The organism is Paraburkholderia edwinii (genome assembly GCF_019428685.1).
GTDB classification, from domain to species: domain Bacteria; phylum Pseudomonadota; class Gammaproteobacteria; order Burkholderiales; family Burkholderiaceae; genus Paraburkholderia; species Paraburkholderia edwinii.
Window position 1 is genome coordinate 2360226 of record NZ_CP080096.1, and the last position, 57671, is coordinate 2417896.

Below are 57671 nucleotides of genomic sequence, written 5' to 3' on the forward strand. Positions count from 1 at the left end.
CGATGCCCCAGCCGAGCAACGTCAACGCGATCACCAGGCCCGCATAGAACGGAATCTGGCCGCGCAGCGACGGCTCCAGCAACTGTCCAAGCGCGCCGCCCACAGTCAGGATCAGCGCGTAGGTTTCGTAGCCGTCGAAGAACCAGCCGAGATTCGATGCGGCAAGCGCGCGCCATTGCTGCCCGCTGATCGACCGGTACCAGACGACGTTCGCGGCCGCATCGTTTGACGCATGCGGCGGCGCGCCGCCGGTGTCCGGCCGCTCCAGAGGTTGATGCATCGACTTGTCTCCTTCGTTATTGTTTTACGCCGCGCGCGGGTTTTGCCTGCTCGGTGCCGGGCCGGCGCGCACAGGCACCGCTACACGGCTACCGCCTTCGACTTGCGCATCTGCGCCGCGAGCTTCACGGCTTCGATAATCTCGGGGTAAGCCGCGCAACGGCACAGGTTGCCCGACAGGAAATGGCGGATTTCCGCTTCGCTCGGATCCGGGTTGCGATCAAGCAGTTGCTTGCTCATCAGGATGAAGCCGGACGTGCAAAAGCCGCATTGAAACGCGCCACATTCGATAAAGGCCTGTTGCACGATATCGAGTTCGCCGTTCGCATCGAGCGCTTCGACCGTGCTGACTTCACCGCCGTCGGCCATCGCGGCCAGATAGAGGCAGCCCGACACGCTCTCGCCATTTACAATCACCGTGCAGCATCCGCACAGGCCTTGCCCGCAGCTTTCGCGCGCGCCATACAGCGTGAACTGCTGCCGCAGCACTTCAAGAATGGTTTGATGCGGTTCGATCTCGGCGCTGACCGGTTCGCCATTCAGCGTGAAACGGATCATGACGGAAGTTGCGCTCATCGTTATTCCTCTGCTAGCGGTTCGTTGCGCGCCGCGCACAGCGCGCGATAGACACTCTCGGGCGTCAGCGGCAGCGACTTCAGACGCACGCCGACCGCGTCTTCGATCGCTTCGGCAATCGCGGACGCAACGCCGAACGTCGAGCTCTCGCCCACCCCTTTCGCGCCGAACGGCCCGTTGTTCTGCACCGATTCGACCGTTTCGCGGCCGATTTTCGCGGGGATATCGTGGATGCCCGGAATCTTGTATTCGGCGAACGAAGCATTACGCAGCTGACCGACTTCGTCGAACTCCATGCGTTCGAAGAGCGTGATGCCGAGCTGCATGATCGCGGCGCCCGAAATCTGCGTATCGACCACTTTCGGATTGATCGGTGTGCCGCAATCGACGACGTTCTCGAAACGCAGCAGCCTGAAATGGCCGGTTTCGGTATCCACTTCAACCTCGACGCCGCATCCGCCGACCATCCAGTTCGGCGTGATGTTTTCCGACTGGCCTGTTTCGTGCGACGGCGACTCGTAGCTCGGAATAAAGCTGCCGATGCCGACGATATTGCCAGCCTGCATCTTGTACTTCTGGCGCAGCAGTTCGCCCGCGCGAATCGCGGGCACGGTCGGCACGCCGAGTTCCTCGGCCAGTTCCGCGATCTTGCGATTCACGTCCTCGGCCGCGAGGCGCACCGCGTGGCCCATATGGAACGTCGAGCGCGAGCCGAGCGTCGCCATGTCGTACGGCGTCACATCGGTGTCGGGGCGCATCACCTTGATGCGTTCCGCGGCAATGCCGAGCACGTCGCCGGCCATCAGCGCGATCGCCGTTTCCGACGCCTGCCCCATATCGACCGTGCTCGAATAGACGGTGCAGCTGCCGTCGCCGGCGAGGCTGATCATCGCCATCGAAGTGGTCGGTGCGACCAGCGCCTTGAAACCGACGCCGATGCCGCGGCCGCGCCGCAGCGTGCCGGTGCCGCGCTCGAACGGCGCATGCCAGTTCATCCGCTCGACGACGCGTTCGAGCACGAGCTCGACGGCCGCATCGTGCATCGTCGTGCCGGTCGGATGCATGCGCCCTTCGCGCAGGATATTGCGGCGCCGGAAATCGACGGGGTCGACCTTCAACGCGCGCGCGATCATATCGGCGTGGCTCTCGTAGGCCCACACCATCTGCGGAATGCCGAAGCCGCGGAAGGCGCCCGCGGGAGGCAGGTTCGTGTACACCTGATACGAATCGACCCAGACGTTCTCGATGTCGTACGGGCCGGTCGCCGTAAAGCCCGACTTCTGCGTCACGCGCGGGCCGATATCGGCATACGCGCCGCCGTTCCACCACACTTCACATTTGCGACCGGTAATGCGTCCGTCGGCCGACACCGCTGTTTTCATGCGGAACGTCGTGGCGTGCTTGGTGATCGTGAAGAACTGCTCTTCCATCGTCAGCGATATCTTCACCGGGCGCTTCGCGAGCAGCGAGAGTGCAACGACGAGCGCTTCGAGCTTGATATAGAGCTTCGCGCCGAAGCCACCACCGAGCAGCGCCGATTTCACGCGCACGCGGTTCTCGTCCCAGCCGAGCAGACGCGCGATCTCGATCCGCACGAACGACGGGCTTTGCGAAGCCGTGTACACAGTCAGCGTGCCCATGCCCGCATCGGGCTCGGCCACCGACACCATCGGTTCCAGCGGCGTATGCATGACCTGCTGCGTCTTGAACGTGTCTTCGAACACGTGTGCGGCATTCGCGAAAGCCGCATCGACGTCGCCGCGGCGCAGCTTGAAATCGAGCGCCACATTGGTGCCCTTGCGGCCGGCCAGATGCTTGAGATCGGGAAAAGTGCCGGCGGGCCGCAGAAACTCGTGAACCAGCACGTCGTCCGATTGCGCGGCCTGGACTTCGTCGAACACGGCCGGCAGTTCCTCGTAGTCGACCATGATCAGGTGCGTCGCTTCTTCCGCGATATGCGGATCGGTCGCGAGCACCACGGCGACCGGTTCGCCGATATAGCGCACTTTTTCGAGCGCGAGAATTGGCTGGTCGTGAAACGCGGGGCCGTAGTACGGCTCCGGAATCACCTTGACGATATCCTGCGCGGTATAGACGCCGAATACGCCCGGCAACTCGCGCGCCGCGCTCGTGTCGATGCCCGCGATCTTTCCATGGGCAACCGTGCTGCGCAGAATCTTGCCGTGCAACATGCGCGGCAGCACGAGGTTGTGAATATAGTCGGCGCGTCCGGTAACCTTCGAACGCGCCTCGAGCCGGTTCAGTGAGCGGCCTATCTGCTTCTGCGCCGGCTGTTCGTCCAGCTTCGTTTCAATCTTCATTTAGGCGTGGCCCTCGAATGCGGTACCGCGCGAGTTCACGGCGGCAAGCGCCGTACGCACCGCGCGGCCCAGGTAGACCTTCAGCAACTGTTTCTTGTAGCTCGCCGTGCCATGCGAGTCGCCGACGATATCGAGTTGCGCGGCGCCCGCTTCGCCCGCGTGGCGCAGCGTTTTTTCGTCGCTGGGCTCGGCGCCGCGTAACAGCGCTTCGGCTTCGGTAAGGCGCGTGGGCCGGTCGGTTGCCGCGCCGACAATCACGCTCGCCTGCCTGATTGCCGCGCCCTGCATATCGAGCACGACGGCTACGCCGAGCGCGGGCCAGTCGTGCGACGCGCGCGTCGTCACCTTCATATACGCGGCCGGACGGCCTGCTTGCGGCGGCACGATCACGCGCGAAATCAGTTCGTCGCGCGCCAGCACCGTTTCGTAATAGCCGGTGCACAACTGCTCGACGGGCACCGTGCGCTCACCGTTCGGGCCTTGAATGGTTACGCGCGCGCCGAGCGAACTCAGCACCGGCGGCATATCCATATGCGGGTCCGCGTGCGCGAGATTGCCGCCGATCGTCGCGACGTTGCGCACGCGCACATTCGACAGCGTGCGCAAGGTGCGCGCGAGCAGCGGCCAGCCTTCCTTCACGAGCGGCGAATGTTCTAGCGTGGCGAGCCGCGTCAGGCCGCCGATCTGCAGTTCGCCGTTATTGCCGATGCCGACCTGCGCGTACTCGGGTTCGACATCGCGCAGGCTAACGAGCCGCGTCGGCCTCAGCACGCCCGCTTTCATCATCAGCATCACCGCCGTGCCGCCGCCCATCGGTCGGATATCCGGGTCCTCCGGATCCAGCAGTGCGATCGCTTCGGTCAGCGACCGGGGCCTTGCGAGCTCAAACGGAATCATCTAGTGCGCTCCCTTTTTCTATCACACGCTTATGCCGTGCTTATCGCGCACAGCCGGCGCGATCGAGCAGCTTATGCAGTTCGTTCGCGACGATGTCCGGGGTTTCGAGCGGCGTCAGATGGCGCGCCTTCGGAATCTCGACGAACGTCGAGCCGGCCACGCCCTGATGCAGCGCACGCGCCATCGCAGGCGTCGCTGCGTAATCTTCTTCGCCGACGATCACACACGCCGGCACCTTCACGTCCTTCATCAGCGCGCGGCCGTCGAACGCGCCGAGCATGCGGCCGGTCGCGGCGAATTGCGCGACGCCGTTGCGCAGGAACGTATCGACGCAACGCTGCACGACGTCCGGGTTAGACGCGCGGAATGCGTCGCTGAACCAGCGCGTGGTCTGGAATTCGACGAGCGGCGCCATGCCGACTGCTTCGGCTTTTTTCATGCGCTCGTCCCAGTCTTGCGGCGCGGTCTCGCCGTACCACGCGGTCGTGTCGATGAGGCCCGCGCCGATCGCGTCGGGATAGGTCGCCGCAAATTCGAGCGCGACACAACCGCCCATCGACGCGCCCGCGATCAGCACATTGCGAAAGCCCGTGCCGCTCACGACGTCGTACACGTCTTGCGCGAACTGCGTCACCGTGTATGGGCCCGCGACCTTGTCGGACGAACCGTGCCCGCGCGCATCGATGGCCAGCACGGACGCGCGCGGCAGCAGGCGCTCGACGACGGGCGTCCAGAAGTAGCGGTCCATCGCAAGCGAGTGCACGAGTACGACGCGCACCGCGTTCTGCATTCCGCCATAGAGGCTGTAGCCGATGCGCGCGCCGTCCCGCACGGTGACGTGGGATGAAACGACATCAGGGCTGATCGGTTGATTCATTGCTTTGCTCCGCTGGCCGAAAGGTGAAATCAGGGCTGGCTCGATGCCGCGCGCCTGTTTCACTGCGTTTCAGGTGCGCGTCAGGTCTGCTGCGAGCCGGTAAGCGGATATTGCGGGGCCGCTGCTGGCGCGGCAAACGACGATCATTCATGCCCCGTATGAAAACTATTCATTGCCTTGCGAAGAGGCGCATTGCGTGATCCAGCCTGCCTGCGCGGATGCCGTGCCCACCCTGCCGGATGAATTTCTCTCATGTTCGGCATGAACAATTAGCGTTTGCCCACTGCCGGTCGCGCGGTCAATCTCTGTGGCACCACTCACCACAGAGGTTTAATGCCGTGAATGTCACGAGGAAAATCCTGAATTCGCAGTGGGTCCGTCCTCTGCTCCTGATTGTCGTCGTCATCGTCGCGTGGGATCTCGTGATCCGCGTGTTCAAGATTCCGCCGTACCTCGTGCCGACGCCCGAGGCGATCGGTCAGCAGATCGCGGCGCAATGGCAGATGCTGCTGCAGGAATCGCTGCCGACGCTCTATGCGACGCTCGGCGGCTTTGCGCTTTCGGTGCTGATCGGCGTGCCGATCGCGATGCTCGTGGCCGCGTCGCCGCTGATCGAAAGCTATCTGTATCCGCTCGTCGTGTTCTCGCAGAGCATTCCGAAAGTGGCCATTGCGCCGCTTTTTGTCGTCTGGTTCGGCTTCGGGCTGTTTCCGCGCATGCTCGTCGCGTTTCTGCTCGGGTTCTTTCCTGTCGTCGTTTCGACCGTGCTCGGCTTCAAGTCCGTCGAGAAGGACCTGATCGATCTCGCGAAATCGATGGGCAGTTCGCCGATCAAGACCTTCTTCAAGATCAGCCTGCCGCATGCGTTGCCGTCGATCTTCTCGAGCATGAAGGTATCGATCACGCTGGCGGTGGTCGGCGCGGTGGTCGGCGAATTTGTCGGCGCGAATTCGGGGCTCGGCTTCGTGCTGCAGCGCGCGAACGGCAATTTCGATCAGCCGCTGATCTTCTCGGCGCTCGTCGTGCTTTCCGTGATCGGCGCGCTGCTGTTCGTCGTGATCGACATGCTCGAGCGCGTCGCGATTCCGTGGCACTCGTCGCATCGCGCGCGACTGCTCGGCAAGACGTAACGCGCCGCACGCAAAGCATGGCGGCACAGGCACTGCGCGCAACGCGCGGTGCCCGATTCGAATTTCCACATCACAAAAAGCAGGAGACGATATGAAGCTTAAACGGCTATTGCGCGCGGCAGCGGCACTCGGTTTCGCCGCGTTCTGTTGCGCAAGCGGCAGCGCCTATGCGAAAGACTCGTTGAGCATGATGCTCAACTACACGGTCACCGGCGCGGTCGCACCGTTCTATCTCGGCAAGGTGCGCGGCTATTACGACGCCGAAGGCATCGACCTGAAGCTGATCGAGGGACACGGTTCGGGGCCGACCGTGCAGGCCGTCGCCACGCATAACGCGGATATCGGTTATGCCGATTTCAGCACGATGGTGAAGGTGGCGGCGATAGGCGCGCCCGTCAAGGCGATCGGCGTGCTGATGCAGGAGAACCCGACCTCGGTGGTCGGCCTTGCGGAAAAGAACATCAAGACGCCGCAGGACATCAAGGGCAAAACGGTCGCGGTCGCGCCCGGCGATGCGTCGTCGCAGATCTGGACCATGTTCATGAACAAGGTCGGCCTGAAAGACAGCGATTTCAAAACGATTACCGGCAACCCGCAAACGACGATCAATGCGGTGATCACCGGGCATGCCGATCTGCTGGTCGGCTTCGCGACGATTCCGCTGATTTCCGTCGAAGAGGCCACGAAAAAGCCTGCGCGCGCGATCCGCTTTGCCGACTATGACGTCAACGTCGCGACGCTTAGCATCATCGCGCGCGACGACATGATCAAGGACAACCCCGATCTGCTCAAGCGCTTTATGCGTGCGACGGCAAAGTCGGTCGACGCAGCGGAGAAAGACCCGGCCGCAGCCGTCGATGCGCTGCTGAAAACGCTGCCAGGCGCCGGCTCGCGCGAGACGATGATCCGCACGCTGCAGGCGACGATTCCGTTCTACCGGACGCCCGAAACGGAAAAGCTGCCGATTTTCCATGTCAGCGCGAAGAACATCGACAGTTCGGTTGCGTCGATCGTTCAGTACAGCAAGCTCGATGCGTCCGCGAATGCGCCGGCGAAGTACTACACGGGCGCGTTCGTGCCTTGAGCGCCGCACGCCTCGCCCCCTCTTCCCTCAATTCAGATCCGTTCCGCCATGACCACCGTACTGAAGCTCGACGAAACCCACTATCGAACTCCCGCCGCGTCGCCGGCACGGCCGCTGATCGAGTTGCGCAACGTGACCAAAAGCTATCGCAGCCGGCAAGGCTTGATGCAGGCGCTGCGGCCGCTCGACTTCGACATCCGCGAGCGCGAGTTCGTCTCGATCGTCGGCCCGTCGGGCTGCGGCAAAAGCACGCTGCTCAAAATGGTCGCGGGACTCGAACCGATTTCGTCGGGATCGATGACGCTGTCGGGCCAGTCGATTAGCGGTCCGCAGAAAAACGTCGGCATCGTGTTCCAGAGCGCTGTGCTGCTTGCGTGGCGCAATGTGCTCGACAATATCCTGCTGCAGGCCGAAATGCGCCATATGCCGAAGCGCGATGCGCGGCAGAAGGCGCACAAGCTGATTGAAATGGCGGGTCTCGTCGGCTTCGAGGAAAAGTATCCATGGCAGCTGTCGGGCGGCATGCAACAGCGCGTCTCGATCTGCCGCGCGCTGCTTCACGAGCCGTCGGTGCTGCTGATGGACGAACCGTTCGGCGCACTCGACGCGATGACGCGCGAAAGCATGAATATGGAGCTGCAGCGCATCTGGCTCGAATCGAAGAAAACCGTGCTGCTGATCACGCACAGCATTCCCGAAGCGGTGTTTCTGTCGGACCGCGTGCTCGTGATGTCCGAACGTCCGGGCGGCATCGCGGCGATCTACGATATCGACCTGCCGCGGCCGCGCCCGCTTGAAGTGATGGCGACGCCGGCGTTTCTGCACTATACGAAGACCATTCGGGCGCACTTCAACGCGCAGGGTTCGCTCGACGAGCATTGATTGATCTGCGCGAGCAGCAGGCGGTAAAAAATCGGCAGGAATCGCGAGATTCCTGCCGATTTTGTTTTGCTTAGGCTAACGGGCGCAGCGCGCCCGACTGAAGCATTCTTTAGAACCAGTGGTTGATACCGAACGAAATACCCGTCTGCTTTTCATGCCCCGATGCGTTGAGCGACGCATTCTTCACATACACACCGGTGAAGTGCGTATAGTCGATGTCCGCATAAAGCTCGGTGCGCTTCGACAGCAGATAAACGATGCCGAGAATCGCCACGTCCTTGCGTCCATCCACACCGGCCGTGGTGTTCTTGTTGTCGTAATACGCGGCCGTCGCATTGAAAAACCGTGTGACCTGATAACGCACGCCGCCCCACAGGTACTGGTTGCGCGTCTTGCCCCTCACGTTAGCGGGTACGGCCTGCATATCGAGCGAGTAGCCGGCCATCATGTCGACCGGGCCAACGGAAAGCGTGCCGCCTGCCGTGTACTGGTCGTTATTGAAGAACTGGCTCGAGGTCGCAGTCAACGGATTCGAGCGGTGCGTATAGCCTGCGCCGAGCTTCACCGTCTCGGTGCGGTAGTTCAGGCCGCCCGCGAGCACCGAACCTTGCGCGACGCTGCCCGGCACACCACCCACCGCCACTTCGCCGCGCAACACCCACGGCCCGAAATTGCCGTGATAGTTGATGTCGTTGTCGTCGCGGCCTGTGTTTCCGCCCGATACGGCCGTCGCTTCCGTGATGCTCAGATAGTGGAAATCGAACGGTTCGAAGTCCTTGGTCAAAAAGTGCTGCAACGTAAATTGCCGGCCGATATCGACCTGCCCGAACGGTCCGCCGAAACCGACCGTCGACGTACGCTGGAACAGCTGGTTGTTCGTGTTGTTGTTCTGGCCTGTGGAAAGCACATAGCCCGCTTCGAGATTGAAGCGCACGTAGTACCCGCCGCCCAGATCTTCCTTGCCGATAAAGCCCCAACGGTTCGAGTTATACGTGCCGTTCGACGCCATCGAAAGCGCTGCGCCGCCTGCTTTGGTCCCGTTCACCAGATTGCGCAAACCGCCATCGAGCGAACCGTATAGCGTCACGCTGCTTTGCGCATGCGCGGTATTGCCTGCTGTGAAGCCGAACCCTACCAACGTCATTGCCGCCAGCGATCGCGTCAACATAACGACGCGCGCAGCGCCAACTGCTCCTCCTTTTTTATACATATCTCACCTGTTGATGTCGTTCTATTCGTGAGGCCGGACGTGCAAAACCAATACGCGAGCAAGGCCCGATGAGGAACGGCGCCGCATGCGGCCGGCCGCTCGAAGCGCCGCTGTCTCCAGTCGACGGCGCTTCGACACACACACAAGGCGCGCTTTTCCTTCAGCCTGTCGCGCGAATGAGAATGGGGCTTACATGTCGTTCTTTTCCTCGCTTTTCCCTTCGTGCTTCTCTTCAAAGTACCAGGCCGAGTCCTTGTTGATCCACTCGGGCCCCACGCGTTGACTCGTCTGCTCTTCGCCGGTCACGAAGTACTCGCTCCTTACCGCGCGCTGCGCCATCGCTTCGTTGCGCTCGTCCCAGTCGCCCATCGAGACGCCAAACCACGGCCATTCCGGACGCAGCGCCGGCAAACCGAGCTCTTCCCAGATCGCCTTGGCGTTTTCCATATACGGCTTAGTGGGTAGCGACATCGGCGGCAGCTTTTCCTTGAGCGTCGCGTTCATCAGAATCACGCCGTCCACCGCGTCGTCGCCACGCTCCGCACCCGACGTGCGCGGGCCGTGGCCCGTATCGCGGCCATGCAGGATCTGCACGTCCTTGACCGCGTTCATGCGGTAGCTCATCGACCAGAAGATCGCATCGCTGTTTTCAGGGTTGATGTCGTTGCTGACCGCGACCACGAGCTTGCCGACCGCGGGCTGCAACGAAGCGGCGCCCATCAGCGCACGCCAGATTTCCGTTTCGGTGGCCTTTTCGTTGAACACGACGATCACGAGCTTGCGCAGGTTTGTCAGCGGCTCGTGCATGACGACCTTCTCGACGCTCGGAATCCGCAACGCATTGCGCAGATGGTCGAGAAACAGCGGCTCGAAAGCGACTTTCTTCACGAGAGAGCTTTCGCTCGGCGTGACCTGGCTGATGATCGAAACGAGGTGTGCGTTCTTGCGCCGCGTAATCGCGGTCACATTCATATACGGGTTGAATTCCTGCAGGTTCACGTGACCGTGCGATTCGCCGAACGGTCCCTCCGGCTCGAGCGAATCGGTCGGCACGAAGCCTTCGATCACGATTTCCGCGTCGGCGGGCACGAGCAGATCGTTTGTCTTGCACTTCACGACGCGCAGCGGCTCGCCGAGAATCGCACCGGCCACGCCGAGTTCGTCGACATCGATCGGCAGCTTTTGCACCGAGCAGAACGACACGGCCGGATGGCCGCCGATCACGAGCGCGGCCGGCATCGGCTTACCCATCGCCTTGTACTTGAGCCAGTGCTGATAAATGCCCTGCCCCATTTCGATCGACGGATTGCAGCCGACACGGCGCTTGCCCTTGATCTGGCCGCGATACGTGCCCATGTTCTGCACGCCGTTTTCCGGGTCGACCGAGATGTACTGCGAGCATGTCGTGTATGGCGCGTTGTCGAAGCCCGGCGTCGAGATCGGAATCGGCAGGTGTTCGAGACCCTGGCCGTCCACATCGAGGTCGTCGCCAATAAAGCAGACTTCCTGGCACGGCGCGTCGCTCACCACGACCGGCTTCACGGGGTTGCCCTTCGCCTGCTGCCACTTCTTGCCAATCTGATCGACGGGCACGCCCATCCCGATCGAGTACACCTCGCGGTTGATCGATAGCGCGCCCACCACCACCGGCAGTTCGTAGCGGCGGCCCTTGCTGTCGACGACGTTGTGGAACACGAACGCCTTGCGGTCCGATTCGGGAATGCCGCCGCGCAATTGCCAGCGCACCAGAGGATGCAGCTCGGTATCCTTGTTGATTTCTCGGTGCACGTGCACAACGAGCCCTTTTTCTTCGAGGGCTTGCAGATGTGTCTGGAATGAAGGGAAATTCTTCATGGTGGTCCGGTTAGTGAACGGGGAAATATCAATCAGCGCAACAGCGGAACATGGATTGCGTAGTACACCGACGGGTACCTCGACAGATAAGGACCGCGCAGCGATCATCGAAGTCCGATCGCCGTGACGTGTTCCATTCCATGGGTTACATTGCGCGACGGGTCGCGCGGCAGTTCGCGCAAGACTGTCAGCGCAGACTGAGGCAGAACCAGCCACGTCGCAAACGGTGATTTCTCATGTGCGGCATGAACAGATTTCATCCGATGTGACCGGCCCGGAGACGATGAATCGCGCTCATGCCTTGCATGAACAGATTTCGTTTGAGCCGCATGACGTCTGTCATGCAACCTTCAAACTGGAGATGGGGACATGATTCGCGCTCAGCGAGGCATACCCCTCAAGCGGACCTCGACGCGGGACAACCGCTCAACAAGAGAACGATCGTGACAAACCGACGCAAACGTATCGTGGTGGGGATCAGCGGCGCCTCAGGCGTGATTTATGGCATCCGGCTGCTGGAAATGCTGCGCGAACTCGATATCGAGTCGCATCTCGTGATGACGCGCTCGGCGCAGATGACGCTCGCCTACGAAACGCAATGGCGCTCGGCGGACGTGCAGGCGCTGGCGCACAAGCACTATCCGAACGCCGATATCGGCGCGGCGATTTCGAGCGGATCGTTTCCCGTCGACGGAATGATCGTCGCACCGTGCTCGATGAAAACCCTGGCCGAGATCGCCACCGGCAACACGGGTTCGCTGCTGTCCCGTGCCGCCGATGTGATGCTAAAGGAACGTCGCCGAGTCGTGCTGATGGTGCGCGAAACGCCGCTGCATCTTGGGCATTTGCGCAATATGACGACCGTGACCGAAATCGGCGCGATCGTCTATCCGCCTGTGCCGGCGTTCTATGCGCGGCCCGATAGCCTCGAATCGATGATCGACCATACGCTGGGGCGCGTGCTCGATCTGTTCGATATCGACGCGGGCACGGTCAAGCGCTGGACCGGGCAGTTTGAAGTGGATGTGGCGCGGCTCGCGACGGTTTAAGCGCGCGGCTTAAGGGCGACGGTTTAAGAACGTGCGGCTCAAGCGCACGATTCGAGCACGTCGCGTATGCGCTGCCATTGCACCTGGTTTACGCCGCCGTGACGCGGCTCCATGCCGCAAGATCGCCGGCGTGTGCATGCCTGAGCATTGCTTCGACGTCGGCCATTGCAATCGGACGTGGATTGACAACAGGCGTGCGCAGCGCAAGCGCGGCGGCATCCGCGATGTCGTTCGACGAAAAGCCGATTGCTTCGAGCGAGCGCGGCGCGCCGTGGGCGATCGCGAATTCGGCGAGCCCCAGCGCAAGCGGCTGGCCGGGAAACAGGTCCGACAGAGCCGCGAGCGCGGGCACATGGCCGATGTTCAATGCGATCGAATAAGGCAGCATCACCGTATGCGCGTCCGAGTGCGGCAGCCCGTACGTACCGCCGAGCAGATGCGAAATGCGGTGATGAATGCCCATCCCAACTTGCGATAACGCTTCTCCACACAGCCACGCACCGCTGAAACATCCGGCCGCCGCCTGCTCGCGAGCGCCACTATCCGCGTTAGCAAGCAAGCCCTTCAAGCCGCCGATCATCTTGCGAATGCCGGTTTCGGCCAGTGCCTGCGTGAGCGGATTGATTTGTGGCGAGTACAAGGCCTCGACGGCGTGCGCAATCGCGTTGATTCCGCTGCACACCACGACGCCTTCCGGCAGCGTCAACAGCATCGAAGGATCGTAGATCACCGCGCGCGGCAAGACATTGCGGTTGTACGTCGGATGTTTGACGCCCTCCTTCGTCACGCCGAACACCCACGTCACTTCCGATCCCGAAAAATTCGTAGGAATCGCGACGATCGGCAAACCGAGTTCGTTGGCGACGCCTTTCGCGGTGTCGATCGCGGTACCGCCGCCGAATGCGACCAGACCGTCCGCCTTGGAATTGCGCGCAACAGCGAGCGCTTCCGAAATGGTGTGCTCCGGCACATGCGGCACCACACCGGTGAATTGCGCCGCTAACCGCTGCTTCGCCGCAGTGCTCGCGAGCTTATCGAAGCGCGCGGCAAGGTTCGGCGAACTGACGAGGACGAAGCGCTGGATATTCAACGCCTCGAGTTCGGCCGCCAGAACGTCAGCGATCGGCGCGCCGAATACGACGCGATGTTCGCGCAGATCGACCTTGAACGGCGAAGGCAAATGGATGGCATCGCTCATACAGACAACTCCTTGTGTTTAACGATGGTCGACAACGGCTGCTTCGTTGAACAAAGGCCTTGACGCATAAGACAGCGACTCATCTCACGGCCGATTCCTCTTTATTGGTGATAGTTTTTTGCGAACGCAGCAACGCACGTGACCCTATTCGAAGATCACTTTATACATCTTTGACACACACGTCAAGAAAACGTGAATGAGGCAGCGGCGCAGCTTCGGCCGCGGTTAGCATGTCTCGGCGCTAGCGAAGACGTGGAGCTTTCGGCAGGCGCGCTCGGGAAGCAGGCGCCACCATTGGCCCACGCTTCGCAATGGACTCAGCGCGCGGCGATTCCTTGTGCACCTGCAGGTACGCCAGTCACCGATCCCACAGGGCTGAGCGTACCGTCAGTCGAAACGCGAAATCCGCTAATGGCGCCATCTCCTTCGCGCACATACAGAAATTTGCTGTTTTTAGTGAGCGCGAGATCAAACGGTGCACTCAGCACGGCGGCCTTGGCGTTCATCAGTCGGATTGTGCCATCCGCGCCGAGTCTCAGACTGCTAATCGTTTGGCCTCCCGCATTTGCCGTGAAGGCGTAGCGCCCATCGCCTGTGGTAACAAGCCAGCAGGGTGCAGCTTGTCCCAACGGGATAGACGCGCTGATCGAATTGAGGTGTCGGTTGTCTTCGACATCATACGAAGACACTGATGCTGAACCCGCTTCCGCTACGAAGAGATAGCCTCGATTCGTGACCGAGAACCCGAAAGGTGTAACGCCGTTTGAGGGATGCGGTACGGGACCCGTCGTATAACCGAGAAACCCGACTTTGAAGGTATCAATGAGCTGCGTTCCTTTCTCGGTGACGATGAGCTCGTCGCCGTCCGGGGTGAAACGTACCTGCGCGGGTTGCGCATTAGCCCCACCCGCTAGTGATCGCCTCGAGTTTGCCAGCGGTATCAAACGCTTCCCGAAGGCATCGATGAGATAGCCATTGATATTCGGCTCGCCGCCGGCGTTCACCACATAGGCGGTGAACCCGTTTACGGCGATGCTGACAGGCATTTGCCCGCCAGAAGGCTTGCGGTCGACAAGCGTCAGCTTCTTTCCTTCTATCGCAAACATCGATACGTCGTTGCTTCCGGCGTTCACCGCGAGAAGGTAGCCAGAGCCGAGCGTCAAAGCGCCCTGCGAGGCCAGAGGATCGGTTCCCGTGCCCGCCCCTTTACCACCAGTCGGGTACGACGCTTCGAATCTGAGCGTGCCGCTCGGGGACCGTGAGTAGACCAGAACGGAGTTCCCGGTGGGCTGGTTAGATAAAACATATACAGCACCGGCAGGCTCCGTCTCGGAGTCGGCGTTCGCCACGTTGTCCATTGCCGCAACAAGAGCGAACGTGACGAAGGCGCCGCGAAACCAGAACAGAAAACAGGACCGACGTTTTTCCATTACAGAATCTCCATGATGTTCTGCGGAACAGCGGCGAGACGCAACGCTCCGGGGCAAAGCCCGGAGACGGCTCACAATCCGCCAGGATAAGTTGAAGTACGGTAGGACACTTGAAGCCGCGCGTGCTCTCGCGGCAAGGCTCCACGTTCGGTGTAGATCAACATCGTGCGGAATTGCGATATATCGCGTCCGCGGATGATCACGTGGATTTGTCGTTGGCTAATGCGGTAGCGGTGGGGTGGCTGCTCTGCGGGAGAATGATAGGTGTTAGGTCCCGGACATACAAAAGTCCGCGGGTATATCTTTTCTATCGTTGTGGCACGGGCCCTGGTGTGCGCGTGCCGATCTCGAAGGCCGTCAGATCCCGAGGTCCGTCGAGACCCGCGTTAGCAGGCGTCCATCGCATGACGATGTTTCCTGCGGATTGTGCCGGCCGCCGCGGCGCATGCGTTCGGCTTGTACGTCCAAGGTCCACTACCGGAGTCGTTCGCAGGCAGCTAGTCTAGTTTGCACGGGCAAACGAGGCCGGTGCTGCTTTTCAGGAATCACGCCATGGTTCGGGCAAGGCGGATTGCCGATCGTCGCGCCGCGCCTAAGCCTGGCCAATGTGGACCCACGATCAAACACGGCCCGACGAAACTGAGATGACGGAGAAACCTATGACCTATTTCGATCTCGGCCCCTATAGCCGCAAAGTCACCACCTCCGCGCCGGAAGCCCAACTCTGGTTCGACCGGGGGCTCAACTGGCTCTTTGGTTTCAACCACGGCGAGGCCATCAAGTGCTTCCAGAAGGCGCTCGAGTATGACCCGCAATGCGCGATGGCGCATTGGGGCGTCAGCTATGCGTCGGGGCCGAACTATAACCTGCCTTGGGATCGCTACGACCCACACGGTCGGCAACTGGCGTTGTCGGCCTCTTATGATGCTGCATTGCTGGCGCTCGCGCATGCCGGGAAGGCAAGTCCGGTCGAGCAGGCAATGATCGAAGCACTGCCTGCGCGCTATCCGCAGCGCGAGATGATCGAAGATATGACGCCATGGGACAAGGCGTACACGAAGGAGATGCGCAACGTCTTCGAAGCCTTTGCCGACGATCTCGACGTCCGGGCAGTCTTTGCCGAGTCGATCATGAATGAGACGCCGTGGAAAATGTGGGATTTGCGCTCCGGCAAGCCCGCCGAAGGAGCCGGTACCGAGGAATGCAGGGCCGTCCTTGAACACGCTTTCGATAACGTACCGGCTGCGTGGGATCACCCCGGCCTGCTGCATCTCTATGTTCACCTGATGGAAATGTCGCCGTTCCCCGAGCGGGCGCTGCGCGCGGGCGACCGGCTACGATCGATCGTTCCGGACGCGGGCCACCTGATCCATATGCCGACCCATCTGGACGTGCTATGCGGGTACTACAACGACGTCCTCACGTATAACCAGAAAGCACTGGTGACCGACCGCAGGTTCCTCGGCTATTCGGATGATCCGGGCGTCTACCTGATCTACGTCATCCACAATTTTCACTTCGCGATCTACGGCGCGACGTTCCTTGGCCAGTTCACACCCGCCATTGCGGCCGCTGAAGAACTGATCGCCTCGATCCCGGAAGCGGTGCTACGTGTTCAATCGCCGCCGATGGCCGATTTCCTCGAGGGCTACCTGACAATGAAGCAGCACGTCCTCGTGCGCTTCGGGAAATGGCACGACATCATCGAACAGGATTTGCCGGCGGATCAGGTGCTCTACTGCTCGAATGTCGCCATGATCCATTATGCGAAGGCGGTCGCGCATTCCGCGCTCGGCAATGTCGCCGCGGCGGAGGCCGAGAAGTCATCATTCATGGCGGCAAAGGCCCGCGTGCCGGAGACGCGGCGCGTGCATAACAACCTTGTCGTCGACCTCCTGAGCGTTGCCGAGTCGATGCTGAACGGCGAACTGGAGTATCGCAAAGGCAACTACGATTCTGCCTTCGCGCATTTACGCAGGTCGGTCGAGATAAGCGATGGGCTGCCGTATGACGAGCCTTGGGGATGGATGCAGCCAACCCGCCACGCGCTCGGGGCTTTACTCCTCGAGCAAGGGCGGATCGACGAGGCGGAGTCCGTTTATCGTTCCGACCTCGGTCTCGACGGCAAACTGAGCCGGGCCTGCCAGCATCCCGACAATCTGTGGTCGCTGCACGGACTGTACGAATGCCTGGTTCGTCGTGGAGAAAAGATCGAGTCAATGCTGATCAAGCAGCGGCTTGACCTCGCGCAAGCGCGGGCGGATGTTCCGATCAAGTCGTCCTGCTTCTGCCGCCGAACGGCGATGGCGGCCGGATAGCTAAACGCGTTGATTTCATCGCGCTCGAAAGCCGTACGCGCGGGGCGCGGGTGCGATTTTCGAAGACCGCCCCCGCTACGCCCTGCGCGCTCGAACGACGACTAGATCTGCTGCTGGCCGCCATCGACGAACAGCTCGATGCCGTTCACGAAGCTCGCGTCGTCCGAGGCAAGGAACAGCGCGGCGCTCGCGATCTCGGCGGGCTCGCCGAGGCGCGCCATCGGGATCTGGGCAGCCAGGTGATCGGCGAGTCCCTGGCGTTGGGCGGCATCGTTGCCGGCGAGGTCGAGCAGGCCGGGCGTGCGCGTCGCGCCCGGGCTGAGCGTGTTCAGGCGGATGCGGCGATCCTTCAGATCGAGAATCCAGCTGCGTACGAAGGAGCGCACCGCGGCTTTCGAGGCCGAATACACGCTGAATGCAGCCGTGCCCGCGCTGCCTGCCGTCGAACCCGTGAGAATCACCGACGCGCCCTCGGCGAGCAGCGGCAGCGCCTTTTGCACCGTGAAGAGCACGCCCTTCACATTGCGATCGAAGGTGTCGTTGTAGTGTTCTTCGGTGATGCCGCCAAGCGGAACCATCGAACCGCCGCCGGCGTTCGCGAACAGCACGTCCAGATGCCCCTGTTCTTCCTTGATCTGCGCATACAGCGCGTCGAGCTCGCCCAGCTTCGCGGAATCGACACGTACACCGGTCGCGTTGCCGCCTGCTTCGCGGATGCCCTTCACCGCGGCATCGAGTTCAGCCTGACGGCGGCCGGTGAGGTAGACGTGCGCGCCTTCTGCCGCGAAACGCTGTGCGGTGGCGAGGCCGATGCCGCTGGTTGCGCCGGTAACGAGTGCAATCTTGTTGTCGAGCTTGCGCGCCATGGTGTTTCTCCCTTCATTCGGTAAATGGATGACCGCGGTCGATAGTGCGTACTGCGATGTAAGGAGAATATCGACGCCCCCGGCTTTTCGAAATAGAATTGATTGCAAACTAACGTTGCAAAAATGCAAAGATGAGGGGAAATGGCGAAGCTGCCTGATTTCGAAGGACTCGCGATGTTCGCGAAGGTCGCCGAGGAAGGATCGTTCGCGGCCGCGGCGCGCACGATGGGGGTGTCGGTGGCCACGGTCTCGCGTGGCGTCGCTCGCCTGGAGGACCGGCTGGGCGCACGGCTTTTCAACCGTACATCGCGCCAGCTCTCGCTGACCGAGTTCGGCCGGACGATCTGCGAGAAGGCCGGAGAGATCTACCGTCAGGCCGAAGAAGCCGAAAGTGCCGCGCGCGAAATGTCAGTGCAGCCGCGCGGACGGGTGCGCCTGGCCGTGCCGATGTCGTACGGGCTGCGCTGGGTTGCGCCGCTGCTACCCGGCTTCTTTCGCGCGTACCCGGAGGTGTCGATCGACCTGCATCTTTCGGATGCGTCGGTCGATCTGGTTGCCGATGGGTTTGACGCCGCACTGCGCATTGCCGAGCTGCCGGATTCGTCGCTGGTCGCGCGACGGCTGTGCGCGGTCACACAATTCGTGGTGGCGTCGCCGGCGTATCTGAAGCGCGAAGGTCGGCCTGCGCATCCGCGCGAACTGGTGGAGCGGCCGTGTCTCTCATACGCGTACCGCGCGCGCAGCGATGTGTGGCGCTTCACGAACGCCGCGGGCGAGGAGGAGCCGGTCATGCCGACCGGCCCGTTGCGCGTGACGAATTCCGATGCGCTGCTGCCCACGCTGCTCGACGGCCTCGCCATTGCCGAGTTGCCCGAATTCATCGCCGGCGAATATCTTGCCGATGGCCGCCTCGAAGCGATCCTCACCGACTGGTCGTTGACCAAGGGCGGCCTTTACTTCGTCACGCCCTCGGCGCGCGCGCGCCCTGCGAAGGTGGCTGCGCTGTCCGATTATTTTGCGGAGCATCTGTCCGATCCGTCATGGCGATGGCCGAAGTAATGCGTCAGTTCCGGATGTTTTCCTCGCAATCTTCCCAGTACCGCAACGGATCACGATGTTGTGGATAGCGTAAGTCAAGCCACGCCGACAGCCTGCTCCAATCTGGATGATGGGTACCGGTCTGAGCGGACCAGGTCGATGACCGCTCAAGAATTCGACCATTGCCACGATCACGGACAATCAGGCTGCCTAAACCGCTTGAACTGTTCGCCTGTGATTCGACCAGATACCGCGGCAGAATTTTGAGTTCAGCATCCGCAGCCCATCCGTACAAAGCGCGGACCACGCCGGACGGATCGCGCAGCTCGATGGGGCCGCTTTCCGGGCGAACGGCTTTCCATCCTTCCGGGAATTCGGTGACGACCTCGTTTTCAGTTTCCCTCATCCACTTCACGCGCCATGCCCGGACCATTGCCTCGCGCATCTGAGACACCGACGCGTAGCCGGCAGGCAACGCGATCGCCTTCGGAAGCGTAATGAGGTTGTCCTTCCAGAGTTTCGTTTCGTCGTCGACGCGCTCGACTACGTCGAACGCGCCTGCTTCGAATGGATTCTCGGGCCGGCCCGATACTTTTGCGTTCCCGCTGGGCAACCCCTCGAAAAGACGCTCAGCATCATGGCGGGTCAGTTTTGTCTTTCCTTTCTTCATCGGTCTTCCTGCCGCAAAGTTGTCTCGCTAACACCTCGGCTGTGGCGACCGAAGTCGGCAGGCCGCTTCCTCCCAACCCTGCTTCAAGGTGTGCGCAATCGTATTCTGCCCTACCCGTTCAATCCCGACCTCGCGAGCGGCCATAGCGTTGCCTGTTCTGCCCTGCCCGAGCAGAGATTGTGCGTCACTCCGCCCCCAAAACGCCTGAGGATATCGACATCGGAAAAGGACGGATGACCACGTCGCCCACCTTACCCTGCGAACGTGGCGGCGGACCGTCAGTCGCGACGATCCGGTCCGCGGCACGACGCAGGAATTCAAGACATTCTGCGGCAGGCAACGGCCGACTCAACAGGAAGCCCTGCATCTGATCGCAGGAAAGGTCGCTGAGCGTGCGGACTTGCGACTCCGACTCGACGCCCTCCGCGACGACGTCGATCTGCAACGCGCGCGCGAGTGTCACGATAGCGGACAGTAATGCGCTGCCGCGCCGGCCGCCCGTATCGAGATCGCGCGTGAACGACCCGTCGATCTTGATCTGGTCGAACCTGAAGCGCTGCAGATAGCCGAGACTCGAATACCCGGTGCCAAAGTCGTCCATGGCGATGGTATAACCGCGCGACTGCAGGGCTTCGATCGTACTGCTCGTCTTCTCGATGCTCTGCATGGCCGTCGTTTCCGTGATCTCGAACATCAAGCGGCACGGATCGACACCGGCCGCGCCGATCAGCGCGTCGATCCTGTCTACCAGGTCTGGCACGTTGAACTGGACCGGAGAAAGATTCACCGCCACAGAAATCGCGGGGAGCCCTTGCGCGTCCCATAGGGCGATGTTGCGACAGACCTCGCGGAGCACCCAGTCGCCGATCTCGACGATGAGGCCCGAGCGTTCCGCGATAGGGATAAATTCAAGCGGCGGGATCTCTCCGAGATCCGGATGATGCCAGCGGATCAGCGCCTCGACGCCCGTCACCGATTGCGATACGACGCTGAACTTCGGCTGGAACGACACGCTCAGTTCGCCATCGCTCAACGCACGATGGAGGTCGCGTTGCAGGGTCAGCGACCTGAGCGCCGTGTGATTCATTTGCGGCTCGAACACGCGGAATGTGTTGCGTCCATTCTGCTTCGCGGCGTACATCGCGGCGTCCGCGCTATGCAGAAGTTCGTCGGCATTGCTGCCGTCACGAGGGTAAAACGCGATGCCGATGCTCGCACTCACACGCAGCGGCAATTCGTTGACAACGATCTCCTCGCTCAGTCGTCGCAGCACGTCATGGGCGACCGCTTCGGCGGACGATGCCGCGCCCCGATCATCGAGGACGATGACGAATTCATCCCCGCCGAGCCGGGCAACCATGTCGGCCGGATGCAAATTCTGGCGCAGACGTTCGGCGCACACTTGCAGCAAGTCGTCGCCCACGCCGTGTCCGAGCGAATCGTTGATTGACTTGAAGCCGTCGAGGTCGATGAAAATCACGGCAAACAGCGATTCCGTGCGCGCGCATTCCGCCACTGACTGCGCGATACGCAACGAAAGCTGCTGGCGGTTGGGGAGATTCGTTAATGCGTCGTGCGTACCCAGATAATGCAGTTGGCGGTTCGCGCGCTTAAGCGAGATGGATAGACTGCTCGTGTGGAAGCCGAGCAAGGCAAGCGTGCCGACCAGCATGATGAATGATGTCGCCGTGACGACGAGCGCGAGCCAGTTCGCATCAAGCTTGTCGCCCGAGAGGCAAACGCTGCCCGCGGCGAAGTTGGCGGCGCTCATGCCCAGATAGTGCATGCCCGTGATCGCGAGCGCCATGATGCAAGCCGCGCCGAGCCGCTTGATGACGAGATTCTCCACATCCGGCGTGCGCAGCGTGAAGGCAAGCCACAGCGCCGCTATCGAGGCAGCGATCGCCACGCCCACCGAGAGCATCACTTTCCAATCGGTGTACTCGATTTCCGGGGACATTTGCATCGCGTGCATGCCGGTGAAGTGCATCGCGGCCACGCCGACCCCCATGATCGTCCCGGCGACGCAAAGACGCGTGTGCGAAAGCGCGCCTCGGCTCGCGGTAGCAAGCGCGATCAGCGACACACTGATTGCAAGAAATAGCGATGCCGCGGTGGTGGGGAAATCGTAGCCGACGGCGACCGGTAGCGAGAAAGCGAGCATGCCGATGAAGTGCATCGACCAGATGCCGACGCCCATGGATAGCGCGCCACCGATGAGCCATAGCGGCTTCCGTCTTGTGCTGGCGAGCGCATTCAGGCCACCCGACAGCTCGACGGCCGTGTAAGAAGCAAGGAATGCGACGACTAAGGAAAGGCAGACCAGCAGCGGGTTGTAGACACCAGTCATCGGCTCTCTCTGGTTTTTTGCAGCGTTTTTTGCAGCAGTCTCGTTCGACCGGCTCTTTTTCTGTTGATCCGGTTTCGGCACGTACGCCGGGTCAGCGCGAGGCGCAACTTCCCCGCTGTTCTATCGACAAACAATCGAATAACTTTATGCGGCTGCAGGCAGTGGGGGCGATAGGACAAGCGGTTCGTGCGGTGCGTCTGCGGATGGTCGTATTCAGGGAACATCACCTATGTCCATAACCACAGCGCATAAGCCGTCTCGAATCCGATTTCCCCTTTTTAACCGAGTCACTGATGTTAATTTGCTTTTGTATTGTGCTCCGTTATTCACAGTGAAGTTCGAAGGTCTGCTGCTAGAGCCAAGCGATTGTGCGCGGGGGCTGCCTTGGACTTCTTTAGACTAACAAGCGGTCACCTCCGGTGATATCACGAGCCCGACTGCGGTTCGATGCATCCAGCATCTGCAGACCGCTGCCAGGCAACCGTGTCGTAGAAGCGATAACTCGCCCGTCACACTGTTCGATTTTCGGCAGGACGAAGTGCATTACGAATGCATTGCACGCGACTTGTGAAAGCGCGCAGGGCATTTGGCATGACCTTGCTGAGAAGCGGGCAATCGATAGCCTTTCAGTACGATGGCCTCGTACGCGCAGAACACGAATACAGCAAATGGGCCGTTACGAGATCCAGGCAATGGGCTGTTCACGACCCTTCTCGGACATTCGTCGAAAATCCGACGAATGTCTGTTGTGGGGCGTAATCGAGTCGTTGGACATCCGCACAGCATGCGGCATACTTCATGTCACCATGGTTGTCCTGTGCCTGGCGCTATTGAGATACGTCTGTGACATCTGACATACCCAGACGCCCCAGCTTCCCCGCCAGCTGCAGCCGATCATTACGCCAGTCCGTCAGCGCCTGGATTCTCTGCTTGCGTGCATCCGCCAGTGCCGATTGCGCATTCAACAGTTCCAGGATATTGCCCACACCCGCTGAATACCGATGCTGCGCCGCTTCAAACGAACGGGTTGAGACCTCGAACAACTCGGCTGAATTGGTCACATTCTGAATGCCGGTCTGAAGCGTCTGGTAACTCGTCCAGACATCAAGCGCGACGTGTTGCGCCACCTCGTTGACCGTCTCGCGCTGCACTTCTGCCTGTGCCTGAGCTTGCATGACCTGGTAGTTCCGGACAAAGCCTTCGAAGATCGGAATACTGACCTGGACACCGATGAACCAGTCGTGGCCCGTCGCGGGAAACTCCGGAATACCCAAACCGAGTGAGGCTGGTTGATTGTTTGCACTGTATTTTGCAACCAGGCTCACACTCGGCAAGCCCTCCGCGCGCGTCTGATCTGCCTTCGCGCTTGCCGCATCGGCTTGAGCACGTGCCGCGAGCAAACTCGGATGCATGCGCTCGGCATCGTCGATGAGATCGTCGACTGATTCGTTAAACGACGAATCTGGCATGACACCATCAACAACGGCGGGCAAAATCAGTGCCGTCGACGGTGGTAGATCCATATCACTCGCTAGCGTGCCAACGGCCGTAGCGAGGTCTCCTTCGGCTTTCGACCGCGCGGAGACCGCCTGAACATACGACGTCTGGGCCTGAAGTTGATCGCTGACCGGCGCTATCCCCTTACCCACACGCTCCGAAGCTGCAACAAAGCTTCCATGCGCCAGCGTCTCGGTCTGTCGCGCTGCATCGAGTGCTCCCCACGCTGCCTGCGCCGCATAATAGTCTTTCGCGACATTCGCGAAAGTGTCCTGCAATGTGGCCTCCTGATTCGCCCGCGACGCCGCGAGCAATTCCGTCGCATTTCGCAGCGCAGCGCTCCGTCCGCCAAAGTCCCATAGCACCCAGTTCGCCGACACCGTTTCAGACCGGACTGCGGTCCGATTGGCCGAACTCAGTTCGGGATGCCCCGTGACGTTCGTCACCGAATCGTCCCGCACGCCCTGCCAGGTCGCCGACAGGGTTGGCAGATAGGCACCTTTTCCGGCGCCGACCGCGGCCGCCTGGACCTTGACGTTCGCCCACGCCTCTCGTGTCTTAGGATTGCCGCACAGCGCGCGCTCGACCGCTTCGCCGAGTGCCAGCGGGGAGCCCACGCCACCGAACGTGCACGGCATACCCGCCACGGTGCCGTCCAGAAGGTGGCCGGCGGCAGTCGGGCTAACATTGCGCTGCGTGCGGAATACGTCGAATTCCTGAGCGTGCGCCGCTACCACCCAGGCAAGGCAGACGCATGGCAGCATGTAGCGGCGCGTCCTCCTCCATTCATGCCTGATCGCCCCATCGCTTCTACCGCTCACGAAAACTCTCCGACGAAGTGCGCACCAGTGGCCCCAGAAAGTATTGCGCGACGGTGCGCTTTCCTGTCCTGATCTCGACTGTCACCTCCATGCCCGGCGTCAGATTCACCCACCGGTTGTCGACCCGAAAACGGTTCGACGGCAACCGCACGCGCGCCGGAAACGTCAGCCCCAGTTTGCGGTCCTGCGTTGCATCGTTGGATACGGAAATCACCTTGCCGGTCAGGTAGCCGTACTGCGAATACGGAAACGTCTCGATCTTGACGATCGCAGTCTGCCCGACCTCGACAAAGCCGATATCCTTGTTCTCGATGTTCGCCTCGACTTCCACCGCGTCGTCCGGGACGATTTCCATCAGCGATTGCGCGGTCGTCACGACGCCTCCGACCGTATGCGTGTTCAGCTGCTGCACCGTACCCGACACAGGCGCGGTCAGACTGAGCAGCTTCTGTCGCGTGTTCGCCTTCGTCTCATCGTCCTCGCTCTGCACGCGTTGCTGACGCGCCTTGTCGTAGGCATCGAGCTGCTCCCTGCGAAACTGGGATGCAATGGACTCCATATCCGCGCGCTGCTCCGCGATGCCAGCGGCCAGTTCTCGTGCGTGCGCCTGCTGTGCGGCAAGTTCGTGTTCCTGCTCGAGCGCGGTCCTTTCCTTGTCCAGGTAGTCGTTCGCGGCGACGTACTTGCCCGCCACCAGCCCCTTGTAGTTGTCGGCCTGCTGCCGCGCGAGCGGCGCGGTCGATTGCAGTTTGGCAATCTCCTGCCTCGTGCCGTCCAGTTCCGCCTCGCGTTTGAGCCACTCGTTTCGCGAACTCAGGTACTTGTCCTGAAACTCCCTGTACTGGCCATTCGCGTAGTACTGGATCTGCTGCTGGTCGTCGGTCGACGCGCCCTCGACCAGCGCCACGCGTGGAGCAACGCCCTGCTCCTGCGCGGATAGCAGCGCACTGGCACGAGCCATCGCAAGCGCTGCCTCAATTCTGGATTTGCGCGCCTTGTCGGCATCGGCCGCCGCCTGCGTAGTATCGAGTTCCATCAGCAGTTGTCCCGCTATGACGCGCTGTCCGTCCCGAACCGCAATACGCCGAACCACCCCTGTCATGGCAGGTTGCACAACCTTTACGTGAGCGTCCGGCGCAAGCTTCCCCTTTGCAATCGCGACGATGTCGAGCTTGCCGAACACCGCGATGATCACGATTGCCGCTACGAGAACGACGATGATGCGCATCGTCCATCTGGGCGCGGGATGCACCGGCGTTTCCACCAGTTCCAGATGGCCGGGCAGGAACTGCAACTCGTGCCTCAGGCGGATGGGGGAGTCGAGTTGTGCACGATTCGTCCAGGCCGATCGAAAAACCGTCGCATAGCGCGAACAGAGCGCGAATAATGCTTCAAGACGATGTGAATACATGAGGCTCACCCGTTCTGAAGCGACACAAGGTGCGCGTAGTAGCCGCCCTTTCCGAGCAGTTCCGCATGCGCACCACTTTCCACGACTCTCCCCCTGTCGAGCGCGATAATCTGGTTCGCGTCGCGCACCGCGGTCAGACGGTGAGCAATGATAATCACGGTGCGGCCTGCACACATCGAGCGCATATTGTTCTGTATGACACGCTCCGTTTCGAAGTCGAGCGCGCTCGTCGCTTCGTCGAAAATCAGGATGCGGGGATTGGTGACGAGCGCGCGGGCAATCGCAATACGCTGCCTCTGTCCTCCCGATAGGGTCGAGCCATGTTCTCCGACGACGGTGTCGTAGCCTTCGGCAAGTTCGGTGATGAAGTCATGCGCACCGGCGAGTTGTGCCGCCTGAATCACCGCTTCAAGCGACAGGCCCGGGTCCGTCACTGCGATGTTCTCGCGTATCGACCGGTTAAAGAGCAGGTTTTCCTGCAACACCACGCCGATCTGCCGGCGCAGCCAGGCCGGATCCGCCAGCAGCAGATCCATGCCGTCGATTTTCACGCGGCCATATTCCGGCACATAAAGCCGCTGCAGCAGCTTGGTCAACGTGCTCTTGCCGGACCCCGATCGCCCCACGATACCGATGACCTCACCCGGGCGTATCGTTAGTGTGATGCCGTCAAGAATCAGCGGGCCGTCCGTCCGATAGCGAAAACGTACGTCCTCGAAACTGATTTCGCCCTTGACAGCGGGGCCGGCCTGACGACTTGCGGAAAGCTCAGTCCGAGTATTCAGGATATCGCCGAGACGGCCCATCGAGATACCCACCTGCTGGAAGTCCTGCCAAAGCTGCGCGAGCCGCAGCACGGGCGCGGCAACGCGCTGCGACATCATGTTGAACGCGATCAGTTCTCCGACCGTGAGCCGGCTTTCGATCACGAGCTTTGCGCCCAGATACAGCGTCGCGACCGTCACCAGCTTGCCTACCAGCTGGATCAGTTGCTGTCCCACGTTACCGAGCGCACTCGCGCGGAAGCTTGTGGAAACATACGCGGCAAGTTGCGTATCCCAACGGCGCGTGAACTGCGGTTCGAGCGCCATCGATTTGACCGTTTCCGCTCCCGAAACCGCTTCGACAAGGAAAGACTGGTTATCGGCGCCGCGCGCGAACTTCTCGTTGAGCCGCGTACGCAACATGGGCGTGAGCCCCATCGAGATCGCCGCATAGACCGGCAGCGACACGACAACGATAAGCGTCAGCCATACGCTGTACAGACACATCACGGCGATAAACACGATCGAGAACAGCAGGTCGATCACCGCCGTGAGTGCCTGGCCGGTCAGAAAGCTGCGGATGTTTTCGAGCTCACGCACCCTTGCAACCGTTTCGCCGACTCGCCGGCTCTTGAAGTAGGCAACGGGCAACGCAAGCAGATGCCGGAACAGGCGTGCGCCCAGCTCGACATCCATGCGGTTGGTCGTGTGTGAGAGAACATAATTGCGCAGCCCTGTCAGCAGCGCTTCGAATAGGCCGGAGACCAGCAGTGCGATGCAGACCACATTGAGCGTGCTGAATGCGCGGTTGACGAGCACCTTGTCCATCACAACCTGGAACATCAGCGGCGAAACCAGCCCGAACACCTGCAACACGATCGATACCATCAGGACTTCGATCAGCAGCCGCCGGTACTTGACCACAGCCGGAATGAACCACGAGAAATCGAAGTGCGCGAATTCGCCGGATAGCGATGCACGCGAGGCCAGCAGCATCACGGTGCCGCTTGCGCGTTCACCAAGGACGTCGCGTTCGATCAGTCTCGGCGCGCTCTCTGAGGGCTCGAGAATCAATACCTTGTCGCCATCCGCCCGGGCAACAATAAAATGCGCGTCGTTCCGGTCAAACACGAGCGCCGGCAGCGACATCCTGTTCAACCGGTCGACCCGCAATGGCACGACACGCGCCTTCAGGCCCATCGACCGCGCACTGCGCACGAGGTCCGCAGCGGAAAAATAGCCGTTTTCCAGCGCAGCCGCGTGACGCAGCTGCGCTGCATCGGTTGCGACTCCGTGAAAGCGCGCGATCAGCACGAGCGCGGCGAGCCCGGCGTCGTGCGGAGCGTCTGAAGCCTGTTGCGGCGCCGCCATCATGTTTTCACCCCGTAGCTTTTTTGCTTGTGAATAGCCGTCGACAAACTGTGGTGTCTAGCCTTCGCCCGTGACAGGCGCGACGGCGGCGATGCGCGTCACGGAGCCGATCCAGCGGGGAGACGCATGCAGTACTTCGAGAAACCACCCGTGTTCGAGCACCGGCTTGTAGATGCGAAACGCCTTCATCACCGACAGGGTCACTGCCGAATCCAGTGCGCTCAGGTAAGAGACGTCGCCGTCCAGGAAATGGGGGCTGTCGACCCACCGGTCGAGTTGCGCGGCACTTAGAAAGAAACATCCGGCCGACGGATAGGTCGTCCGCTCAAAGGGTACCTCGTCATCGAGAAAAGGCATCCGCAACAATGGAACGTCCGCGATGTCCTGATAGCGCTCGGTGACTTTGCGGTTCAGACGGTAGTCGACGTACAGCTTGTGCACGGGGCCATTCGGCGAGAGCTCGTAGCGGTTCGGCTGCAGCAGCGCATCGGGACCGAAGTGTTGATCGAAAAGCCGGCGTTTGCGGAAAAACAGCGGATCGGTTAGCACGACGTCGTCTTCGATAAATCCGTAGTAGTCGTAGCGTCCTCGCGCAGTCTTCATGACCTTATGGCATTCGAATCCCAGCATCATCGGCTCGGCGTCGGTCGGATGATGTCGAAACAGCGTGTGCAGCGCGCGAATCTCGTCGAGAAGATGGGCATTGCGCGTCGTGCAGATAACCAGATCGATCTGCTGCCCGCTTTGGCTTCGTTGAGCGCGGGCCTGTCCGTGGTCGAGACCGTACGTGCCGGTGCCCATTGCCTGATGAGGGCCGCAGATCGAAGCGACGAGGGCACGCAGGCGTTCCGCTCTTGCACTGGCGAGCCGCGAACGATTGGTCGCGTCGGGAATCGGTTCGCCGAAGAAATGCGGCATCACGAGAAGGATTCGCATCGTCGTTTATGCTCCGCCGCCGAAGCCTTCGCCCATCGTCGAGGTCACCGTCAAAGACCGCTCGAAGTACTCGATCGTTTGATAGAGCCCCTCCTGCAGCGAAACTTTCGGTTCCCAGCCGAGCACATCGCGCGCGAGGGAAATATCCGGACATCGCTGGACCGGATCGTCGACGGGCAGCCCCGTATAGACGAGCTTCGAGCGTGACTCCGTGATCTCGAGAATCAGCCCGGCGAGTTCCTTCACCGAGACTTCGTATGGATTGCCGATGTTGATCGGGCCGGTCACCGCGTCGGCCGCTTCCATCAGCAGCACAAACGCATCGATCAGATCGTCCACATAGCAGAACGCGCGAGTCTGACTGCCGTCTCCGTAAATCGTGATGTCGTCCCCGTTGAGCGCCTGTACGATGAAGTTCGACACGACACGCCCATCGTTGGGGCTCATGCGGGGACCATAGGTGTTGAAGATTCGCGGCACCTTGACGCGCACGCCATGCTGACGGTGGTAATCGAAAAATAGCGTTTCAGCGCAACGCTTGCCCTCGTCGTAACAGGCCCTGGGGCCGATCGGGTTCACGTTGCCGCGATAACTCTCCGGTTGCGGATGAACGACCGGATCGCCATATATCTCGCTTGTCGACGCCTGCAGGATTGTCGCGTTCGTACGCCGTGCGAGGTCGAGCATGTTGACTGCGCCTAGCACGTTCGACTTCACCGTCTGGACCGGGTCGAGCTGGTAGTGGACCGGAGACGCCGGACAGGCGAGGTTGTAGATCGTCTCGACTCCCTCGATATCGACTGGCGTTGAAACATCGTGACGGACGAGCCTGAAGCGCCCGTGCCCATATAGATGAGCAACATTTGCCTCGCTTCCGGTGAAGAAGTTGTCGAGTGCCGTCACGTCGTGACCGTCCGCTATCAGACGATCACAAAGATGCGAACCGATAAATCCGGCGCCGCCTGTCACAAGTGTTCGGGTTGTCATACGGGATGTCTGCGAAGCAGCAAGGCTGCGGTAGTCAGAAGCGTTCATCGGCCGAATTGCGCGGCGATCGTGCCGGCACTCACAGTTTCGCGAGCGTCATCAGTTCCACTGAGGCTGAGTCGAAGACATGGTCCCAGTCACCCTCGGCTCTCGGCCTGAAGAGGCGCATCGACGGATACCACGGACTGTCCGTGCGGCCCTCCAGCCATAGCCAATGCGCGACATAGCCGAGCAATACCCAGACGGGCTTGCCCATTGCGCCGGCCAGATGCGCGACCGCGCTGTCGGTCATGATCACGAGATCGAGCTGCGACACCGCGGCGGCCGTATCGGCGAAGTCTTCAAGGTGAGGCGCGAGATCGATGATCGGACCGCCTTTCGGCAATGACGTGAGCTCGCTGGTGCGAGGGCCCTTCTGTAGGCTGTATAGCTGGACACCAGGTAACGCAAACGCCTGGAAAAAGCGCATCAGCGGCTGCGCGCGTTCGTGATTCTTCTTGAATGTCACGCTGCCGGACCAGACGATGCCGACCTTCAGGCGTCCACGAGCACGATCGAACAACGGCGCGAGCTTTGCCGCTCGATCGGCGGATGGAAAAAAATATGGCGCCGCGGGTATCGAATTGACATCGTTCGTGAAGAGCCCCGGCAGGCTGCACAGATAGCAATAGAAATCCGCGGCCGGCAACGGCGAATTACGGGCGATCAGGCGATCGGCGACGCCCATCGCCGCAATCAGCGAAATCAGTTCAGCCTGGCATTCGATAACCAGTTCGCCGCCCAGCGCTTTCACGCGCGGCAGATAACGCGCGACCCATAACGTGTCGCCGAATCCCTGCTCGACAACGAGCACTAGCCGTTTGCCCGCATACGCTTCGCCGTTCCACTGCCGGCCGGGCAATTCCTTCTTCGGCAATTGCCCGGTCACGAGCCTCACTTCATAGTCCGGCCAGGCCTGTCGATAGTTGCCGAGATACAGATAGCTCCGACCGCGGTCCCAGCGCGCAAGATCGTACTGCTTGCGCTGTTCGATCGCGCGGGTAAAGGCAACTACGGCTTCGCCGTGCATGCCCGCTTCAGCCAGCGCGGTGCCGAGATTGTGGTGAAGCAGCGACGTCTCGCCCTGCGAAAGGGCGATTGCCCGCTGATGACAGTAAATCGCGCCCTTCAGATGCTTCAGCGATGTCAGCGCATTGCCAAGATTGGTCCAGATGCCGGCGGCGCGAGGATTGATGGCTAGCGCGTCGCGATAGCACCATACCGCGTCGAGATTGCGTTTCATCGCGGCGAACATCACGCCGCGTGCGTTTCGCAAGTCGCTGTTATGCGGGTCCGCCGCGATCGCGTCGCGCAACAGCGTCTCGGCTTCGGCAAACTTCCCCTTGTCGTGAAGCTCTTTCGCGCCGCGAAACGCCTGCGCCGATGCAGCGTGTGGCGAGACGTTCGCTGCGCCGTTTTCCACGGTCTCCATTGTCGACATCGTGCCCCCGATCATGCGTGCCAGGCCGCGGCAATCGCGCCTTCCAGCGCGGAGTCGGCGGGCATTTGCGTCGCGGTTGCCGGATTGAAGCCTGGCGTGTTCGCGGAATAGGTCGCCATCGCCTGAACGAGCTGGTTGATCTGACTGTCGACGGCGAGTCCGCCGGCGGTGATTTTGGCCAGTTGATTCCCCGTGAAAGTGAACCAGTTCGAAAGATCGACACGGGTCGTCGTTCCCAACACGTCGATCATCAGATCGTTGCCGGATCGCGCAAGCCAGAGCTGACTGTCGGCAATACCCGGGCCAAAATCGAGTTCATTGACGGGAGCAGGATCAAGTGTCTCCCCTCCATTGGAGATGGTGACCAATCCATCTCCAAGTCCTACGTCGAAGTAGTCGTAACCTAGTCCGGCGTCGTAGAGATGGTCGCCCCCACCTGTTCCGGCAACAAGCGTGTTGTTCGTGCCCGACGACTCCAATACCGCGTTAGCGACTGTTCCCGCGATCACGACGTCATGTTCTCCAAACACGATGCCGTCGGTAATTCCGATCAGTTTGTCGCCGAACGATGTTCCGGTTGCGATTGCAGTACCCGCTTGGAGATTGACGGTGACACCGTTTCCGCCGTATTCCGCGGTAACCTCGGAAGGTGTCGCGCCGGACGCGATCAGTGTGTTGCCCTCCGCGTCGCTTTCGAGGTTGCTCTGGCTGGCCGTCAGCGTGTCCCCGATGCCTGTAGCGACAATCAGGAGCGAATAGGGCGTAGCCGTCACCGTGTCGTCGTTTCCTGCGACCTCGATCTCGGAGACGGTCACAAGCGTATCCGAACGCGTGACGCCGTTGACAACGGCCTTTGCCGTGGCCACCGTGGTACTGCCTGAATTGAGCGCCACGGTAAGATTTGACTCTGCAAAATACGCTAGGCCATTCACAAGCGTGTTGCCGGTCAGGTCGCCGACCAGCGTGTCGCTTCCTTCGAACGTGCCGAACAGCGTGTCGCCTCCGGTATCGGAACCGATCAGCGTATCGTTGACGCCGGTCGCCATGGCACTCGTGAAGCCGATCAGCGTATCAGTCGCGCTCGCACCCGCCTCGCTTGCCGTGCCGTTGCGCAGATCGACTACCACGCCAGCGTTCGAGTACTCCACCTCGGTCTGTTTGCCGCCCGCTATCAGCGTATCGTTATTGAAGGCGCTAGTCAGCGTTCCCGCTGTCGTCGTGCCGATCAGCGTGTCGTGACTGCCCGAGGCCTCGACGATCGTGATACCGACGAGCGTATCCACCAGCCCGGGACTGCCCGCGACGCTCGCCTGCTTCGTCGCGAGATTGACGGTGACGCTGGATGCGGCGAAATCCGCGACTGTCGTGGCGCTTCCCGTCAGCGTATTGCCGCCGACATTTTCGGTTATAAGGGTTCCAGTGCCCGAACCGTCACTTAGCACGTTATTGCCGCCGTACGAGACGATGGTGTCTGCGCTGCCTGCACCAGCAATCGTCAACTGATCAGAACCTGTTCGTGCGCCGATCAGCGTGTTATTGGAACCCTGCACGGTAGCGCCCGCGAATACGCCGGACAATGTATCGCTGACGCCGGCCAGTTCAACCAGACCATCGGCAAGATCGATAACCAGCTTGCTCGATACATAGCTTAGCGAAGTGGCACCGGCGCCAGCGACGAGCGTATTGCCGGCGACGGTGGACGTCAGCGTGGTCTTGCCGGATCCTGCTATCAGCGTGTTATCCGCACCGGTGCTCGTCAGAGTGGTTGGCCCGGCGCCGCCGATCAGAATATCGTGCGTTCCGCCGGCCCCCGCCATCGAGAACGTTCCCACCAGCGTATCATCCGCGCTCTGCGCAGCGCTGACGACGCCGTGCGCGAGATCGACGACCACGCGGTTTTCGGTATAGAACGCTTCTGTTGCGACCTTGCCGGCGATCAGCGTATTACCGCCGACCTGAGAACTGATTAGTGTCGACTGCGCCTTGCCTCCGATCAACGTTTCGTCCTGGCCGGTCGTTTCGACAGAAGTCACATTGATGAGCGTATCGTTCTCGCGTCCGAAGCCCGATGCAATGCCCGCGTTCAGGTCGATCGTCATGAAGCTTTCCGAGTAATACGCAAGGCCGGCGGAACGCAGAAGAAGACCGGAGGTCCCACCGACCAACGTGTTGCCGCCGATCGAACTGCTGATCAGGGTGCTGCCGGCCAGTGTGTTGTCCGTGCCAGCTGCAAGCACAATAGTCCCCGGACCCGATGCCTGCAGATAGTCACCGCCGTTGTTCGAGCCAATGAGTGTGCCGTTAGCTGACGCGATGGCTACGTTGGAAAAACCGATCAGGGTATCCGCCCCCCCTCCCGGTGCAATCGCTAACCCCGTGGCAAGATCAACCACGACATTTGCCGTTCCACTGAAATTCGCCTCCGTCTGCCGCGAGCCCGCGATCAGCGTGTTTCCTTCGAGGTTGCCGACCAGCACCGCCGTTCCTGCTCCCCCAATGAGCGTGTCGTTATGGGACGCGACCAGCGAGTCACTGGCGCCACCGATCGCTTCCAGGACGCTGTTACCCGCACTCACGACAATATTATTTGCGCCACCTGTGATCTCGAGCAGGTCGCTGCCGCTGCCGGTCAGCCGGTTACCGCTTCCGCCGGAAGCAAGCAGCGTATTGCCGGTGCCTCTCGAGACGATCGTATCGCTGGTGCCCTCTCCCACCAGCAGGTCGCCGCCAGACGCCGAGCCAAGCACGTAGTCGTCGAGACCGGTCACGTCAGCAGCGGATAAGCCAACCAGCACGTCCGATGTCGTGCCGGGTTCGAGCAGCGAGCTGGCAGAGCCGTTCTGACCCGGACCGCCCAGCAGCACATCGACACTCTTCCCGGCGTAGTATGCAACCGTACGCGCGCTCCCCGCGACCAGTTCGTTGCCCTGCAGGTTGCCAATCAGCGTCGAGTTGCCGGTGTTTCCGATAAAGGTCGTCCCCGTGCCCGTCGCTTCGGTGATGGTGATATTGGTCAGTGTTTCGTCGTAGATGATCTCGCCGTTGGTCCACCAGGCCATTCCTTCAGCGAGTTCGATCGTATTCGGGCCGGCGAAGGTCGCAACAGTATGTCCCGTACCGCCGATCAGCGTTCCACCTGCCAAAACGGTGCTCGCGGTGCCGATCAGCGTGGACGTGTTGGCACCGCCTTCCATTACCCGACCGGTCATCAGCGTATCGTTGTTACCAAGCGCCATGAGCGTATCGCCGCCCATCAACGTAGAGTTGTCTCCGGTGACTGCGTAGGCTCCGAAATATCCATATATCGCGTCTTCCGGGCCGTAGGGATTCGAACTTGAATAGGCATAGCCGGTCGGCAGGCCGTCATCCTTGTTATCCACTTCTCCGTTGACCACCATGTTGTCGGCGTAAAAGTACGCTTCCCCGCCGACGTACTCGCCTGTATTCGGGAACGGGAAGTCGGTGATGAGCAGTTCGGATACCAGCGTATTGCCCTGCCCGTTACTGCCTATTGTCTGGTTCTCCCCTGCGTACAGGGTATTGCCGGTACCATCGGCCTGACCAATCTCGATGCCATAGAGCGTATCCCCATAATACTGTCCGCTAGCTGGCCTCGAGCCCTTCCACAACGTCGACGCCTCCGCCAACTGGTCGACAAGGTCGACAAACATACCGCTCGCGTAAGCCGCGACCGTTTGTCCGTTTCCTCCACGAAGAAGAGAATCTCCCGTACCCCTGCCAACCAGCGTCGTCGTACCACTACCTCCAAGGAGCTGCTCGAATCCCGATCCCGACGCGATGATCGTGTTGCCGTTCCCGCTCGTCGCCTCGCCTCCACCGATCAGGACGTTGTCGTCGCCTGAAACGATCGCATAGCCGATCACCGTATTGTTGTTTCCGGTCACACTACCGCCAGTGACGGATGTGACGAGCGTGTTGTGGTCGCCAATGATCGAGTCTTCGTAACCGTAGTTGTTGCCGGCATCAATCAACGTGTCATCGTCACCCGTCATCGATCCACTGCCATTCAGCGTATCGTTGTCGCCCACCAGTTCCAGGACGTTGATTCCGACCAGACTGTCTCCAACACCCGATCCGATACTTTTAACAGCGTTGCTGGTCGCGTAGAGGTCATTGCCTGCGTAATAGGCCGTCGTCTGCACCGTCTCTGTTTCATAGCCGATTAGCGTATTGCCTAGCGCATCGCCGACCAGTGTCGAGTCTGCGCTGTTGATGCCGATCAGCGTTTCGCCGCTGCCGGACGCCTCGGCAATTGTGACACCGACTAATGTGTCGACAACGCCTCCGCCGCTTTCAGACACTCGCTGCGTACTGAGATCGACCGTGGTTCCAATGCCCGCGTAGTCGACGACGCTCAACCCGGGTCCCGCCATCAGCGTATCGCTGTTGTCGCTGCCGATCAGCGTCGTGATGCCGCTGCCGCCTTCGAGCACATCGTGACTGCCCTGAGCGACAAGCGTATCGTTGCCACTACCGCCGATCAGCACATCGCCGGTGCCGGTTGCGATCACGTCGGCGACGCCGACCACGGAACCGCTGCTGCTTCCCGCCGACGTCACCATGCCGGTCGCGAGGTTGACGGTCAGACCGTTGCCCGCATAAATGGCCGCCGTGCTGGCCAAAGCGCCGACAAGCGTATTGCCGGCCGCGTTCGTGATCAGCGTGTCGTTACCGTTGCCGGCCTCGAGCGTGTTGCCGCTTCCATATGCGATTACCGTGTCGTGAGCGCCGGTCGCCGTAAGGAAGTCGCCGCCGCTTGCAGCGCCGATCAGCGTGTCGTTCGTGCCGCCGACGCTGCCCGCCGCGATGCCCACCAGCACGTCGCCGGTGCTCGCTCCGTCCACTGTCGCGGTGCCCTCGCCGAGATCAACGGCCACCCCCGATCCGTCGTATGACACGACCGTCCGGTTTGTCCCGGCAATCAGTGTGTTCCCCTGACCATTGCTGCCGAGCGTCGTGACGCCGGCGCCGCCATACAGCGTGTCATTGCTGCCGCCTGCCTGCGCCGCATGAATATTGACAAGAGTGTCAGTGATGCCGGACCCGGCGACGCCGGCCATGCCGCTGGCGAGATTGACCATGACGTCGTCGCCGCCGTAATACGCCGTCGCGACGCCTGCACCGCCGATCAGCGTATTACCCGCCGCGTTGCTCGCCAGCGTCGATGTGCCGGTGCCGGCGACGAGCACGTCGCCGCCGCCATTCGCCTCGAGCGTATCGCCGATGCCGGTTGCGCCCAGCTGTTCGCCGCCCTTGCTGGAGCCGATCAGCGTGTCGTCAAAGCCGGAGACGTTCACCGCCGTAATGCCGATCAGCGTATCGCCGGAACTGAGGCCGTTGACGATCGCCGTTCCGGATTCCATATCGACGGTAATCGATGAGCCGCTATACGACGCAACCGTGCGCCCTGCGCCGCCGATCAGCGTATTGCCGGTCGCGTCGCTAATGAGCGTCGTGCTGCCCGCACCACCTTCCAGCGTCTGGCCGCGTCCGACTGCAACCAGCGTGTTGTTATCGCCGTCGAGCGCCTCGAGCAGATCGCCGGCGCCCGGCGACGAAATCAGCGTGTTGTCGTTGCCGTTCGCCTTCAGCACGCTGTCGATCGCGCTGCCGACCAGCGTGTTGTTGTTGCCGTTGATCTGAACGTTCGTGATTCCCTCGATCACGCCGCTCGCGCCCGCGCCGTTCACCTTGCCGGACACCAGACTGATAGACAGGCCGTTCGCGTCGAAGTCGGCGACGGTCACGCCGGTGCCGCCGATCAGCGTATTGTTGGCCATCAAGCTGATGAGCGTCGAGCTGCCGCTTCCGCCTTCGAGCGTGTTTCCGGAACCGGTGGCGATCAAGGTGTCGTTCTCGCCGCTGGTATTGATCAACACGTCACCGTTTGCGCCGATCAGCGTATCGTCGTTGCCTGCGACAACGGCCGTGGAAATGCCAATCAGCGTGTCGCCGGACGCGGCACTTCCGCTATTGGCGTACCCCTGACCCGACGCAAGATTGACGGTCAGCCCATCCTGTTCATAGGCGACATTGGTGTGGCCCGTACCCGACACGAGCGTATTGTGCGACGCGTCGCCGATCAGCGTCGTGGCCGTGCTCGCACCAATCAGCGTTTCGTGGCTGCCGCTCGCCTGCGCGATGATGATGCCGGAGAGCACGTCGTGCGTCGCAGAGCCGGCGATCGACGCGATGCCCGTGCCGAGATCGACCACTGCACCGTCGCCATACGTCACTGTCGTTGCCCCGGCGCCGGCAATCAGCGTATTGCCGGTCGCGTTGCCGATCAGGTCCGAAGCAAAATTGCCGCCTGCGAGCGTGTTGCCCCCGCCAAGCGCGATCAGCGTGTCGTTCTTGCCCGCCGCGGAGAGCGTGTCGTCGCCGGTAGCCGACGACAGCAGCGTGTCGTCCGCACCCGCGACGATCACGTCAGCGATGCCCACGAGCGCATCCTCTGCCGCCGTGCCGGTATTCGAACGCGCGGTGCCGCTGCCCAGGTCGACGGTGATATCGTCGCTGCCGTAATACGCAGCGGTTTTCCCGGTTCCCGCGATCAGCGTGTTGCCGGCCGGACTGCTTGCGAGCGTCGATGCACCCGCCCCGCCGATCAGCGTGTCCGCGCTACCGGTCGCCTGCGCGATGCCGAAGGCTCCGGCTAACGTGTCCTGCAGACCGGTTCCATTCGACGTGACCAGACCGTTCGCCAGATCGATCGTCAGGCCATCGGCGGCGTACGACACCGTCGCCGGGCCGACCGACGAGGTGAGCGTGTTGCCGCCCGCCTGATTGACGACGAACACTGCGGCCGTCCCGCCCGTCAGCGTATTTCCCGATCCCGACGCAACCAGGGTGTCGTTGCTGCCCACCGCGGCGAGATAGTCGGCGCCGTTAGTGGTACCGACGAGCACGTCGTCGTCGCCCGTTACCCGCACCTGCGTGATGCCGATCACCGTATCGCTCGTGCCGCCACCGACCAGGTTCGATACGACACCGGTCGCAAGATCGACATCGATATGGTCAAAGCTGTAGATCGCCTCTGCCGTTCCGCTGCCTGCGACAAGCGTGTTGCCGCCCATATCGCTTATCAGCACGTCGTCTCCGGCTCCGGCGATCACGGTGTCCGCCTGGCCCTCGGCCCACAATGTCCCGCTCGCGGCACCGGCGATCAACGTGTCGTGGCTGCCGGTCACATCCGCATTGACGATGTCGATCAGCGTGTCGCCAACGCCGCTGTCGTTGATCGAGGCCTTACCGGCCACCAGATCGACGGCGAGGTCGTCTGCCAGATAGAACGCCTGCGTAAAGCCCGTTCCGCCGACAAGCGTGTTGCCGCTTGCATCGCTGACCAGTTCCGCCCGATAGCTCCCGCCTTCGAGCAGATTGCCGCCGCCGACCACAGAAAGCAGGTCGTCCCCGCTCCCTGCTATCAGCGTATTCGAAGAGCCGATCACGGACAGCACATCGATACCGGTGCCTGCAATCAGCGTGTTGGAGTTTCCGGTCAGACGCATCACATCGTTGCCGGTGGTGGCGATCAGCGTGTCCTGTTGCTGCTCGCCTGAACTGGCCGCGAATTCATCTGTGCCCGCACCGCCCACCAGAACGTTATTCGCGCCCGCGCCGTTCACCATCAGTTCGGTCGTTCCTGAGCCAGCCACGAGCCTGTTGCCCGAACCCGAAACGTTCAGCATGTCGGCGCCGCTGCCGCCGATCAGCTCGTTCGACGAGCCTGTCGCCGTCAATACGTCGGTGCCGTTGTTGGCGATCAGCGTGTCCGCTGAGCCGGTCATCGTCAGCGTATCGACATGGGTCGTGCCGTCGTCGATCATGCTGCCGTTCGATGCGAGGTTGATTGTCGCGCCGTTCAGGTTCGCCGATACGGCCGACACACCCGCGATATTGTCGAAGTACGACAGCGACGAGGCGCTCACGCCCGTCAGCAGGACCGTCGCGGTGCCGAGCTGGATCTGTGTGCCACCGGCTACGTCGGTAACGGTCATCGTCGAACCGGGGCTCAGGAAGTCGATCCGGCTGCCGTTCAAGCCCGCGTGGAAATTGTTGATCGTGACCTGCGCGCCGGGCAGGACGATATAGGTGCTCGGCGTCGCGCCGTCGCGAACTGTCTCCGCCCCCGCGGCCGCGAGTACAAGGTCGCCACCGAGAGCCTGCACGGATGTGCCTGGCGACGCGATCGTCATTTGCGACACATTCCACGCCTGCGCGACCGCCGCGAGCAGTGTTTCGAATGCAGCCGTGCCCTGCGCCAAAGACTGCGTGAGCTGGCTTTGCTCCGACAGCAGTCCCACCGCCTCCTGCGCATCGGCAGTCGTCAGGTAGTGCGCGCCCGCCGGAAGCTCGATTTCCGGAAGGACCGCCTCCGCCGTGTCGAGCGCCTGCTGTGCGGCGGGCAACCAGTTCAGCGTGGTCGCCAGATACGTGAACGCGGTCAGCCACGCCTGCTCGGTCGCGACCGCGGACGCGGCCGCCCCTATGTCGGACGCCGATCCGAGCGCGGCGTTGCCCGTGTCGGCCGCCATCGCAGCGCTCTCGCTGTTGCTCTGCGCCGTGGCGGCTGCCTGAACGGCCAGCGCCGCGGTCTCGATGCTTGTCAGCACCTGCGCGACGGGACTCGCGGCAGCGTCGACATCGGCAACCGCTGCCGCGTCGTCATACACGATCTGGCCACCCGACGTCAGCATGTAGACGTGGTCGTAGTCGAGGTTGAGCAAGGTGCCGTACGTCGGATCCTGCTCGTTGTAGACAAGCGTGTCGCCGCCGACGATCGTAATGTCATTGACATCCTCAAGCCACCCCTTTGAAGCGGCGTTAGCCTCACTGCCTGCGTCGCTATGGGCAATCGTGTCTCCTTCAATGAAGCCGAAAGCTCCGCCAATGCCGTAGAGCCCACCGGTGGAGGGAGCGCTGATGTTACTGTCTGTGCCGCTGTTAGCGGCGCTTTCGGCTGCGACGAGATCGGAGGCCCACGTCGCCATGCTGCTTACCGTCTGCGCGATCTGCTGCGCGGTGCCCTCGGCCTTGGCAGGCAGATACTCGAGAACTCGTGAGTAAAAGGCGAGCGCTGCCGATGACTCACCTTGCTGACCCTGCTCGCTCACCTGCGAAACCGAGCCCGTGAAGGTAACGTCGTCGATGGACTCCGTTGCGCCGCCAGTGAACGTAACGGTTCCGACCGCCGAAATGCTGTTGCCGTTGACGGTCTGGTTCGTGGCGGTCGCGATTGTGCCAATGGACTGGATTCCGATCGACGACAGCAGAACAAATCCGCCGGGACCGGTAAGACCGTCCCATATTCCGAGGTTGGCGTAGGCGGGATCGGAGGCGTCGACGACGCCATCATGGTTCACGTCGAGCGCGGCCAGCGCGGCGAAGTTCGACAGAACGGTTATCACGCCGTCGTTATCGATCGCCAGAATGCCGGTGCCTTGGCCGACCCAGCCCGTATCGGGCGACGTGGGCTTCCACTGGGGCCCGTATTCGGCTTGCGCCGCCTGCTGCGACAGAAGGCTGATGGGCTGGCCGTTAAAGCTCAGAACAAGAGGATCGACGTAGATGATGATCGTCGTTGGCGCGTCGTCGTCGCCGCCGGACGCCAGAAAAATCCCGCCGTCGGAACCGATGCTGCCGTTGTCGCCCGCATCGTCTCCGCTACCGCTTCCATTGCCGCCATTTCCACCGTTGCCGGAGCCGTCAGAGCCCGGACTCAACCCCGGAATGCCGATCGTAATGGATCCGTCCGGGTTTGACCAAGCTGATGACGGAACGTAAACGATCGGGTCTGCTGCAGTGCCCTCGCCGAGGAACATTCCCACATTTGTTAGCGCATCGAAGTAACTAGTGGCAGCCTGTGGGTTGCCAAAGAATATCGCTGACAGTAAGTCCTCCAGAGTCGGGTTTAAGTCGGAGTCTTCGCCCCCCCCATCACCCAGCGTGTCATCTGGCTGAGTTGCGTCCCACACTTGCCCATCCACCGTGACCGATGTCGCCGCCCCGCCAACCAGGGTCTCGCTTGAAGGGCCGTTATTGACGATTACCGTACCGCCCGAAATCCCTGGCACGGTTGGCGAGTCGGGGTCGTAGCTAAAATCGCCCGGTCCGGACATGTCAGGTGCGGTCTGAGGCACCAGCGCGACGATGTCGGTCGGGGTTGAATCGACAATTGAGAGAATGAGGTTCGACAGGCCAAGGTCCGTTTCCGCGCTGCCGATGAGCGACGAAAGCGCCGCGACCATGCCATTGGGATCACTCGCCAATGACAGGTTGCCCGATGCGATCGCGCCCTGGTCGACGCCCAGCAGGGAACCAGCCAGAGCCGCGGCGGTGGCCGCGATATCCTGAGCGGTGGATTGAACACCGGAGTAGATATCTTGTGACTGCGGATCGCTGCCGGTCGTGCCGACCGGCTGTCCGTCGATCGTCACGCCCGTCAACTGCGCTATGCCGCCATCCGTTGCTGTGCTGGATCCGCCGCTAGTGTAGGTGAGCGAGATCCCTTCGCCCGACGAGTTCGTTGAGCTGTAGGTTTGCGTCAGGAGACCGGACTGGTCCAACTGCGCGGTGTCGGACCATGTCGACGACGGGCTGGACGTTACCGTGATCGTGCCACCATTCACGCTGATGTCCGAGCCGGCGCCGAAACTGAAAATTGACTGACCGCCGAAAGACAGAGAGCCTGTGCCATTTGCGCCGATTGAAACCGATCCGGTGAGGCCGCCCGTATCTGCGCCAGTCTGGACCGTCACGTTGCCCTGTCCGTCAACGGACAAGCTGAGTGCAACTGTTCCACCGTTCAATGTGAGGACGTTGCCAGCGCCGAGACTAAAGACGTTGTTGGTACCTGTGACGCTTGCGCTCAGTTCCGTGGACTGTAGTGATATGTTGTTGTCGCTTCCGACGATTTTTATCGGATTCGTTGCGCCTGCCTCATCCGAACCAATCGTGACGGACATGCCAGATACCGCTACAACGCCGGGTGCCGAAACGGTCGCTGCCCCAGCTTTACTTTCGTCAATCGTAAGACCATCACCCAGCTCCGTAACAGATATAGCGGCGGACGAAACCGGCAAACTCCACACGTTCTCTGTTTCCGTGTACTGGGAGACACCGTCACTCACAACGTCGGTATATTGAATTAAAGTTACGCCAGCGCCATCGGTATACTCCACTCCACCATCGGCGAGCGCCGTTCCCTGACCATTCGGTACCGAGGCCTTGACTATTGTTGCAAAATCGGAACCGAGATTTAGAGCATTGGTGAGTAGCCATTTGCCTGCGGCGCTCATCTCTTGTGCACTAAAGTCATTGCTGTCCGTGGCAGCGCCAGACATCGCGAGGACAAGTGAAGCCTCGCTGGATAGCGGCTCTCCGCCAGACGAGACGCCAAGTTCACCTAATAGAGACGCGAAGTTCGTCTCCATGAATTGCGTCCCGAGGACTTCACCGGGTACCGTTAGCGTCCAAGCGTCTTTGCTCAAACCATATTCGCTAAAAACTGCCGCATGAAAGTCGAGCGTTTGCTGATAACTCAGATCGGCACTAACTACACCGCTCGGATTGGCCTGCGCAACTCCTTCTAAGGCCAAAACCCATGCCGTTGCCATCTTTGCTTCCAGCGCCGGAACTTCGCTCTCTGTAAATGTCACCCCCTGAGACGCGGCGCTCGATATCAGATAGTTAATTGCAGCCGCACCAGAAAACCCAGAACCTGAAACCAATCCTCCTGCCAAGAATGCGTAGTTGTAACCTTGGTCGGCCATGAATGAATAAAAACCTGCCACGTCTCCTGCATCGATCATGGCCCGAGCTTGTTCAAGCCCAGCAACAGTCATTGATGCTGCCATCATTCACCCCGCCCCAAGGTCATTGAACGACAAACGAATGGACTATCGCCTTAACATGGGTCTCGATTTCAACCCATCTCGATAGATCCTTTTTTGTATAAAACGCCTCTGCCATCTGATGCAATTCGGGAATCAGAAAATGCTGTTGGCAAAAACTAAGCTCGCTATACGGTGCTACAACCATCTTCGTAGTACGGCAAAAGATCTGCGTTACGGAGGCGTCGTCAAAAAAATATTCGACGTGGCCGTATGATCCAGCCCCCTGCTGTGCTTCACCAGTATTGCGGTCGGACTCGTAGTGAACCAACCCAAAAGGTAAGCGCTTGTCCAGCGAATATGGGCCCAAGTGCTGAAGCATGTAGTCCATCGGCCTTGGTGGCGCAAGGAAAGGCGGGTAATGATTATCGAAAGTGATCATCAACCACTCTTTCTCGAAATCAGCTCGCGCCGACGCTACTTGCCAGTCTTCCTTGTCCCGCTCTGTTCGGATGGGCTGAAGAGTCGACATGCGCAGCAGGATGCCAAAATTGTCGATCCGCGCCCCCTGGGCAGCAGCAGTCGATGCCACACCTAATCCGTCTCTTCGATCACCTTCATATACAACTCCATAATGGAGGTAATAATTCGGTATACGAAGCCTTACACCGTTGACCGTTCCGACTGCATAGCCTGACGAGGAGCCTGCCCCACTTAGTGATCGCGCTCCGCCGTCCACCATCAGATCCCAAGTCAGGGATGGCTGCGCCACGGCTAACTGTGCGGCGGCCAGCATAAGTGTAAGCACAAGGTGCTTCGCGTATTTAATTGAACTATCAAACTGCCTCAACATCGTCTCCAAGAGCCGGCGACTCTCCGGCACACATTGACGCTGCGATCGCAGGTGCGAATCGAGACATCCAATGCGCATTCTTTTATAGACGCACGGCCTTCCTCCCAGAACCGATCGCATTATTTTTCCCGTTTTAGTAACGAAAGATATCTATAAGCAAATTGAAATAACACCGTGGGCGCGCTCTCAAACTGTTTGTATTTATAAAGACGCTTTTAGCAGCGAGAACCCGCATTTGCGATTTCACCGTTACGACCAAACACATATAGGAGTCGGGGTGATGCCCTGCGCGGAAGGACGAACAAAGGACTTGCTTAGCTCGATCGACAGTCGACATGTGTCGGGCCGCGCTCAGTCCTCAAGCCAGGAGACACATTGCGCATCCCCATCCAACATACGACCGATCTAACAAAGGAATGAGTCGCTAGAACAACGCCGCCTGTGCCGAATTGTGCGCCTGCTTTCGGACCTGAAGACTCGACGTTTGCACCACTCGGAGGTCCACGTGCAGACATCGATCAGCGAGCTCGAGACCACTTAATGTCACGTCCCGAGTTCGTGCTTCTCGGCTTCCCAACATTCCGCGCAAAAGTTTGCAGCAGGCGTGCGAAGCGGCTTTCCGCATTTGGTATTTTTCGCAGGCAATGAAAAAGAGATCAATGGAAGAAGGAAGAATAAGCAGGAGAGAAGAAGAGCTTGTCGTCAGGTCGAGCGTCGACAGACAGGCCTTGCGGCAAAGCAGACGTCTGAACAATCGGGTTTTCAACCAGTCCGATGGACGGAGATGACCGACCGTTACCCCGCGGCACATGTGGCGGGGAACGTTTCTGCTAAGTGAAACAAGGCAATGACTAGAGGCGCCCAGACGCGCATACCTCTGGAAGGCAATGGTCACTCACTCTGGTGTCGCTGACCGATGGGTAACTCGTTGGCCGCTTTGGGATGTCATGCGGACGCTCGAGTGGCCGCATAGGTACTTGGGTAAATGACCGCAACTGGCCGATTTCAGCCCGTCCTCATGCCGACCGCTCAGCGCCCCTTGTTCTAAAACAGCGCCTTAAGGTCCTCGACGCACTTTTCACTAATGGCGTCTCCCAACACCAGCCCTTCTTTCAAGGCCTTTAAAGCGAGCCCCCATACCCCACCTCAACACACCCCCTCACCCCCGGCCGCACCGCAAACACATGCCCATCGTATTCACTCGCGCCCGCATCAGGACGAATCGTCGTGATAAACAGCGTATCGCGGCCCGCCCCGCCGAATGCGCACATCGCAGGTTTAACCGCGGGCAGTTCGATCTGGCGATCGAGCTTGCCTTCGGGCGTGAAGCGCAGCACGCGGCCGGCGTCGTTGGCGCAAATCCAGTAGCCGCCGTCGACATCCATGGCCGCGCCGTCCGGGCGCCCCACGTACTGATGCAGATCGGCGAATACGCGACGGTTATGTGGCTCGCCGGTTTGCGTGTCGTAGTCGAAGGCCCAGACGATGCGCCGCGACGAATGCGAATCGGACAGATACATCGTGCGCCCATCGGGCGACCACGCGAGACCGTTCTGCACGATCAGGTTGTCGACTACAGGCTCGGACAACCGACCCGCCTTGTCGAACCGGTACAGCGCACCGACCGGACGCCCTTTGGCCATATCCATATACATCGTGCCTGACCAGAAACGTCCCTGACGATCGCAACGGCCATCGTTGAAGCGCATGTCGGGCAAGGCGAATGCGGGCGCCGCGAGTCGGCGCACCTGCGCACTACCGATCTCATCGGATGGCGCGGGCGCCGACAGCGTCACCGAGAAAAGCCCGCTTTCCATACCGGCCAGTAATCCGCCCGACTCACCAAACGCAATGCACGCAACCCGCTCCGGCAATTCCCATGCGGCACGCGCGCCGCTGTCGGGATGTAGACGCAGAATCTTCCGGCGCGCGATGTCGACCCAGTAAAGCGCGCCCTCGCCCGCATGCCAAACCGGGCTTTCGCCGACGAGATCCGGCAGATCGCCGGCGGCCGTCACGCGCTCCGCGCGCATAGTCGCGATCGTGCTCATCGGCACGACTCCGTTTTCGTTGCGGTTTTGCTGGACTGCATATCTCTCCCTTCGATCGATGCTGTTTCGGCTCTTTCGGCCGGCCTGTCGGCAAACGCAAAATTGTCCTTATTCCGGACAAAACTTGTCAAGCTTAAGCCCAAACATATCCAATTTGCTTGACAACTTAGCGAAACCTGCTCGATCATGTCTTACATTAGTCGAATTCCATAAGAGACCGGATCGTCGTACGCAAAACCGCGTCACACCGCTCCTCCATGCGGCTCGTGCGCCGACCGGCCAGCTGCCAGCCGACCGCGCGATTCACCCGCCGCGCCGCATCGCCCACTTCCAGCGCACAACACCTTTCCCTCCCTTCCCGACAAGGACAAACAACGTGAAGAAAATTGCATTGAGTGGCGCCGCCGGCCAGTTGGGCCGCGTATTGCGTAAGGCGCTGCTCGAGCGCGGCGTCGATCTGCGTTCCGCGGCCGGTTCGAAACCGCTCGAGCCGATCGTCGCCGGCGAAGACGTCATGCACGGCGACCTGCGCGACCCCGCTATCGTCGACAAGCTGCTCGCCGGCGTCGATGTGCTGATCCATATGGCCGGCACGAGCGTCGAGCGTCCGCTGCCCGAGATCATCGAGAACAATCTGCGCGGGCTCGTCGAAGTGTATGAAGGCGCGCGTCGCCATGGCGTGCGCCGCATTATCTTCGCGAGTTCGAATCACTCGATCGGCATGTATCCGGTCGAAGACAAGCTTGCGCTAGACTGCGAATTCCGTCCGGACGGCTTCTATGGCCTGAGCAAGATGTGGGGCGAAGGCATCGCACGTCTGTACTGGGACAAGCACGGCATCGAGAGCGTCTGTGTGCGGATCGGCAGCTGCATCGAGAAGCCGACCGAGTTCCGGCACCTGAGCACGTGGCTCGGCTTCGACGATCTGCTGCATCTGATCGAGCAGTCGATCAACGTGCCCGATCTCGGTTATCAGGTGGTGTGGGGCGTATCGGCGAATACGCGCAGCTATTGGGACAACGCAGGCGCCGCGCGCCTCGGTTACCAGCCGCGCCAGAATGCCGAAGATTACGCCGCTGAAATCCTTGCGCGTCCGAATCCGCTCGATGCAGTCGCGCAGCGTTATCAGGGCGGCAGTTTCGCCAGCTTCGATTTCACGCCGCCGCAACAGCGCAAAGCAGCGCGCTAACAGCACAAGCAGGCGCAAGCGAAGCGCAGGCGCATTTTGCAGCTCCTGCGCTTCGTGTTCGATCAACGTACGCGCAACGAACGTTCAACCACTGCGGAGAACCCGTCATGCAGCTTGCCGAGAATCGATTCAAACGCGCGATTGCCGCGCGAAAGCAGCAGATCGGCCTTTGGTCGAGTCTGGCCCATCATGGTTCGGTCGAGCTGCTCGCGGGCTCCGGCTTCGACTGGCTCGTGCTCGATATGGAGCACGCGCCGAACGAATTGCATATGGTGCATGGCCAGTTGCAAGCGATGCTCGGCTCGCAGACGCAACCTGTCGTGCGTCCGCCGTGGAACGATATGGTGACGATCAAGCGCCTGCTCGACGTCGGCGTGCAGACCTTGCTGATCCCTTACGTCGAAACCGAAGAAGATGCGCGCAACGCCGTCGCGTACACGCGCTATCCGCCCGACGGCGTGCGAGGCTATGCGTCGGCGCCGCGTGCATCGGGCTTCGGGCGCATACCGAACTACGTGAAGGACGCCGCGAACGAACTCTGCGTGCTCGTGCAGGTGGAAAGCCGGCTCGGTCTCGAGAACCTCGAACGCATTGCAGCCGTCGACGGTGTCGACGGCGTATTTATCGGCCCCGGCGATCTATCCGCGGCGCTTGGACATATCGGCAATCTCAAGCATCCGGAAGTGGTCGATGCAATCGAAAAGACGCTGGCGCGCATCGTGGCGACCGGCAAACCGGCCGGCATTCTGGCCAGCGACGAAACGCTCGCGCGGCGCTGCATCGAACTGGGCTGCACGTTCACGGCGGTCGGTTCCGATGTCGGCATTCTGACGCGCGGCGCGGAGCAGTTGCTGGCGAAGTACAGAACGGGCGGCTAAAGCAACATCAGCCGCAAAACGTCGGCAGCCAGCATCAAAAGCACCAGAAACGCAAAAGGGCCTTGAATCCAAGGCCCTTTTCGCATCTTTCAAAGCACTCGCAAGTGCGTCAATACACCGGATGCCCCGCAATCAAACTTGGCAGCCATGTCGAGAATGACGGGAAATACGTAACGATATTGATCGCGCTAAAGATGGCGAGGTAATACGGCCACGCCGTCTTCGACGTCTCGCCGATCGACACATCGCCGATCGCGCAGCCGATAAACTGCACCGATCCGATCGGCGGATGCACGAGCCCGAGCGAGCAGTTGAGCAGAATCATGATGCCGAACTGCACGGGACCGACGCCGAAGTGCATCGCCATCGGCAGGAACAGCGGCGTCGTGATCAGAATATGTGCGGCCATATCGACGAAGGTGCCGAGAAACACCTGAATGATGTTGATATACAGCAGCATCAGCCAGGGAATCGTCGTCGCGTGTTCGAGCAGTTGCTGGATCGTCTCCGGAATCTCGAGGTACGCCATCTGGAAACGCAGCATGTTCGACACGCCGATCAGCAGCAGCACGACGCCCGTCGTTCGCGTGGCGCGCGCGAGTGCGATGCCGAGCTTCTTCATCGTCATCGTGCGATACGCGACGAAGGTCAGCACCAGCGAATACGTCACCGCAATCGCCGCCGCTTCGGTGGCGGTCGCAATCCCCTTCGCGACGCAGAACAGAATGATCGCGATCACCATCAATCCCGGCAGCGCGCCGATAAAGGTGCGCGCCACGGCCATCCAGCCCGGGAATTTCTGCAGCGCGGTCGAGCCGTCCGCGCGGCGCGGGAAGCCGTAACGCACGGCCTGCCAGTAAGCGGCGAACAGCACGAAGCCCATCACCCACAGCACCGGAATCAGGCCCGAAAACAGCAGATCGCCGATCGACACACCGCTCACCGACTGCCCCGCGACCATGCCCGTAATGCCCTGCGCCGCGAGCGCGTAGATGATCATGTTGGTCGAGGTCGGCATCAGCGCGCCCGCGAGCGACGCATGCGTCGTCACGTTGACTGCATACGCGGCGCTATAGCCTTCGCGCTTCATCAACGGAATCACGACGCCGCCCATCGCCGAGGTATCGGCGGTCGGCGATCCGGAGACGCCGCCGAACAGCGTGCACGCGACGACGTTGGCCATGCCGAGGCCGCCGCGGAAGTGCCCGACCGTCGCCTGGGCGAAACGCAGGATGCGATCGGCGATCCCGCCGTGCAGCATCAGCTCGCCCGACAGAATGAAGAACGGCACCGCGAGAAACGAGAATGCATTGATGCCCGAGACCATCGATTGAATCGCGGTCGCGAGCGGCAGGCCTTCGTGCAGATAGGTGACCACGCAGGCTAGGCCCAGCGCGAACGAAACAGGCACCCCTAGAACCAGGAGCACGAGAAAACTGCCGGTGAGAATCGCAAGTTCCATATAGGACGAGGCCGGGAAGTCGGGACGGGTGCGATCAGCTCTGCTTGCGCTCGTTAAGCGTCAGCAGGTGTTCGATGGAGAAAAGAATGATGCAGACGCTGGCCGCCAGCGGAATCAGATAACGGATCGCTTCGGGCAGGTTCAGAATCGGGATCTGGTCGTCGAGCGTGGTCATCGCCATCTCCCACGAGCCGAAGCAGACGGCAATCGCAAACGCGACAAGACACAGATGCTGGAACGCGATCAGCGCGCGCTGCGCTTTCGGGGGCACCGCCTTCACGAGCGAGTCGAGGCCGATATGGCCGCCGTCGCGCAGCTTCAGCGCCGCACCCATAAATGCGATGAACAGCACGAGCAGCAGACCGATCGGCTCGACGTAGTCCTGCGCGTTGTCGAACACGTAGCGCATCACCACGCTGTACATCACGAGCACGACGAGCACAGCCAGGCAAAGCGACGCAAGCACCGTCATGACACGCGCAACGATGCCGTTGAAACACCTCACGAACTTCATCCCCTCTCCTTGCAGAGAGGGCAGGCCGTGTGCGTCGCCACGTCCTGCCCTGCATTGCTACCGTATCGCACTGTCTGTTTACCGGCGACGGCGCGACGCGCGCTTATTTGACGCGCTACTTGATCGCTTCGATCTGGTTGACGATCTGCTTCATTTCCGGCGTCGTCTCGTACTTCGCCCAGACCGGCTGCATCGCCTTCTGGAATGCCGCGCGGTCGACCTTGGTTGCGGGCACCACGGTCACGCCGGCCTTTTCGACGGCTTGCAGACCTTCGGCTTCCTTCGCCGACCACAGCTTCTCGTAGTAAGGCACCGAGTCGTCCGCCGCCTTGCGGATCGCGGCCTGCTCCTGCGGGGTCAGCGTGTCCCAGATCTTCTTCGAGAACACCAGCACTTCCGGCGTCATCGAGTGTTCCGTTTCCGAGAACACCTTCGCCACTTCATAGTGCTTGGTCTCGACGTACGACGGAATGTTGTTCTCGGCCGCATCGACGAGGCCCGTCTTCAGGCCCGTATAGACTTCGGCGAACGGCATCGGCGTCGGCGTGCCGCCCATCGCCTTGATCTCGTCGACCATCAGGTTCGACGGCTGCACGCGCACCTTGACGCCCTTCATGTCAGCCGGCGTCAGCACCGGCTTGGTCGCATAGATCGAACGCGCGCCGCTTTCGTAGAAGGTCAGCGCGATCATGCCCTTCGCCGCGAACGCGTCGAGAATCTTTTTGCCCGGCGCGCCGTACATCGCCTTGTGGAAATGATCCATGTCGCGGAACAGGAACGGCAGCGACGGGATCATCGACTCGGGCACGATGTCGTTGAACGCGGAACCGTTGGCACGCACCATGTCGATCGCGCCGATGCGCACCTGCTGGATGGTGTCGTTTTCCGAACCGAGCGCGCTATTGCCGAACACCTTCACGGTGTCCTTGCCGTTCGTGTCCTTGCTGATTTCTTCGCCCATGAACTTGAGCGCCATCACGGTCGGGAACGTGTCGCTGTGGACGTCGGCGACGCGGAACGTGCGCGCCTCGGCCGTGCCGGCGAAGGTCAGCATCGAGGCCGCGACCAGGGCCGTCAGGCCGGACAGGACGAGCTTCTGTTTCATCTGCGATCTCCTCTGATATGACTCATTGATTGACTGCATGCGCGGCATCCGGCGCCACCGTCACCGCTTCGGCCAGGACCGGCCGCCCTTGCGGGGTCATCTCCGTGGGCCGCCGATCCGACCGCGTGTCCTGTCCTGTGACAGTGACAACTTGGTCTGGTGTTGTAAGACAAGGCGCAATTCTATAAAACATCTTCATCTGCGCGGGCCAGTAGAAACCCTGACTCGAACCCTGGGTCCGACGGGCGGCGCGGCAGGAACATCCCGCCCGGCCGCGGCCTGCCGGCCCGGTGCTGCATCAGAACTGGTGGTTGATACCGAGCGTCACGCCGAACTGGCTGCGCGTGGCCGCGGCCGATTGCTCCGCGATATTGGCGGTCGCCGCGATGACCCGGCCGTTGTTCAGCGTCTGGCCGTTCGCGCGCTGATACGCTTCGAGCAGATAGATGCGCGTGCGCTTCGACAGGCTGTAGAGCTGCGTCAGGTTGAACTGGCTATAGGTCGCGGCATCCTGAATGCCGTTCGCCTTCGACGCCCACGTATAGCTGTAGCCGGCGGCGAGATCCCACGGGTCGGCCGGGTGATAGTGCAGCACAGCGCCGGCCGTGTTGAAGATCGCCTCGGTCGAGAAGCCCGATGCGGTGCCCGGGATGTATTGCACGTTCGTGTACGAGGCCGACACGTCCCACTGGTTGCTGAACTGGTAGCCGCCCGTCACGCCGAAGCGCTGCTGCGCGGCCGCATTCTGGTAGCCGTTCGTGACCGAGCTCACGCCCTGCTCGCCGGTGCCCGAGTAGGCCGTGGAGTTCGAGCCCCACGCGCCGCCGTTCACCGTGCCATTGTTGAAGCGCGCAAAGCCGACGCCGACGCCGGCCGGCCCCATCAGGTACTGTGCGCCGACGCTCCACGACGAACCCTGGTTGAACGCGCCGGCCACGCCGCCCAGCGCATACATGCCGGCGAACTTGAAGCCGTAATACGAAGGCGAGGTATAGACCACCGCGTTGTTCACGCGGAAGTCGGTATCGAGTGCGTCGAGGTCGCCCGGGTGCGCGCCGAATGCGCCGGTGAGCCACGGCGTCGGGCCGTACTGCGCGAGCATGTTGTAGTACGGCGTGTACTGGCGGCCGAGCGTCAGCGCGCCGTACTTCTGGTTCGACACGCCGACCCACGATGCGCGGCTGAACATCAGGCCGGTCTTCGACTGCTGGCCGTTAAGGGCGTTATAGCCTTCTTCGAGCTGGAAGATCGCCTTGTAGCCGCCGCCGAGGTCTTCCGCGCCTTTGAGGCCGAAGCGCTCGCCGCCCCATACGCCTTCGACCATCTTGACCACCGACTTGCCGCCCGAGGTCGCGCCGGTCGACGGCGCCTGATTGCTCAGGTATGCGAGACCCGTATCCACCACGCCGTAGAGGGTCACGCTGCTCTGTGCGAACACACCGGTCGAGGCCAACATCGCCGCGACGCCGGTGAGTGCGATTCGAGCTTCCTTGTAATGTCTCATCTTGTTGTCCCTTTTTTCATTGGAGTAATCGCGGCCGCTAACCGCACGAAGTTGCCCGCCCGCAACCGTGCGGTGAGCCAGGTCCTCGTTGTCTGCATATCCCCCGGCGGGCTGCGCCGCGTTGCCGTTGTGTCGCATTGCGCCCGCTCGATATGCAGTACGTCTTTTTGCATACGGCGGCCCGGTCTCCTCGGGCCGCCGCTGCTTTTATCCCCTGCCTTTTGCTTCAGTAAATCCCGGCCTTCAGTGAATCTCCGGCTCGCCGCCACCCTTCGTTGCCGTTGCGCCTGCCGTTGCGCCTGCCGTGGCTTCCGCGCCGTTGCGCTGCAGGAAGTCGAAATCGCAGCCCTTGTCCGCCTGCATCACGTGAATCTGGTGCATCGCGCCGTAGCCGCGCGTGAAACGCGGCGCGGGTGCGACCCACTGCGCCTTGCGGCTCGCGAGTTCCTCGTCGCTGATCAGGACGTTGAGCTTGCGTTGCGGCACGTCGAGTTCGATCAGATCGCCGTCGCGCACGAGCGCGAGCGGGCCGCCGATAAACGACTCGGGCGCCACGTGCAGCACGCATGCGCCATAGCTCGTGCCGCTCATGCGCGCATCGGAAATGCGCAGCATGTCGCGCACGCCCTGCTTCAGGAGCTTTTGCGGAATCGGCAACTGGCCCCACTCGGGCATGCCGGGCGCGCCGACCGGACCCGCGTGCTGCAGCACGATCACGCAGGTCTCGTCGATATCGAGCGTTTCGCTATCGATGCGCGCGGCCATGTCGTTGTAGTCCTTGAACACGACGGCGCGGCCCGTATGCACGTGCAGCTTCGGATCGGCGGCGCCGGGCTTGATCACCGCGCCGTCGGGCGCGAGATTGCCGCGCAGCACGGCGAGACCGGTGTCCGGCATCAGCGGCGTCGCGCGGCGGCGGATCACTGCGTCATTGAAAATTTCCGCGTCGCCGATGTTTTCGCCGAGCGTCCTGCCGTTGACCGTGCGTTGCGTGCCGTCGATCAGGTCGCCCAGTTCCTTCAGCATCGCGCGCAAGCCGCCCGCGTAGTAGAAGTCTTCCATCAGGTACTGACCGGTCGGACGCACGTTCGCGAGCACCGGCGTGCGGCGCGCGACGTCGTCGTAGCGATCGAGCGTGAGCTCGATGCCGGCGCGCCGCGCGAGCGCGATCATATGCACGATCGCGTTCGTCGAACCCGATAGTGCGAGGCACGTCGTCACGGCGTTATCGACCGAGCGCGCCGTCAGAATGTCCGACGGCTTCAGGTCTTCCCACACCATGTCGACGATGCGCATGCCGGTTTTCGCGGCGAATACCGCGTGGCGCGAATCGGGCGCGGGAATCGAGGCGAAACCGGGCAACGTGAAGCCGAGCGCTTCGGCCGCACTCGTCATCGTCGAAGCCGTGCCCATCGTCATGCAGTGACCAGGCGAGCGTGCGATGCCGCCTTCCACGCCGCGCCAGTCGTCTTCAGTGATCTTGCCGGCGCGCAGATCGGCCCAGTACTTCCACGTGTCCGAACCGGAGCCGAGCGTGCGGCCGTTCCAGTTGCCGTTCAGCATCGGGCCCGCCGGCAGAAAGATGGCCGGCAGGTCCATCGAGATCGCGCCCATCAGCAAGGCGGGCGTGGTCTTGTCGCAGCCGCCCATCAGGACGACGCCGTCGGCCGGATACGAGCGCAGCGTTTCCTCGACTTCCATCGCGAGGAAGTTGCGATAGAGCATCGTGGTCGGCTTCTGGAACGGCTCGGAAAGCGTCTGCACCGGCAGTTCGATCGGAAAGCCGCCGGCCTGCCAGATGCCGCGCTTCACTTCCTCGACGCGCTGCTTGAAGTGCGTGTGGCACGGATTGATCTCGCTCCACGTATTGAGGATCGCGATCACCGGCTTGCCCGCGTATTCTTCGCGGCCGTAGCCCATCTGCGCGGTACGCGAGCGATGACCAAACGAACGCAGGTCGTTCACGCCGTACCAGCGGTGGCTGCGCAGTTCTTCGGGCGTCTTCTTCTTGATGCTCACTTCGCACTGCTCCGGAAAATTCGCTGAATGTTCGCTGTTCGCTTTGTTGCTGCGTTTGCTGTTTTTGCTGCTTTTTTTCTGCGCTCTACTGCGTTTCGCTGGGTTTTGCTTTGTATTGCTTCAGTCCGCTTGCGCAACCTTCAGGCGCTTAAGCCTGCGCGGCAAACTCGCGCTCGAAGGCGAGCAGCGCGTTCGCGGCCGCGGCGATCTCGGCGTGATGCTGTTTGTTCGTGCTGGAAAGCAGCGGCAGGATCGTGCCCATATCGGCGACGCCGGTCATCGTCACCGCGTCGTGCAGCACGCAGATCAGCGACCACTGGTCGCGCAGCGTTTCGAGCGGCATGCACGCGTCGTAAAGGCGTTGCGCTTCGGCCGCGCGCGACGGATCGCGCGCGATTTTCAGCAGCGTCGAGACCGTATGCGGCGCGATACAGCCCGAGCCCGTCGTCCATGCGGCGAGGCCGAAATCGCGCACGTGTGTGAGCGCCGGACGCTCGCCCATGCCCGACACGACGCGCGCGGGATTCACGCTTTGCAACAGGCGGCGCAGATACGGATCGTCAGCCGGGTTCTCGCGCACGATCGCGTACTTCACGGCGATCAGCGTGCCGCTGTCGACAAGACGCGCGAGCGTATCGACGTCCACGTAGTTTTCGCTCTTGATATAGAGCGTGAGCGGAATGCCGGCCGTATCGACCACGCGCTTGAGTCCGGCTTCGACGCCTTCGGGCGTCGTGAAGCCCGTCAGCGGCAGCACCATCGCGGTCTGATATTTCGTCTGCGCGAGGATGCGCGCCTGGTCGAGCATCTTGCCGAAGTCAGGGCCGATCGCCGGAATCACGCGCGTGGTCGGCGCGGTCTGGTCAGCCAGCATGTCAAGCAACTCGCGGTATTCGCTGACCGCGACGTGATAGAAGTTCGCGTTGCCGCCGTACAGCAGCGTGCGCATGCCGCCCGCTTCGATATGGCGAATCAGACGCTGGTTTTCAGCGACGTCGAGCGACAGGTCCGCGTGGCGTGCGAGCGGCGGCACCGCCATCACGGTCGACGCGAATTCGCTTGCGGGAATCGGGGATACGTTCATTTGAGGCAGGCTCGTAGCTTGGTGAATTCTTCTGACGACGCGAACGATAGCACCGTCGATTTCTTGTTGTCAAACAACTATTAGCCAATTCGCACTGTTGGTCAAATGTTGCAGTGCATCGCCTGACAACTGAAGCTACGAATCAAATGAAAACGGCCCGCACGGAAACGCCGTCACGACTGCCGCAACTGGCGTTCCGTACGGGCCCGCAAGGATGCTGCAAGCGCCTGCGACGGCGCTCAGGTGGCACGCTCAGCCGCACCACTCACGCGCCGAACATGCGCACCATCGCGTTCTCGAGATGCGCGCGCATCGCCTGTTCCGCGCCGCTCGCATCGCGGCGCCGGATCGCCTCGAGCACCGCGAGATGTTCCTGCTGCACGAGTTGCTGCCGCTCGATCGACTTCACGAGCGACAGGTTGCGCGACAGGTTCATGCTGAATTCGACCTGCTCGTGTATGAACGACAACGACGTGATAAAGAACTGGTTTTTCGATGCGCGCGCAACCGCCAGATGGAACGCGAAATCGTCCTTCGCGCCGATGCCTTCGGTTTCGATCACCTGCTGCAGCGTGTCCCACTGGCGCTGGATCGCGTCGATATCGGCATCGTCGGCCTTGAGCGCGGCGAGCGCCGCGCCGCCCGATTCGGTGACGACGCGAAATTCGTAGCAGCGCCGGATGTCGGACAAGCTCTCGAGCGGCGCGAAGCGGCGCAGGTCCGGATCGGGCCGGCGCCGGACCGTCGTGCCCGAGCCGTGCCGCGTCGCGATGATGCCGTCCGCGCGCAATTGCGCGAGCGCCTCGCGCACGGTCGGGCGCGAGGTTTCAAAGCGCTCGGCCAGCGCATGCTCGGTCGGCAGCCTGTCTCCTTCCCGGTATTCGCCCTCGATGATGCGATTCAGGATATCGCTATAGATCCTGCCCGGCATACCGGGCGGCTTGCGTTCATTCATGGTGCGCGGGGGGCGATGGTATGGCGGTTAGCCTGAAGTTGTCAGGCAAAGTCTACTCAAAGCGAATCTTGATTGGCAAGTAGGGACGAGTCTGGGTCGGCGCGCTGAGCGCGACACGAGCGGACTGTAATCGGGACGCAAGCTGTGGCCGGCTCAGGGCCGACGCGTGACATTCGGTTCAATGAAGGCCGGATAAGCGCTATGCCGATGCGACATGCCGATGCACCACAGCCGCATGGCTCAGATGCGAAGGCCCGCACTTCGCTTCGTCTCACTTCGTGTCGCGCGTCGTCCTTGTCGATACTTAGCCACCCGAAGCAACGTTCTGTTGTCTTCCACCGGCGAATCCGGTTACAACAGCGAACCGCTTTCGCGTGACGCTCGCGAACTCGCGCCTCGCGCGACGAACGAGCCGGTTCAGGTCTCAGGAATAAGCCCTACGCCCAGATGTTTTTTCAGGCAGGACACGCACATCGACGCATCGGCACACCACCGTTCTGCGTGCGTGCGTCCTCTTGGAACGAACGCGAAGCATCTGCGCATTCGTGTTTTCGCATCTGCGCTCAGCGGAGGTATTCACATGGCCAGGCACGTCGTTGAAGGAAGCGAGCGTCAACCGGTAGAAGGTTCGAGACGTCTTCACGCCACGGACCCACACGAAGAAATCGAAGTCAAACTGAAGCTGCGAAGAAAAAATGACGCGGCGTATCAGGACTTGATTCACAAGCTCGAACAAGGCGAAGCCTTCGCGGCAATGGACCGGAAAACCTTTGCGAGCAAGTTCGGCACGTCGTCCGAAGACTGCAAGAAGGTGCATGCGTTCGCCGCCGCGCACGGCCTCAAGGTGGTTCGCGAAGCGCCGCAATCGCATCTGATGGTGCTCACCGGCACCGTCGCGCACTTTCA

37 protein-coding genes (2 of these 37 cut by a window edge) are annotated in these 57671 nt (G+C 61.3%); 9 read left to right on the forward strand and 28 right to left on the reverse strand.

Annotated features, from left to right (window positions below; genetic code table 11):
• The 5 genes from KZJ38_RS32205 to KZJ38_RS32225 form a co-directional block, all read right to left on the reverse strand.
• Window positions 1-280: the start of an MFS transporter gene (locus KZJ38_RS32205; protein WP_219801089.1), read on the reverse strand. Its footprint begins 1106 nt before the window's first position; 280 of the gene's 1386 nt are visible here — the first part of the coding sequence; it begins with the start codon at window positions 278-280; its stop codon lies off the left edge, out of view.
• Between the two features lie 80 nt (window positions 281-360).
• Complete coding sequence (locus KZJ38_RS32210; RefSeq protein WP_219801090.1) at window positions 361-855, reverse strand: (2Fe-2S)-binding protein; 495 nt, start codon at window positions 853-855, stop codon at window positions 361-363.
• Between the two features lie 2 nt (window positions 856-857).
• On the reverse strand, window positions 858-3176 hold the full coding sequence (locus KZJ38_RS32215; protein WP_219801091.1) for a xanthine dehydrogenase family protein molybdopterin-binding subunit: 2319 nt from the start codon (window positions 3174-3176) through the stop codon (window positions 858-860).
• Window positions 3177-4073: an FAD binding domain-containing protein gene (locus KZJ38_RS32220; RefSeq protein ID WP_219801092.1), complete on the reverse strand. Its 897-nt coding sequence runs from the start codon at window positions 4071-4073 to the stop codon at window positions 3177-3179.
• Between the two features lie 40 nt (window positions 4074-4113).
• Window positions 4114-4950 (reverse strand): alpha/beta fold hydrolase, encoded by an 837-nt coding sequence (locus KZJ38_RS32225; protein ID WP_219801093.1) that lies wholly within the window; start codon window positions 4948-4950, stop codon window positions 4114-4116.
• A 338-nt stretch (window positions 4951-5288) separates the two neighbouring features.
• Between KZJ38_RS32225 and KZJ38_RS32230 the strand changes: the two genes are divergently transcribed.
• From KZJ38_RS32230 to KZJ38_RS32240, 3 genes are all read left to right on the forward strand, one after another.
• A complete protein-coding gene (locus KZJ38_RS32230) occupies window positions 5289-6080 on the forward strand; it encodes an ABC transporter permease (RefSeq protein WP_219801094.1) in 792 nt (263 codons plus the stop codon).
• 91 nt (window positions 6081-6171) lie between these two features.
• Window positions 6172-7164: an ABC transporter substrate-binding protein gene (locus KZJ38_RS32235; RefSeq protein WP_219801095.1), complete on the forward strand. Its 993-nt coding sequence runs from the start codon at window positions 6172-6174 to the stop codon at window positions 7162-7164.
• A 48-nt stretch (window positions 7165-7212) separates the two neighbouring features.
• A complete protein-coding gene (locus KZJ38_RS32240; protein WP_219801096.1) occupies window positions 7213-8046 on the forward strand; it encodes an ABC transporter ATP-binding protein in 834 nt (277 codons plus the stop codon).
• Between the two features lie 109 nt (window positions 8047-8155).
• Here KZJ38_RS32240 and KZJ38_RS32245 read toward each other — a convergent pair whose 3' ends face one another.
• On the reverse strand, window positions 8156-9190 hold the full coding sequence (locus tag KZJ38_RS32245; RefSeq protein WP_246641874.1) for a porin: 1035 nt from the start codon (window positions 9188-9190) through the stop codon (window positions 8156-8158).
• 255 nt (window positions 9191-9445) lie between these two features.
• Window positions 9446-11110 carry a UbiD family decarboxylase gene (locus KZJ38_RS32250; protein WP_219801098.1) on the reverse strand — a complete coding sequence of 555 codons (1665 nt, stop codon included), beginning with the start codon at window positions 11108-11110 and terminating at the stop codon, window positions 9446-9448.
• Window positions 11111-11553: 443 nt separating this feature from the next.
• Between KZJ38_RS32250 and KZJ38_RS32255 the strand changes: the two genes are divergently transcribed.
• On the forward strand, window positions 11554-12159 hold the full coding sequence (locus tag KZJ38_RS32255) for a UbiX family flavin prenyltransferase (protein ID WP_425518390.1): 606 nt from the start codon (window positions 11554-11556) through the stop codon (window positions 12157-12159).
• Window positions 12160-12247: 88 nt separating this feature from the next.
• Here KZJ38_RS32255 and KZJ38_RS32260 read toward each other — a convergent pair whose 3' ends face one another.
• Window positions 12248-13357 (reverse strand): iron-containing alcohol dehydrogenase, encoded by a 1110-nt coding sequence (locus KZJ38_RS32260; RefSeq protein ID WP_219801099.1) that lies wholly within the window; start codon window positions 13355-13357, stop codon window positions 12248-12250.
• 317 nt (window positions 13358-13674) lie between these two features.
• On the reverse strand, window positions 13675-14787 hold the full coding sequence (locus KZJ38_RS32265; RefSeq protein ID WP_219801100.1) for a lactonase family protein: 1113 nt from the start codon (window positions 14785-14787) through the stop codon (window positions 13675-13677).
• Between the two features lie 659 nt (window positions 14788-15446).
• Here KZJ38_RS32265 and KZJ38_RS32270 point away from each other — a divergent pair.
• A complete protein-coding gene (locus KZJ38_RS32270; RefSeq protein ID WP_219801101.1) occupies window positions 15447-17105 on the forward strand; it encodes a tetratricopeptide repeat protein in 1659 nt (552 codons plus the stop codon).
• Window positions 17106-17206: 101 nt separating this feature from the next.
• Here the strand turns inward: KZJ38_RS32270 and KZJ38_RS32275 are convergent, their stop codons facing one another.
• Complete coding sequence (locus tag KZJ38_RS32275; RefSeq protein ID WP_219801102.1) at window positions 17207-17971, reverse strand: SDR family NAD(P)-dependent oxidoreductase; 765 nt, start codon at window positions 17969-17971, stop codon at window positions 17207-17209.
• A 141-nt stretch (window positions 17972-18112) separates the two neighbouring features.
• Between KZJ38_RS32275 and KZJ38_RS32280 the strand changes: the two genes are divergently transcribed.
• Window positions 18113-19030 (forward strand): LysR family transcriptional regulator, encoded by a 918-nt coding sequence (locus KZJ38_RS32280; RefSeq protein WP_219801103.1) that lies wholly within the window; start codon window positions 18113-18115, stop codon window positions 19028-19030.
• Window positions 19031-19034: 4 nt separating this feature from the next.
• Here KZJ38_RS32280 and KZJ38_RS32285 read toward each other — a convergent pair whose 3' ends face one another.
• From KZJ38_RS32285 to KZJ38_RS32335, 11 genes are all read right to left on the reverse strand, one after another.
• Window positions 19035-19679: a hypothetical protein gene (locus tag KZJ38_RS32285; protein ID WP_219801104.1), complete on the reverse strand. Its 645-nt coding sequence runs from the start codon at window positions 19677-19679 to the stop codon at window positions 19035-19037.
• Between the two features lie 184 nt (window positions 19680-19863).
• Entirely contained in the window at window positions 19864-22029 is a 2166-nt protein-coding gene (locus tag KZJ38_RS32290; protein ID WP_219801105.1) for a putative bifunctional diguanylate cyclase/phosphodiesterase, read from the reverse strand.
• An 827-nt stretch (window positions 22030-22856) separates the two neighbouring features.
• Window positions 22857-24290: a TolC family protein gene (locus KZJ38_RS32295; RefSeq protein ID WP_219801106.1), complete on the reverse strand. Its 1434-nt coding sequence runs from the start codon at window positions 24288-24290 to the stop codon at window positions 22857-22859.
• Between the two features lie 46 nt (window positions 24291-24336).
• On the reverse strand, window positions 24337-25758 hold the full coding sequence (locus KZJ38_RS32300) for an HlyD family type I secretion periplasmic adaptor subunit (RefSeq protein ID WP_219801107.1): 1422 nt from the start codon (window positions 25756-25758) through the stop codon (window positions 24337-24339).
• A gap of 5 nt (window positions 25759-25763) precedes the next feature.
• Window positions 25764-27896 carry a type I secretion system permease/ATPase gene (locus KZJ38_RS32305; RefSeq protein WP_281425845.1) on the reverse strand — a complete coding sequence of 711 codons (2133 nt, stop codon included), beginning with the start codon at window positions 27894-27896 and terminating at the stop codon, window positions 25764-25766.
• A 54-nt stretch (window positions 27897-27950) separates the two neighbouring features.
• Window positions 27951-28829, reverse strand: a complete 879-nt coding sequence (locus KZJ38_RS32310; RefSeq protein WP_219801108.1) for a hypothetical protein — start codon at window positions 28827-28829, stop codon at window positions 27951-27953.
• A gap of 6 nt (window positions 28830-28835) precedes the next feature.
• Window positions 28836-29816, reverse strand: coding sequence for a UDP-glucuronic acid decarboxylase family protein (locus KZJ38_RS32315; RefSeq protein WP_219801109.1), 981 nt, complete (start codon window positions 29814-29816; stop codon window positions 28836-28838).
• Between the two features lie 79 nt (window positions 29817-29895).
• Window positions 29896-31287, reverse strand: a complete 1392-nt coding sequence (locus tag KZJ38_RS32320) for a tetratricopeptide repeat protein (protein WP_219801110.1) — start codon at window positions 31285-31287, stop codon at window positions 29896-29898.
• Between the two features lie 20 nt (window positions 31288-31307).
• Window positions 31308-42077, reverse strand: a complete 10770-nt coding sequence (locus KZJ38_RS32325; RefSeq protein WP_219801111.1) for a beta strand repeat-containing protein — start codon at window positions 42075-42077, stop codon at window positions 31308-31310.
• Window positions 42078-43194: 1117 nt separating this feature from the next.
• Window positions 43195-44013 carry a hypothetical protein gene (locus KZJ38_RS32330; RefSeq protein WP_219801112.1) on the reverse strand — a complete coding sequence of 273 codons (819 nt, stop codon included), beginning with the start codon at window positions 44011-44013 and terminating at the stop codon, window positions 43195-43197.
• Window positions 44014-45125: 1112 nt separating this feature from the next.
• A complete protein-coding gene (locus KZJ38_RS32335) occupies window positions 45126-46055 on the reverse strand; it encodes an SMP-30/gluconolactonase/LRE family protein (protein ID WP_219801113.1) in 930 nt (309 codons plus the stop codon).
• A 376-nt stretch (window positions 46056-46431) separates the two neighbouring features.
• Between KZJ38_RS32335 and KZJ38_RS32340 the strand changes: the two genes are divergently transcribed.
• Entirely contained in the window at window positions 46432-47244 is an 813-nt protein-coding gene (locus KZJ38_RS32340) for an NAD-dependent epimerase/dehydratase family protein (protein ID WP_219801114.1), read from the forward strand.
• A 107-nt stretch (window positions 47245-47351) separates the two neighbouring features.
• Complete coding sequence (locus KZJ38_RS32345) at window positions 47352-48122, forward strand: HpcH/HpaI aldolase family protein (protein ID WP_219801115.1); 771 nt, start codon at window positions 47352-47354, stop codon at window positions 48120-48122.
• A gap of 109 nt (window positions 48123-48231) precedes the next feature.
• Here KZJ38_RS32345 and KZJ38_RS32350 read toward each other — a convergent pair whose 3' ends face one another.
• The 7 genes from KZJ38_RS32350 to KZJ38_RS32380 all read right to left on the reverse strand — a co-directional run bounded on the left by KZJ38_RS32350 (window position 48232) and on the right by KZJ38_RS32380 (window position 56765).
• A complete protein-coding gene (locus KZJ38_RS32350) occupies window positions 48232-49584 on the reverse strand; it encodes a TRAP transporter large permease (RefSeq protein ID WP_219801116.1) in 1353 nt (450 codons plus the stop codon).
• Between the two features lie 34 nt (window positions 49585-49618).
• Window positions 49619-50098 (reverse strand): TRAP transporter small permease, encoded by a 480-nt coding sequence (locus tag KZJ38_RS32355; RefSeq protein WP_219801117.1) that lies wholly within the window; start codon window positions 50096-50098, stop codon window positions 49619-49621.
• A 115-nt stretch (window positions 50099-50213) separates the two neighbouring features.
• On the reverse strand, window positions 50214-51203 hold the full coding sequence (locus KZJ38_RS32360) for a TRAP transporter substrate-binding protein (protein ID WP_219801118.1): 990 nt from the start codon (window positions 51201-51203) through the stop codon (window positions 50214-50216).
• Between the two features lie 298 nt (window positions 51204-51501).
• A complete protein-coding gene (locus KZJ38_RS32365) occupies window positions 51502-52707 on the reverse strand; it encodes a porin (protein WP_219801119.1) in 1206 nt (401 codons plus the stop codon).
• 243 nt (window positions 52708-52950) lie between these two features.
• Window positions 52951-54726 (reverse strand): L-arabinonate dehydratase, encoded by a 1776-nt coding sequence (araD, locus tag KZJ38_RS32370; protein WP_219801120.1) that lies wholly within the window; start codon window positions 54724-54726, stop codon window positions 52951-52953.
• Between the two features lie 148 nt (window positions 54727-54874).
• On the reverse strand, window positions 54875-55810 hold the full coding sequence (locus tag KZJ38_RS32375; protein WP_219801121.1) for a dihydrodipicolinate synthase family protein: 936 nt from the start codon (window positions 55808-55810) through the stop codon (window positions 54875-54877).
• Between the two features lie 265 nt (window positions 55811-56075).
• The gene (locus KZJ38_RS32380; RefSeq protein ID WP_219801122.1) at window positions 56076-56765 is read right to left on the reverse strand and encodes a FadR/GntR family transcriptional regulator; all 690 of its coding nucleotides are present in this window, start codon (window positions 56763-56765) and stop codon (window positions 56076-56078) included.
• 580 nt (window positions 56766-57345) lie between these two features.
• On the opposite strand from KZJ38_RS32380, the gene KZJ38_RS32385 reads away from it, so the two are divergent.
• On the forward strand, window positions 57346-57671 hold the 5' portion of the coding sequence (locus tag KZJ38_RS32385) for a S53 family peptidase (protein ID WP_219801123.1). Its footprint extends 1237 nt past the window's final position; 326 of the gene's 1563 nt are visible here — the first part of the coding sequence; the start codon lies at window positions 57346-57348; its stop codon lies off the right edge, out of view.

Coding starts and splice junctions, on each gene's coding strand:
- KZJ38_RS32355 (WP_219801117.1), bottom strand. CDS start 50,098: ATGAAGTTCGTGAGGTGTTTCAACGGCATCGTTGCGCGTGTCATGACG.
- KZJ38_RS32315 (WP_219801109.1), bottom strand. CDS start 29,816: ATGACAACCCGAACACTTGTGACAGGCGGCGCCGGATTTATCGGTTCG.
- KZJ38_RS32310 (WP_219801108.1), bottom strand. CDS start 28,829: ATGCGAATCCTTCTCGTGATGCCGCATTTCTTCGGCGAACCGATTCCC.
- KZJ38_RS32365 (WP_219801119.1), bottom strand. CDS start 52,707: ATGAGACATTACAAGGAAGCTCGAATCGCACTCACCGGCGTCGCGGCG.
- KZJ38_RS32300 (WP_219801107.1), bottom strand. CDS start 25,758: ATGTATTCACATCGTCTTGAAGCATTATTCGCGCTCTGTTCGCGCTAT.
- KZJ38_RS32215 (WP_219801091.1), bottom strand. CDS start 3,176: ATGAAGATTGAAACGAAGCTGGACGAACAGCCGGCGCAGAAGCAGATA.
- KZJ38_RS32350 (WP_219801116.1), bottom strand. CDS start 49,584: ATGGAACTTGCGATTCTCACCGGCAGTTTTCTCGTGCTCCTGGTTCTA.
- KZJ38_RS32260 (WP_219801099.1), bottom strand. CDS start 13,357: ATGAGCGATGCCATCCATTTGCCTTCGCCGTTCAAGGTCGATCTGCGC.
- KZJ38_RS32375 (WP_219801121.1), bottom strand. CDS start 55,810: ATGAACGTATCCCCGATTCCCGCAAGCGAATTCGCGTCGACCGTGATG.
- KZJ38_RS32270 (WP_219801101.1), top strand. CDS start 15,447: ATGACCTATTTCGATCTCGGCCCCTATAGCCGCAAAGTCACCACCTCC.
- KZJ38_RS32305 (WP_281425845.1), bottom strand. CDS start 27,896: ATGATGGCGGCGCCGCAACAGGCTTCAGACGCTCCGCACGACGCCGGG.
- KZJ38_RS32275 (WP_219801102.1), bottom strand. CDS start 17,971: ATGGCGCGCAAGCTCGACAACAAGATTGCACTCGTTACCGGCGCAACC.
- KZJ38_RS32235 (WP_219801095.1), top strand. CDS start 6,172: ATGAAGCTTAAACGGCTATTGCGCGCGGCAGCGGCACTCGGTTTCGCC.
- KZJ38_RS32345 (WP_219801115.1), top strand. CDS start 47,352: ATGCAGCTTGCCGAGAATCGATTCAAACGCGCGATTGCCGCGCGAAAG.
- KZJ38_RS32245 (WP_246641874.1), bottom strand. CDS start 9,190: ATGACGTTGGTAGGGTTCGGCTTCACAGCAGGCAATACCGCGCATGCG.
- KZJ38_RS32290 (WP_219801105.1), bottom strand. CDS start 22,029: ATGACTGGTGTCTACAACCCGCTGCTGGTCTGCCTTTCCTTAGTCGTC.
- KZJ38_RS32295 (WP_219801106.1), bottom strand. CDS start 24,290: ATGCTGCCATGCGTCTGCCTTGCCTGGGTGGTAGCGGCGCACGCTCAG.
- KZJ38_RS32335 (WP_219801113.1), bottom strand. CDS start 46,055: ATGAGCACGATCGCGACTATGCGCGCGGAGCGCGTGACGGCCGCCGGC.
- KZJ38_RS32250 (WP_219801098.1), bottom strand. CDS start 11,110: ATGAAGAATTTCCCTTCATTCCAGACACATCTGCAAGCCCTCGAAGAA.
- KZJ38_RS32210 (WP_219801090.1), bottom strand. CDS start 855: ATGAGCGCAACTTCCGTCATGATCCGTTTCACGCTGAATGGCGAACCG.
- KZJ38_RS32265 (WP_219801100.1), bottom strand. CDS start 14,787: ATGGAAAAACGTCGGTCCTGTTTTCTGTTCTGGTTTCGCGGCGCCTTC.
- KZJ38_RS32225 (WP_219801093.1), bottom strand. CDS start 4,950: ATGAATCAACCGATCAGCCCTGATGTCGTTTCATCCCACGTCACCGTG.
- KZJ38_RS32285 (WP_219801104.1), bottom strand. CDS start 19,679: ATGAAGAAAGGAAAGACAAAACTGACCCGCCATGATGCTGAGCGTCTT.
- KZJ38_RS32280 (WP_219801103.1), top strand. CDS start 18,113: ATGGCGAAGCTGCCTGATTTCGAAGGACTCGCGATGTTCGCGAAGGTC.
- KZJ38_RS32240 (WP_219801096.1), top strand. CDS start 7,213: ATGACCACCGTACTGAAGCTCGACGAAACCCACTATCGAACTCCCGCC.
- KZJ38_RS32320 (WP_219801110.1), bottom strand. CDS start 31,287: ATGGAGACCGTGGAAAACGGCGCAGCGAACGTCTCGCCACACGCTGCA.
- KZJ38_RS32360 (WP_219801118.1), bottom strand. CDS start 51,203: ATGAAACAGAAGCTCGTCCTGTCCGGCCTGACGGCCCTGGTCGCGGCC.
- KZJ38_RS32220 (WP_219801092.1), bottom strand. CDS start 4,073: ATGATTCCGTTTGAGCTCGCAAGGCCCCGGTCGCTGACCGAAGCGATC.
- KZJ38_RS32380 (WP_219801122.1), bottom strand. CDS start 56,765: ATGAATGAACGCAAGCCGCCCGGTATGCCGGGCAGGATCTATAGCGAT.